Consider the following 56,861-nt stretch of genomic DNA (forward strand, 5'->3'; position numbering starts at 1 on the left):
AGCGGGCTTTGCTCGCGCAAGCGGCCCAGCGGGCTTTGCTCGCGCAAGCGGCCCTGGCGACTGTTCGGGTTCGATGGAACGGCGGATGTACGACCGGGCTCTGCCACGGGCTTGGTGTCCCAAAGGGGCTTAGGTCTCACATCCGCCACCGCAACCGGCATTAAAACGCCAAATGACGGTGAGGGGAAGTTACAAAGGGGGGGGGGGAGCCACGCCCGCTGCCGCTTGATGGCGGAAGAACGCAAGCGGGATGCTATCCGCAAAAATTTCACTTAAATTCAGGAAAATCAAAATCATGGCAGCATTTCATGAGGTGTGCTTTCCATTGCGGTTGGCGTTGGGGACCAGTGGGGGGCCGGTGCGGCGGACGGATATTGTCAATTTGTCCAATGGGCGGGAAAACCGGAACCAGCGGTGGCGCAATTCCCGGCGGGCCTATGATGCCGGGTCGGGGGTGCGTTCTGTGAGCGACCTTTATGCGGTGCTGGAGTTTTTCGAGGCGCGGGGCGGACAGCTCTATGGGTTTCGGTTTCGCGATCCGTTGGATTTCAAGTCCTGCCCGCCGCTGGCGGTGCCGAGCGCGATGGATCAGCGGATCGGGACCGGGGATGGGGTGACGGCGGCGTTTTCGTTGCAAAAGACCTATGCCGATGCCGGTGGCGGGTGGACGCGGGCCATTGCCAAGCCGATGGAGGGATCGGTGGTGATTTCGGTGAATGGCGTCGCGACCACGACTTTCAGCACTGATCATGCGACCGGAATTGTGACGTTTGCGGCGGGGCATGTTCCTGCTGCTGGTGCGGCTATACGGGCGGGTTTCGAGTTCGACGTGCCTGTGCGGTTCGATATTGATCGCATCGATGTCAGCCTGAGCGCTTTTGAGGCCGGGCGTATTCCGTCCATTCCGCTGGTGGAGATTTTGCCATGAAGACCTTGCCCACGGCTCTGGCCGCGCATCTGGATGGTGAGGCGACGACGACGTGTCATTGCTGGAAGGTGAGCCTTCGTGATGGTGCGGTGCTTGGTTTTACTGAGCATGACGAGGCGCTGAGTTTTGGCGGCGTGACCTATCTGGCCGCGAGCGGTTTTCAGGCGGGTGAAAACGACAGCGAGACGGGACTTGCGGCAAGCAGTGGTGAGGTGGCAGGTGGGTTTTCCAGCGAGGCGGTGAGTGAGGCCGATCTGGCGGCGGGGCGTTATGATGGCGCCAAGGTGGAGCTATACCTCGTGAACTGGCAGGCGCCGGAGCAGCATGTGCTGCTGAAGGTGCGCGAGATTGGCGAGGTGACGCGGGCGGGCGGTGCCTTTACGGCGGAGCTGCGCAGCTTTGCCCACAGACTAAGCCAGCCGCAGGGGCGGGTCTATGGCAGGCGGTGCGATGCGGCGCTGGGTGATGCCAGATGCGGGGCTGATATTGCGGCGTTTCGGGCCGATGGCACGGTGGTCTCCGTGGATGGCAGCGGGCGGATGGTGGTGTCCGGGCTCGCGGCGTTTGCCGAAGGGTTTTTCAGGCAGGGTAAACTGATGTTTTCAAGCGGCGCAAATATAGGCCGCAGTTTCGATCTGGATGACCATGCGCTGCGTGACGGGGTGGCGAGTTTGAGTTTCTGGCTGCCGCTGGAGGTGGTGCCGCAAGCGGGTGATGCGTTCACCGTGACGGCGGGGTGTGACAAGAGCTTTGTCACCTGCAAAACGAAATTTGCCAACCATCTGAATTTCAGGGGCTTTCCACATATGCCGGGGGCGGATTTTGCCTATTCTTATGTGACGAGCCGCACGCAACATGATGGCGGAGCGCTGTTTTCATGAGCGGGATTGGCGACAGGGTTTTAGCGGTTGCCGAGGGCTGGATCGGCACGCCTTACCGGCATCAGGCCGGCATGAAGGGCGTGGGCTGCGATTGTCTGGGCCTTGTGCGCGGCATCTGGCGCGAGCTTTACGGGGAGGAGCCCGAACTGCCGCCGCCCTATGCGCGCGACTGGGCCGAACGCGGCGGCGAGGACCGGCTGATGGCGGCAGCGGAGCGGCATTTCACGCCGCTTGCGAGCATGGCGGATGCGCTGCCGGGTGACATGCTGCTGTTTCGCTGGCGTCCGGAATTTGCGGCCAAGCATGTGGGCATTCTGGCAAGACCCGATCACTTCATTCATGCCTATGAGGCCGCGTCCGTGCTGCGCTCGGCGCTGGTGCCGTCGTGGCGCAGGCGGGTTGCTGGCGTTTTTCGATTTCCGGAGAAGTGACTGATGGCAACCCTTGTTCTACAGGCGGCTGGCGCTGCAATCGGCAGCATTTTCGGGCCTGTTGGTGCGATCATCGGCAGGGCGGCGGGGGCGTTGGCGGGGAGTGCGGTCGATAGCGCTCTTTTTTCCTCTTCGAAAACGGTGAGCGGTGCGCGGCTTTCTACGGCGCGCATTCCGGGGGCTGAAGAGGGGGCGGCGATTGCGCGGGCTTATGGCACGGTGCGGATCGGCGGTACGCTGATCTGGGCCACGCGCTTTGAAGAGAGCGTGACGCGGGAGCGGCAGGGCGGCAAGAGTTCCAGTAGCAGCAGCACGACCGTCGACACGTTTCAATATTTCGCCAATCTGGCCGTGGGCCTGTGTGAAGGCGAGGTGGCCATGGTGCGGCGGGTGTGGGCCGATGGGCAGGAATTGGATCTGACCGGCATCGAAATGCGGTTCTACCCCGGTAGCGAAACGCAGCTTCCCGACCCGCTGATCGAGGCGAGGCAAGGGGCGGGCAATGCGCCTGCCTATCGCGGGCTGTCCTATGTCGTGTTCGAGCGCTTGCCGCTGGATGGTTTCGGCAATCGTATCCCACTGCTGCAGTTCGAGGTGGTGAGGCCCATCGGCAAGCTGGAGGGGCAGATCCGGGCGGTGACGGTGATACCGGGGGCGACCGAGCATGGTTATGCGACGGTTGCTGTGTCCGAGCGGGCCGGGGCGGGCGAGAGCCGGGTGATGAACCGGCATACGCTAGCGGCTGCGACCGATTGGCAGGCTTCCATCGATGAATTGCAGGCGCTGTGCCCCAATCTGGAGAGTGTGGCGCTGGTGGTGACGTGGTTCGGCACGGATATGCGCGCGGGGGAATGCCGCATTCTGCCCGGCGTGGAAGTGGCCTATCGCGACCGTGAAAGCGCCTATTGGTCTGTCGCGGGCATGGGGCGCGGGCAGGCGCGGCTGGTGAGTCAGCGCGATGGTGGCCCGGCTTATGGCGGGACGCCCAGTGATGCGAGCGTGCTGCAGGCCATTGCCGATTTGAAGGCGCGGGGCTTGAAGGTGTGCCTTTATCCCTTCGTGATGATGGACATACCGGCGGGCAATGCTCTGCCTGACCCTCATGGCAAAAGCGAACAGGATGCCTATGGCTGGCGTGGCAATATTACCTGCCATCCGGCAGCGGGGCAGGCGGGCAGTGTGGACCGCATGGGCGCGGCGCGGACGCAGGTCGCGAGTTTTTGCAATCGCGCCGATGGGTACCGCCGCATGGTACTGCATTATGCGGCGCTGGCAAAGCAGGCGGGCGGGGTGGACGCGTTTCTGATCGGTTCCGAGTTGCGCGGGCTGACGCGGGTGCGGGGAGAGGGCAACAGCTTTCCCTTCGTGGAAGAGCTGGTGCGGTTGGCGGGAGATGTGCGCGCCGTCGTGGGTGCGTTGACGAAGCTGACTTACGCTGCCGACTGGAGCGAATATTTTGGCTATCATCCGGCGGATGGTTCGGGCGACGTGTTCTTCAATCTCGATGCGCTGTGGGCGAGCCAGCATATCGATGCTGTGGGCATCGACAATTATATGCCGCTATCCGACTGGCGCGATGAGGATGTGCTTGAGGGTAACCCGGATGGTTTCGATGGAGCCGACGATGCGGCGGGGTTTGGCCGCAGCATCGAGGGCGGCGAGGGATTTGATTGGTATTATGCCAGTGAGGCGGACCGGGCGAGCCGCAAGCGCAGCGCCATTTCCGACGGGTTGAAGGGCAAGCACTGGGTCTATCGTAACAAGGATTTGCGCGGTTGGTGGCTGAACCGGCATTATGACCGGGTGGGTGGTGTGGAACGTGTGACGCCGAGCGCCTGGGTGCCGGGCATGAAGCCGATCTGGTTTACTGAACTGGGCTGCCCGGCCATCGACAAGGGCGCAAACCGACCCAACACCTTTATCGACCCGAAATCGTCAGAAAGCGCTTATCCGCATTTTTCCAGCCGCATGCGCTGCGACAGCCAGCAGCGGCGGTTTCTGGAGGCGCATCACGACCACTGGTCAGGTGGTTCTGCGCTGGCTGGCATGGTCGATCCAGCAAGGGTTTTCGTCTGGACGTGGGATGCGCGGCCTTACCCGGCCTTTCCGCAGGATTCGGCGACATGGAGTGACGGGGCCAATTGGCGCACCGGCCATTGGCTGAATGGCAGGCTGGGGGCGGCGACGCTGGCCGATCTGATTGCGGCGGTTCTGACGGAGCATGGTTTTGCGGATTTCGATGTGTCTGCCGTAACAGGCGATGTGGCGGGTTATGCGCAGGGCGATGTGACGGCGGCGCGCAGCCTGCTGGAACCATTGTTGGAAGCGTTTCAGGTGGATGTGATTGAGGACGCGGCAGCGTTGCGCTTCATCTCACGCGGAAAGGCGGCGACGAAGACGAAAGTGGTGTCGGCTTTTGCCGATATCGAGGACTCGGCACTTTGGTCTGAGGCGCGCGGGCATGAGAGCGATTTTGCAGCGGAAGCGGTGCTGACGGCGTATAATCCGGCGCTGGATTATGAGCAGGCCAGCGTGCGCTCACGCCGTATCGATAACGCCGGCAACCGGGTGCTTCGGTATGATCTGGGCGCTGTGCTGGCGCAGGAGACCGCGCAGAATGCGGTGGAGGCGCTGTTGCGCGACAACCGTCTGGCGCGGCGCACTGTGCGCTTTTCGATTGCGCCGAACGAGATCGCGCTCGACCCCGGCGACTGCGTGGAACTGGAAGGTGGGCCGAGCGGGCGGTTTCTGGTGAGCCGGATCGAGGATGGCGATGTCAGGCGCATCGAGGCGCGGGAATTTGCGCCATCGGCCATTGCCCTTTCCGGCGAGGCGGAGACGCCGCGTACGGGCGGTGGCAGTGCTGCCAGCGGGTTCGACCCTGACATCGTGCTGATGGATTTGCCGCGTTATGAGGCGGGCGATGCGCAGGGTTTTGCCCGGATAGCGGCTTTTGCCAAGCCGTGGCGGCGCATGGCGCTATCCGCTTCTGCCGGAACCGAGGGGTACGAGGCGCGGGCCCTGTTGGACCAGCCTGCGAAGATTGGTGCGCTTGCGAGCGCCGTGCCGAGGGGATTTGCCGGAAGGTTCAATGCTGGTGGGGCAATCGAGCTCACGTTGCCTTACGGCGATCTGGCCTCTGCTTCCGACCTTGCGGTGCTGAATGGGGCGAACCGCATCGCTATTCGCGGCGAGGGCGGGGCTTGGGAGGTTGCGGCTTTCGCCAAGGCTGAAGAGGTGGCGGTAAACCGCTGGCGGCTGACACGGCTGCTGCGCGGGCTTGCTGGCACCGAGGATGCGATGGCGGCGGGTTCCATTGCCGGTGCCGAGGTGGTGGTGCTGGATGCGGGCGTGGTGCCGATGGGGCTGCGCGGCGGCGAACGTGGGCTGCAACTGAACTGGATTATCGAGGCGGCCGGCGGGCAGATTTCTAGCGTTGGTCCCTTCGCCTTTGCCGGTGGACTGCGGGCGGAGACGCCGCTGGCACCGGTGCATCTGTGCGGGATGCGAAGCGCGGAAGGCGTGCGCCTGACATGGGTGCGGCGCGGGCGCGTAGAAGCCGATGGCTGGGACGCCGCCGATATTCCGCTGGATGAGGTGGCAGAGCGCTACCGGGTCGAAATCCTATCCGACGATGTGGTGCGGCGAACAATCGAGGTGAGCGAAGCGGCCTGCCTTTATGCCGCGAGCGACGAGCTGGCGGATTTCGGTGCGATGCAGACGACGCTTGCGATTCGGGTGCGCCAGCTTGGCCGGGCGGTGCCGCTGGGCATCGCGGCGAGCGCCGTTTTGCGTGTTTAAACTTCACAATAACGTCAACGAGAAAGGACAAGATATGGACGACATGAAGGCTTGGTATCAATCCAAAACCGTCTGGGGCGCGCTGATTGCAGTGCTGGCGCCGCTGCTGCATGTGGTGGGGCTGAACCTGCCGGCGGGGTTTGAAGGTGAGCTTGCCGAGGGGCTGGTGACAGTGGCCGGTGGTGTGGGCGGGCTGGTTGCGCTGTATGGGCGATTGGCGGCGACGAGTGTTATTCGGTAGGGGGATTTTGGGTTGTGGGCAGTGGGTGTGGCTTACCCCCCTCTGCCTTGCCAGGCATCTCCCCCTCAAGGGGGGAGATCGACTCGCGGGTAGGGGTCGACCATCTCTGATGCTGCGGATTGAGTTGGGAGCGAGCGGCTTTCCGATCTCCCCACGTGAGGGGGAGATGCCCGGCAGGGCAGAGGGGGGTGAGCCACACCCGCTACCCTTCAACTTACCCTCAATTCCACCACACCCCACATTCATTTGCCATTCAGAAGGTTTACGCTACATATTCGGGCAAGAGTTCGTTTCGACGTGCATCCAATTTGTCTGTGGAAGTTTTTGCAATGGCATCACCTCTCATCATCGCGACGCTTGCAGCCGGTCTGGCCGGTTTCCCTGCGCCGCAGGCTGATGGGCAGGTGGGGAATGGTGGCGCGCACGTCATGCAGGTGGCCAGCGATTGCTCATCGGCGGTGTCGCGTGTGGTGCGGGAAACCGGCGGACAGCTCCTGTCGGTCTATCCTTCCAATGACGGCCAGAACTGCGTCGTGACCGTGCTGGTGCAGGGCAATGGCGAGCGTCCGCGCAAGGTGACGATGCGCGTGCCGATGTAGGTAAAGCCCCATCGAAATCTCCTTTAATCTGTTATAGATATGATTTGCATGGCCGTTGCGCTGCAGAAGCGACGGATGGAATGAAAAGGGACTGATGATGCGCATTCTCGTGGTCGAGGACGATACCAACCTCAATCGACAGCTGACCGACGCGCTGAAAGAAGCGGGTTATGTCGTCGATCAGGCCTTTGACGGCGAAGAAGGGCATTATCTGGGCGATACCGAACCCTATGACGCGATCGTGCTCGATATCGGTCTGCCGCAGATGGACGGGATTACCGTTGTCGAGAAATGGCGTGCCAGCGGCAAGTCCATGCCGGTCCTCATTCTGACCGCGCGCGACCGCTGGAGCGACAAGGTGGCGGGTATCGATGCCGGTGCCGACGACTATGTGACCAAGCCATTCCATGTGGAAGAAGTGCTGGCGCGCGTGCGCGCCCTCATTCGCCGCGCGGCAGGCCATGCGTCGTCCGAAATCGTCTGCGGCCCGGTGCGTCTGGATACCAAGTCCTCCAAGGCAACCGTCAATGGTGTGACGCTGAAGCTGACCTCGCATGAGTTTCGCCTGCTGTCCTACCTGATGCATCATATGGGCGAGGTCGTTTCGCGCACCGAACTGGTCGAGCATATGTACGATCAGGATTTTGACCGCGATTCCAATACGATCGAGGTGTTCGTTGGCCGTCTGCGCAAGAAGCTGGGCGTCGATCTGATCGAGACCATCCGTGGCCTCGGCTACCGGATGCAAGCACCCGCAGATGCGAAGTAATTCACTCACCGCCCGCGTTCTGCTGCTGGCATCGGCCTGGTCCGTTCTGGCACTGGTGGTAATCGCGGTGGTGATTTCCACGCTCTACCGACAGGGCGTGGAGCGCAGCTTTACCGATCTGCTGCGCGCACAGCTTTATAACGTCATCAATTCCATTACCGTTTCCAACGAAAACACGCTGGCGGGAAGCCCGCAGCTGGGGGATCTCAGGTTTTCGCAGCCCGATACCGGCTGGTACTGGGTGGTGGAGCCGCTGGGCAATTTCCAGACCGCACCGCTTGTCTCATCGTCTCTGGGCGTTTCGACGCTGCCGGTGCCGGGCATTCTGGATGTGCCTTTCGACAATCGCTACGAGCGTTATTACGTTGTGACGGACGAGGCCGGGAACCGCGTGCAGGTGGCCGAAACCGAAGTTGTGCTGGACGGCGAGGGCCGGGCAGCGCGGTTTCGTGTGACCGGCAATCTCAATGTCGTGGAAGACGATGTGCGCGATTTTTCCAACAGTCTTTATCTGGCGCTGGCCGTGTTCGGCGTCGGCAGTCTTGTCGTGAACGGTCTTGCCATTCTCTACAGTCTGCGACCGCTGGACAAGGCGCGTGTGGCGCTGGGCAAGATACGTGGTGGCGATGCCGAGCGGCTGGAAGGGGAATTCCCAAGAGAAATCCAGCCCTTGGCGACCGAAATCAATGCATTGATCGAGAGCAACCGGCGACTAGTGGAGCGGGCGCGCATGCAGGTTGGCAATCTGGCGCATTCGCTGAAAACCCCGATTGCCGTTCTTCTGAACGAGGCCCGCACGCTGGACAGCCACCACGGCGATCTGGTGCGGGGGCAGGTGGATGCCATGCAGGCGCAGGTGCAATCCTATCTTTCCCGCGCCCGCATTGCCGCCCAGCGCGGCTCCATTCTGGCACGTGCGGAGGCAGAACCGGCGCTGGAACGGCTGGTGCGGGTGATGCGCCGCCTGAACCCGGACAAGACATTCGAGCTGGACATGCAGCAGCCGACTATCGTGCTGGCCATGGAACAGCAGGATCTGGAAGAGGCCGTCGGTAATCTTCTGGAAAATGCTTCGCGTTTTGCCGAAACCAAGGTGGTGATCACGGTGACGTCTGGCACGCATCCGTCTTCCGACCCCGATGTGATGCGCAGGTCCTGGGTGACGCTTCTGGTGGAAGACGACGGGCCGGGGCTGGAGCCGGATCAGATCACCGAAGCGATGAAGCGAGGCAGGCGTCTGGACGAGAGCCGTCCGGGCACCGGGCTTGGTCTTTCCATCGTCAGCGAGGTGGTTTCTGAATACCACGGCACCTTTGCGATGTCGCGCAGCCCGCTGGGCGGTCTGAAAGCGGAATTGCTTCTACCCGGACTTTCGAAAGAGCTTGCATGACGGCCAAAAACTGGCATGACATTCCCTTGAGGAATGACCGCGCCAGGATGGCGCGTTGAGAAGGAGTGTATTCTTGGTTGACGTGATTGGCAAAGCCGGATTTGCCGGACTGAACTCCCATTTTATGCGCCCTGCGGTTTTCTCGCTGATCTGCCTTTCGGTTCTCAGTTCCTGCACGACATCCAACACCCGCAGTGCCGGTGGCGGACTTCTGAGCCGTGGTGGCGCATCTGCCACACCTTATATTTCGGCACTTCAGGGCGGCATTGTGGGCAGAAGTGGCCTGCAGATGGACCGCAGCGACTTCAACAAGGCGCTGGAAGCGGAATATCAGGCGCTGGAAACCGCACCCGGCGGGCAGGCCGTGACCTGGGGCAGCGGCGATACGCGCGGCCAGGTCGTTGCCAATGCGCCCTATCAGGTCGGCAACCAAAATTGCCGCCAATATACCCATGATTTGACGGTTGACGGCAAGCAGGCGAAGGTGCGCGGTGCGGCCTGTCGCAATTCAGACGGCACATGGACGCCGCTGACCTGATCTCGATTTGACGCATGTCAAGGCAAGCGCAAGGCTTGTCGTTCAGAACTGGACCGGGTGGTCATCTACCGCAGGAGCGCATGGGTGCGACGTCTGCGGCATAGGGCCTCAAATTCACGTCATTCCGCAACGGCTTATTCCAAAGCGGTGCGCATTCGAGTAATTGAAACGGCATGTTCTGGATTATCATCGCCCTGTTGACGGCGGCAGTTGCCCTCGTTCTGACCTATCCGCTGATGCGCAGCAAAGGCGTGTCCGACACGCGCCGTGAGGGCGAGGTCGCGGTGTATCGCGACCAGCTGGCGGAATTGCAGCGGGAGCGCCAAAGCGGACTGATCGGCGAGACGGAAGCGGAATATGCGCGCGCCGAAATCGGGCGGCGGCTTCTGGCGGCGGCATCTGGCAAGGCGCAGGAGAGTTTCCAAGCTGCGCCGCGCAGCCACAGTAGGCTGGCCAGCATCGTTACCGTGCTTTTGCCGCTGACGGGGCTCTGTCTTTACTTGTATATGGGCAGTCCCGGCATGCCGGACATGCCGCTGGCGGCGCGGCTGGAAAAGCCCGGCAATGACATGAACCTGCTGATTGCCAAAGCCGAGCGGCATCTGGCGCAGAACCCGGATGACGGTGCCGGATGGGACGTTCTGGCCCCGATCTATTTCAAGACCATGCGTCTGGGCGACGCCGAGATGGCTTATCGCAATGCCATTCGTCTTCAGGGCGAGAACGCGCCGCGCCTGACGGGGCTTGCCGAAACGTTGATTGCGGCCAATGACGGTGTCGTCGTTGACGATGCGCGTTCTGCCCTCGAAGATGCGGAAAAGATGAGCCCCGGCAACCCGCGTGCCCGCTTTTATCTGGCGCTTTCACTGGAGCAGGCGGGCAAGACGGATGAGGCACGCGACGCCTTTGCCGCGCTGCTGAAGGATTCGCCCGAGGGCGCGCCTTGGATACCGCTGGTGCAGGCGCATCTGCAAAACACCGGCGGTGCCGCCGATATTGCTGCTGCCCCGAAGGCGCAGGCGCCGGGTGGACCGAGCGCCGAAGACGTGGCTGCGGCCAGCAACATGTCGAGCGAAGACCGGCAGGCGATGGTGGCAGGCATGGTGGAAAGTCTGGACGCGCGGCTGAAGGAAAACCCTGACAATTTCGAGGGCTGGATGCGGCTGGTGCGATCCTACGCCATGTTGAAGAATGACGAAAAGGCGAGGCAGGCTTTGGCCGATGGGTTGAAAGCCTTTCCGCCAGCCGGTGAGCAGGGCAAGCAGTTGCTGGCGCTGGCGCAGCAGCTGGGTGTGAATGCGAAAGGGATGACACAATGACCCGCAAGCAGAAAAGACTGGCGATTATCGGCGGCGGTGTCAGCTTCATCATGATCGCGGCGTTTCTGGTGATGTTCGCCTTCGGCCAGTCCATTGCCTATTTCTACATGCCCGGTGATCTGGAAAAGACCAGCGTGGCACCCGGAACGCGTATCCGCCTTGGCGGGCTGGTTGCCGAAGGTTCGGTCAAGCGCGGCGAGGGCCGCACGGTGAGCTTTGCGGTGACGGATGGCGGGGCGAGTGTGCCGGTGAGCTATACCGGCATTCTGCCGGACCTGTTTCGCGAGGGGCAGGGAGTGGTGACCGAAGGCACCTTCGATGCCGCAACCCACGCCTTTGTGGCCGACAGCGTTCTGGCCAAGCATGACGAAAATTACATGCCGAAGGAAGTTGCCGACCGCCTGAAAGACAAGGGCCTTTGGCAGCAGGCGCCAGATGGCACGGCCCAAACGGGTGCGGTGAAGACCGGAGCGACGCAATGATTACCGAAATCGGCCATTATGCTCTGGTTCTGGCGCTTGGTGTGGCGCTGGTCGTCTCCGTGCTGCCCGCGTTCGGGGCGCGCCGGAATGACAAGGCACTGATGGACATTGCGCCCATCGGCTCGGTTCTGCTGTTTCTTTTGGTGGGCATTGCCTTTGCATCGCTGACGCATGCCTATGCGGTCTCGGATTTCTCGCTGAAGAATGTCTACGAGAATTCCCATTCTCTGATGCCGATGCTCTACAAGCTGACCGGCGTATGGGGCAACCACGAGGGATCGATGCTGCTGTGGCTGCTGATCCTGGTGCTGTTCAGTGCGATGGTTGCCGTCTATGGACGCAATCTCCCCGATACGCTTCGCGCCAATGTGTTGGCTGTACAGGCCTGGGTGACGACGGCGTTTCTGCTTTTCATTCTACTGACCTCCAATCCCTTTGCGCGGCTTTCGCCGGTGCCAGCGGAAGGGCAGGACTTGAACCCGATCCTTCAGGACTTCGGTCTCGCGATCCACCCGCCGCTGCTCTATCTCGGCTATGTCGGCTTCTCCGTCTGTTTCTCCTTTGCCGTCGCGGCGTTGATGGAAGGGCGCATCGATGCCGCGTGGGCGCGATGGGTAAGGCCCTGGACGCTGGCGGCATGGACCTTTCTGACGGCGGGTATTTCGATGGGCTCTTACTGGGCCTATTACGAACTCGGCTGGGGCGGTTGGTGGTTCTGGGACCCGGTGGAAAATGCCTCGTTCATGCCATGGCTGGCCGGAACCGCGCTTTTGCATTCGGCACTTGTGATGGAAAAGCGCGAGGCGCTGAAAATCTGGACCGTGCTGCTGGCGATCATGACCTTTTCGCTCTCGCTACTCGGCACCTTCCTCGTGCGTTCCGGCGTGTTGACCTCGGTCCACGCCTTTGCGACCGACCCGAGCCGTGGTATCTTCATCCTGTGCATTCTGATGATCTTCATTGGCGGTGCGTTTTCTCTGTTTGCCTGGCGTGCGCCGATGCTGAAGGCCGGGGGGTTGTTTGCGCCGATTTCGCGCGAGGGTGCGCTGGTTCTCAACAACCTCATCCTGACTGTTTCCACAGCGACCGTGCTGATTGGCACGCTCTATCCGCTGGTGCTGGAAACGCTGACCGGCGAGAAGATTTCCGTCGGTGCGCCCTTCTTCAACCTGACCTTCGGGCTGTTGATGATCCCCATTCTGATCGTGACGCCTTTCGGGCCGATGATGGCGTGGAAACGCGGCGATCTGCTGGGTGCGTTCCAGCGGCTGTATGTGGCGGCAGCGCTGGCTGGGTTAGCGGGTCTGGCGCTGTGGTATGTCGAGAATGGCGGGCCGGTGCTTGCTGCGCTGGGCATTGTTGCCGGTTTCTGGCTGATCTTCGGGGCGCTGGCCGATCTGTGGTACCGCGCCAATTTCGGCAAGCTGGCCTTTGGTATTGCCTTGCGGAGACTGAAAGGTCTGCCGCGCTCCACCTTCGGGACGGCGCTGGCGCATATGGGCCTCGGCGTCACCGTGCTGGGCATCGTCATCGTGACGACCTTCGAGACGGAAACCGTGGTCGAAATGAAGCAGGGAATGACCGTGGATGCGGGCGGCTACAGCCTGACCTTCGATGGCATTCGCCACCATGTGGGCCCGAACTATACCGAGGATCGCGGCCATTTTACTGCGCGCAAAGGCGGGGCCGAGGTGGCCGACGTGTGGTCATCGAAGCGGCTCTATACGGCTCGGCGCATGCCGACGACGGAAGCGGGCATCATGACCTTTGGGCTTTCGCAGCTTTACGTGTCGCTGGGTGACCCGATGGACGATGGCGGCATGGTGGTTCGCATCTGGTGGAAGCCGTTCATTCTGTGCATCTGGGGCGGTACGGTATTCATGATGATTGGCGGGCTGGTCTCGCTCTCCGACCGCCGTTTGCGCGTGGGTGCGCCGACGCGAAAGGCGAAGGCGGTGAAGGTTGGACCCGTGCCGGAGCCTGCGGAATGATGAGGCCCGATCTTCCCTCATTCCTGTGCCTGTCACAGGAATCTAGTTCGTCCAAGTCTTTGGGCGAGAAAGAGTCGTTCACTGCGCAGACGCGCCGTGGCTGGATTCCTGTGACTAGCACAGGAATGAGGAAGGTTTTTTATACGTTTGCCGTTCTCTTCACCCTCCTGTTCACATCAATCCCGGCCTTCGCCTTCAACCCCGACGAGGTCCTCTCCGACCCGGCGCTGGAAGCCCGCGCGCGGGCGTTGACCGTGCAGCTGCGGTGCATGGTGTGCCAGAACCAGTCGATCGATGACAGCAATGCGGAGCTGGCGCGGGATTTGCGGGTGCTGGTGCGCGAGCGGTTGACGCAGGGCGATAGCGACGAGGCGGTGATCAATTATGTCGTGTCCCGCTACGGCGAATTCGTGTTGCTGAAGCCGCGCTTTAGTGCGCGGACCATTGCGCTGTGGGGCGCGCCGGTGGTGCTGATTTTGATTGGGGCGACAGCGATTTTTGTATTTGCTCGGCGGCGCGTGGCGGTGTCTGAGGGGCAGAAGCTGACGGTGGATGAAGAGGCGCGGATTCGGGATTTGTTGGGGTAGGGGGAGATGGGGGCTGTGCTGTCGTAGCGCGCAATCGTTACGTCGGCGTCTGTGGCTCACCCCCCTCTGTCCTGCCGGACATCTCCCCCACAAGGAGGGAGATTAGCTAGACGCAGGCTCCTCCTTCCTTCCGCAGCATTCAAGGTGGCCGAAACCTAACCACGAGTCGATCTCCCCACCTGTGGGGGAGATGTCCGGCAGGACAGAGGGGGGTGCGCCACAGGCACTGCCTCCAATTTGTTGGGCTAGGCTAAAATAATGAAACAAAAAATATTTCAGTAACTTAGTTACCTGTCTCAACCCTCTCTCCCGCAATTCCCCCAACATTACGGATTTTTCACGCGCCAGACACTTCGCTGTAAGGTGAAGCCTCCTATATCTTCATCATCCACCGCTTCCCCGGTCACGCCGGGCTCCAGTCTGAATGAAGAAAGAAGGTAAGTTCCATGTCTAATTCGCAAAACGGACGTCCCTCGTTGAAGACCATCCTCAAGTCTTCCGCTGTTGGAGGCCTCGCAGCGCTGATGCTGACGACCGGTGTGGCAGGGCCAATCATGCATTCTTTTGCAGCGCCGGTTGAAGTGACCGCGCCGCAGGTGCCGAGCTTCGCCAATGTGGTCGATGCGGTTTCGCCAGCGGTTGTGTCGGTGCGCGTACAGTCGAATGTGCAGCCTGCTTCCGACGACAACAGCAATTTCTCGTTTAACTTTGGCGGTCGCGGTCTCGACCAACTGCCTGATGACCACCCGCTGAAACGTTTCTTCAAGGAATTCGGCGGCCCGGGTGCCGGTGAAGGCGACAAGCGCGCTGACCGTGGCCCGAAGGCCCATCGTGATGGCAAAGGCCCGCTGCGCCCTGTGGCGCAGGGTTCCGGCTTCTTCATCTCTGAGGACGGATATCTGGTCACCAACAATCACGTCGTCGATGATGGTTCGGCTTACACCGTCGTCATGAATGACGGCACTGAATATGACGCCAAGCTGGTTGGCCGCGATGCGCGGACCGATCTGGCCGTGCTGAAAGTGGATGTGAACCGCAAGTTCACTTACGTCCAGTTTGCCGACGACAGCAAAATTCGCATTGGTGACTGGGTCGTCGCGGTCGGTAACCCATTTGGTCTTGGCGGCACTGTAACGTCTGGTATCATTTCGGCACGCGGTCGTGACATCGGCTCTGGTCCGTATGACGATTACCTCCAGATCGACGCTGCCGTGAACCGTGGTAACTCTGGTGGTCCTGCCTTCAACCTCAATGGTGAAGTGGTTGGCATCAACACCGCCATCTTCTCTCCATCCGGCGGCAGCGTGGGTATTGCCTTCGCCATCCCAGCATCCGTTGCCAAGGACGTGGTTCAGGACCTGATCAAGGACGGTAAGGTCGAGCGTGGCTGGCTGGGCGTGCAAATCCAGCCTGTGAGCAAGGATATTGCCGAGTCGCTCGGTCTTTCCGAAGCTAAGGGTGCGCTTGTGGTTGCGCCGCAGGCCGGTTCGCCCGGTGACAAGGCCGGTATCAAGCAGGGTGACATCATCACTGCGCTGAATGGCGATACGATCAAGGACGCTCGCGATCTTTCGCGCCGTATCGGTGCACTTGCGCCGAACACCAAGGTTGAGCTTTCGCTGTGGCGCGGTGGCAAGTCCCAGCCTGTGACCGTAACTTTGGGCGACCTTGCAAGTGACGACGCATCCAAGGCAACGGCGAGCCAGAACGACAGCAAGAGCGCTCAGCCTTCCAGCGACAAGGTACTGTCGAGCCTCGGCTTGACGGTTGCCCCTTCGGATGACGGTGCAGGCCTTGCGATCACCGATGTCGATCCTGACTCCGATGCCGCAGCCCGCGGCCTGAAGACCGGTGAAAAGATCACCACTGTCAACAACCAGCAGGTTGCTTCTGCCGGTGACGTCGAAAAAATCCTCGAACAGGCCAAGAAGGACGGTCGTTCCAAGGCTCTGTTCCAGATCCAGACGGAAGATGGCAGCCGCTTCATCGCGCTGGATATCGACCAGGGTTGATCATTCAGTGGGGCGGGAGAGGGATTGCCTCTTCCGCCCCGCTTTGCCGCTATCAAACACCGCAACGTGGTCGGAGAAACCCCATGGAAAACAAGGCACAGGAATCGTTTCCCGCATCTGTTTCCGGTTGTGCGGTTGATACAGACAACGCTATTGTCCCGCACATGAAGATTCTTGTTATCGAAGATGATCTGGAAGCTGCGGCCTATATGACCAAGGCGTTCCGGGAAGCGGGCATTGTGGCCGATCACGCCAGCGATGGCGAGAGCGGCTTGTTCATGGGTGTTGAAAATGCCTATGACGTCATGGTCATCGACCGCATGCTGCCACGCCGGGACGGGCTATCCGTCATCAGCGAGCTTCGCCGCCGTGGTATCGAAACGCCGGTGCTGATCCTGTCTGCTCTGGGGCAGGTGGATGATCGCGTGACGGGTCTGCGCGCTGGTGGCGATGATTATCTGCCGAAGCCCTATGCGTTCAGCGAGCTTCTCGCTCGTATAGAGGTGCTTGGCCGCCGCAAGGGCAAGCCTGAGCAGGATATGATCTATCGCGTTGGTGATCTGGAGCTGGACCGGCTGTCCCATGACGTCAAACGTAATGGCAAGGAGATACTCCTTCAGCCGCGCGAGTTTCGTCTGCTGGAATATTTGATGAAGAATGCCGGCCAGGTGGTGACGCGCACCATGCTGCTGGAAAATGTCTGGGACTATCATTTCGATCCGCAGACCAACGTCATCGACGTGCATGTGTCGCGCCTTCGCTCGAAGATCGAGAAGGATTTCGACAAGCCGCTGCTGAAGACCATTCGTGGCGCGGGCTATATGATGAAGGACGAGGGGTAACGCCGCCTCATGATCCGTCTTCGTCTTCTGTTCAGCTCGACGGCGGTGCGCCTTTCGGCGTTGTATATCCTCCTTTTCGCGCTCTGTGCTGCCTTCCTTGTTTTCTACGTGACTGCTCTCTCCGAAGGTCTGCTGAACCAGCAGACGCGCGATGCGGTGCAGCAGGAAGTGAACGACGTTCAGCGCGTCTATAATCGCGGCGGCATCAACCCGCTTTTGCGGATGATGGAGCGCCGTGCCCGCCAGCCGGGTGCGAGCCTTTATGTGATTGCCGGGCCGAATGGGGAAATTCTGGCGGGCAATGTTGCTTCCGTGCAGCCCGGTGTTTTCGACAGTGAAGGCTGGACCGAGTTTCCCTTCGGCTATGAGCGCTATTCCGAAAGCGGCGATAGCGTGAAGCACCTGGCCACAGCCAATATCTTCCGCCTCGACAATGGCTTGCGCATTCTGGTCGGTCGCGATCTGGGCGAGCCGACGAAATTCCGCCTGCTGGTGCGCAATGCGCTGATGGTGGCGCTGGCCATCATGGGCAGCGGCGCGGTTCTCATCTGGTTCGCCATTGGCCGCAATGCCTTGAAACGCATCGACCGCATGTCGGATGCGACCAAGAAGATCATGGCGGGCGATCTTTCTCAGCGTTTGCCGCAGGGCCGCTCCGGTGATGAGTTCGACCGTCTTTCGGGTTCGCTCAACGCCATGCTGGGGCGTATCGAGAAGCTGAACGAGGGGCTGCGGCAGGTTTCCGACAATATCGCCCATGATCTCAAGACGCCGCTGACGCGCCTGCGCAACAAGGCGACCGAGGCGTTGGAAGACCGGGATGATGCCAAGCGCCGTGCGGCACTGGAAGGCATTATTGCTGAATCCGACCAACTGATCCGCACCTTCAACGCGCTGCTGATGATTTCTCGCGTGGAGGCAGGTTCCATCGCAGCCGAGATGAGCGAAGTGGATGTGTCGGCGATTGCCGAGGATAGTGCCGAGCTTTATGAGCCTGTGGCCGACGAGGAAGGCTTGACGCTGACTGCGGATATTGCGCCGGGGCTGATCGTGCAGGGCAACCGCGAACTGATCGGTCAGGCGCTGACGAACCTAATCGACAACGCCATCAAATATGCCGGTGGGCATGGGGGCAAGAAAGCGCTGGCCGTGCGGCTGGCGCGGCAGGACAACACCATCGTTCTGTCCGTTGCCGATAATGGCCCCGGTGTACCAGAAGCCAAACGCGACGAGGTGATCAAGCGTTTCGTGCGGCTGGATGAAAGCCGCTCCAAGCCCGGCACGGGGCTTGGCCTCTCGCTTGTCGAGGCGGTGATGGAGCTGCATGGCGGTTCGCTGCGGCTTTCCGATACCGATCCTGACAATGCCGAGGCACCCGGCCTGACTGTTTCGATGGTTTTTCCTGTTTCCACACCGTAAGCTAAGATGTTAGCCCTCATTCCTGTGACAAGCACAGGAATGAGGGGAGTATGGGTAGGGAGAGAGACAGTGCAAAAAGCCGCAACCGTCGAAAGACGGCTGGACGATGTGCAGCCGGGGGTGATCCGCCCCTATACGCAGACGGAGCTTAAATCCGTTCTTTCCACCCTGAAGGATATCGGCAAAAGCGAGCCGGATGTTGCAGCGCTTCTGGCAAGCGACAGGCCGCTCAAGGATTTTATCGCGCAGGCGCTATCGTTGTCTCCATACTTGCGGGATGCGGCGGTGGCGGATGAGGGGTTGCTGACGCTGGCGATTTCAGGGCCGCTGGATGCGACGCTGGCGCGGCTGGTCGAAGACGCCCGCAATTGCTGGCGGCCGGATGGCGAGGGCGTTGTGCCAAGCGAGGCCGAGGTGATGACGCGGCTGCGTGTTGCCAAAAGAAGGCTCTCCTTCATTTCCGCTTTGGCCGATCTGGCACGGATTTTCGTGGCGCGGGACACCACGCATTGGCTGAGCGATATGGCCGATGCGAGCCTTGCAGCTGCCATCGACCATCTGCTTCTGGCCAACCACCACAGCGGCAAGCTGACGCTGAAGAATGCCGATGCGCCGAGTGAAAGTTCCGGCCTGATCGTGCTCGGCATGGGCAAGCTGGGTGCGCAGGAGCTGAATTATTCCTCCGATATCGATGCCGTCGTCTTCTTCGAACCGTCCTCCGGCATCGTGCCGGACCCGCTGGACACGTTGGAAATCTTCGGGCGCATGATGCGCCGGCTGATCCGTATCATGCAAGAGCGCACAGCCGATGGTTATGTGTTCCGCACCGACCTACGGCTGCGCCCTGACCCCGGCTCGACGCCGCTTGCCATACCCGTCGAGGCGGCGCTGACCTATTACGAGGGCAGGGGCCAAAACTGGGAGCGGGCGGCCTATATCAAGGCAAGACCGGTTGCGGGCGATATCAAAGCGGGCGAAAGCTTCCTGCGCGAACTGACGCCCTTTGTGTTTCGCAAATATCTGGATTATGCGGCGATTGCCGATATCCACTCTATCAAGCGGCAAATCCATGCGCATAAGGGCCATGGCGCGATTGCGGTGAAGGGGCACAACGTCAAACTCGGTCGCGGCGGCATTCGCGAGATCGAATTCTTTGCGCAGACGCAGCAGCTGATTGCCGGTGGGCGGATGGCACCGCTGCGGGTGCGCTCCACGCAGGAGGCGCTGGCGGCGCTGACGGAGGCGAAGTGGATCGATGCCAGCACCCGTGACAAGCTGACCGACGCTTACTGGTTTCTGCGCGAGGTGGAACACCGCATTCAGATGGTGCGCGACGAGCAGACGCATATTCTGCCCGATACAGAAACGGAGCTGAAGCGCATCGCCTTCATGCTGGGCTTTGCCGATACCAAGGCGTTTTCCGAAAAGCTGGAAGAGGTGCTGCGGCTGGTGGAGCGCAAATATTCGGCGCTGTTCGAGCAGGAAACCAAGCTGTCAGGTGAAAGCGGCAATCTGGTCTTTACCGGTCAAAAGGATGACCCTGATACGCTAAAGACGCTGGCACGGCTGGGTTTCGAGCGGCCCGAATCCATGTCCGGCGTTATCCGCACCTGGCACAATGGTCGCTACCGTGCCACGCAATCCGTCGAGGCGCGGGAGAGGCTCACGGAACTGACGCCGGATTTGCTCAAGGCTTTCGGTGAAAGCAAGCGGGCGGATGAGGCGTTGTTGCGCTTCGACAATTTCCTCTCCGGCCTGCCTGCCGGTATTCAGCTGTTTTCGCTGCTGGGCAACAATCCGGCGCTGCTGTCTCTGCTCGTGACGATCATGTCCTCTGCGCCGCGACTAGCGGAAATTATCGCAGCGCGCCCGCATGTGTTTGATGGCATGCTGGACCCGGCGCTGATGACGGAAATTCCGACGCGGGAGTATCTCAGCCAGCGCATGCGGGGTTTTCTGGCACCGGCCCGGCACTATGAAGACATTCTCGACCGCCTGCGTATCTTCGCCGCCGAACAACGGTTTCTGATCGGCGTGCGGCTGCTTACGGGTGCGATCCGGGGCGAGGTCGCGGCGCGTGCCTTTACCTACCTCGCTGATCTGGTGATCGAAGCCGCGGTCAATGCTGTCATGGCTGAGATGGAGACGGCGCATGGCACCTACCCGGGTGGACGTGTTGCCGTGGTCGGCATGGGTAAGCTGGGCTCGTTCGAGCTGACGGCGGGCTCCGATGTCGATCTGATTTTGCTATACGATTACGACGATGCGGCCGCCGAATCCGATGGGGCGAAGCCGCTGGATGCTGTCAGATATTTCACCCGCATCACGCAGAGGCTGATTTCGGCACTGTCAGCGCCGACAGCCGAAGGTGTGCTGTACGAGGTGGACATGCGGCTGCGCCCCTCCGGCAACAAGGGTCCGGTGGCGACGCGTATTTCCACTTTCGAGAAGTACCAGCGCGAAGAGGCATGGACTTGGGAGCATCTGGCGCTTTCGCGCGCGCGGTTGATCTGCGGCGATGCTACGCTGATCAAGGATGCAGAGCGGATCATTGCGTCCGTTCTCGCCCAGAAGCGGGATGTGGCGAATATTGCGGCTGATGTGGCCGAGATGCGCAAGCTGATCGGCGAGGAAAAGCCGCCCGCCAATATCTGGGATTTCAAGCTGATCCCCGGCGGTCTGGTCGATCTGGAATTCATCGCGCAATATCTGACGCTGGTCGCGCCTGCAAAGGGTCTGCCGCCGCATGTGGCAGGGGAAAGCACGGCAGATGTTTGGAAGCGTGTTGCGGCAGGCGCGATGGAGCCGCAGACCTATGACGATTGCATGGCCGCGCTCAATCTCTTCACTGAGCTTTCCCAGATCATCCGCCTGTGCATCGACAACGATTTCGAACCGAAGGAAGCGCCCGCCGGTTTGATCGACCTTGTCTGCCGCGCAGGCGATTGCCCTGACATCGGCACGCTGGAGGGTGAAGTGAAGCGTCTGTCGAAAACTGTGCGCAAGGCTTTTTCTGCGGTTGTGGCGGCGAAGGACTAAATTATAGGATGTACCAAACCGCAAGCTGGAGATAGGCGAATGATCGGATATACCATGGTTGGGACGGCGGATCTGGATCGCGCTGTCAGATTTTACGATCCGGTGTTTGCCGAGATGGGGCTGAAGCAGTGCTATAAGGACGATCAGGTCGCATTCTGGGGTGACAAGACGGATGTGAACGCGCCGCGTTTTGCGACCGGCTATCCCTTCGATGGTGGTAAGGCTAATGTCGGCAACGGCACGATGACGGCGTTTCTCATCGACAACGCTGCCAAGATCGATACGTTGCATGGCCTTGCCATGGAGAATGGCGGATCGGATGAAGGCGCGCCGGGTCTGCGTCCGGATTACGGTGAAGGGTTTTATGCGGCCTATGTTCGCGACCCCGATGGCAACAAGATCGCCTTCGTTTGCTACGACATCAACAAGAAGGCCTGATCAGGCGGCCGTGATATGGTCGCTGACCTCTGGACGCGCGATCTGTGCCGGAACAGACATGCCCGGCACGGCGTTGACTGGCGCATCGGTATGATCCGGCGTGCGGCCATGTCCGTAATAAGGTTTTTCATAAAGGCTCATACATGTTCCATTTGATATTCGGATTGCCGTGGCTGGTGGTCGCCGCACGGTTCATTCAGCCGCTTCCATGGATATGGTCTGTAAAAATCGGTCTGGCTATCCTCCTTCTCATCGCGTCGCAATATCACCTATTCAACCGGCTTTCGTCAGGATCCGTCTTTTCACCGGAGTTCCCCCGGTTTCTGGTCATCGCATTCAATGTGTTGATGGGCACCGTTCTTCTGCTGGCTGTTTTTCAAATCGCGCTTGATGTGGTCTCGTTGCTCATCCTGCCTTTCAAGGGCCACTTCCCGGCTGTTCCGGCAGGGCTTCGCTATGGCATGGGGATTCTGGCACTGGGCATCGCGTCCTATGGTGTCAGTCAAGCCATCCGTGTGCCGCCGCTCAAGGATATCGAGGTCACGGTGAAGGGACTTCCGGCGGCTTTCGACGGTTACCAGATGATCCAGCTGACAGACCTTCACATCAGCCGGTTGTTCGACACGCGGTGGGCCGAGCAGGTGGTGGAGAAAACCAATGCGCTGAACGCCGACCTCATCGTCATCACCGGCGATCTCATCGACGGCAACATTCAAGACCGCCGGGCGGACATCGCGCCGCTGGCGGGACTGAAGGCAAGAGATGGCGTCTACACCATTCCGGGCAATCATGAGTATTTCTTCGGCTACGAGGAGTGGATGAAATACTACGAAGGCCTGAACATGAAGACGCTGGCCAACGCCCATGCAATCATCGACAGGGATGGCGAAAAGATCGTTGTGGCCGGTCTGACCGACCTGTCCTCGTCGAGAGCGGGCTTTCCGGTGCCGGACATAAAGGCGGCGCTCAATGGCGCGCCGGAGATGGCACCCGTCATTCTGCTGGATCATCAGCCGAGCGAAGCGGCGCGCAACGCGCAGGCGGGTGCAGCCGTGCAGCTTTCCGGGCATACGCACGGCGGCATGGTTATTGGATTGGAAAAGCTGGTGGCGCGCGCCAATAAGGGCTTCGTGTCCGGCTTCTATCAGGTGGATGGGATGCAGCTTTATGTGAACAACGGCACTGCCTTGTGGCCGGGCTTTGCGATCCGTCTTGGCGTTCCATCGGAACTGACCCGCATCACCTTGCGCCGAGCGCCGTAACCCTTGCGCTTTGGCATTTGACGGACCCGGCAGTCGCAGGTCCGTCAATCTTTTCCATCAGGCCGTTTCCGTATTCGGAATGAACAGTGTCACGACCGTGCCCTTGCCAACGCAGGAGCGGATTTTCATCGTGCCGCCATGCAGCTTCACCAGCGAGCGGGAGATGGCAAGACCGAGGCCCGAGCCCCCCTGGCTCTTGGCATATTGGCTCTGAACCTGTTCGAAGGGTTGGCCGATCTTGCTGATGTTGGCGGAGGGAATGCCGATGCCGGTATCGGCAATGGTTACCATGAGGCCCTTACAGTGAACATGGGTGCGAAGCTCCACGCGACCGCCATCGCCGGTGAATTTCACTGCATTCGACAAGAGATTGAGCATGATCTGCTTCATCGCCCGGCGATCAACGGCCATATGCATGTCATTGCAAACGCGCTTCTGAATGGAGATGTTCTTCTGTGCGGCCTGAATGGCGGTGAGGCGAAGCGTTTCCTCGACCAGCGGCGCGAGGTCAACCTTTTCGCGGTTGATGCGCATGTGACCGGCTTCGATCTTCGACATATCCAGGATGTCGTTGATGACGTTGAGCAGATGCTTGCCGCTGTCATGAATATCACGGGCATATTCGCTGTATTTCGAAGACCCGACCGGGCCAAACATTTCCGCGATCAGGATTTCCGAGAAGCCGAGAATGGCGTTGAGCGGTGTGCGTAGTTCGTGGCTCATATTGGCCAGGAATTCTGACTTTGCCGTGTTGGCAGCCTCGGCGCGCTCCTTTTCAGCCTGATAATTTGCGTTGGCATCGGAAAGCTCGGTCTTCTGACGCTCCAGCTTGTGGCGGGAAGCGGAGAGGTCGCCAATGGTCGCCATCAGGCGCTTTTCGGAATCGCGCAGACGTTCTTCATGGCGCTTGAGGAGGGTAATGTTCGTGCCGACCGACACCAGACCGCCATCACGGGTACGCCGTTCGTTGATCTGCAGCCAGCGGGCATCGGCAAGCTGGACTTCCGTGGTGCGCGACAGGCCGGACTGATCCGGGTCGGCCACGCGGCGTTCCACGACGGGGCGGCAGGCGGCGGCGTTGACGACGGAGCGTTCCGTACCCGCTACCAGCACGCTGTCCGGCAAACCATAGGCCTGCTGGAAGTGAGCATTGCACATGACCAGACGGTCGTTCTTGTCCCACAGCACGAAGGCCTCGGACGTGCTTTCGATGGCATCCGCAAGGCGCTGGTCGGCTTCAGCATAGCGCTGGGCCAGACGGTGCTGCTCCGTCACATCCATGGCAATGCCGATGACGCGTGGACCGTTGGAGGTGCGGATGACCTGAGCGCGGGCGCGCAGCCAGACATAGTGACCATGAGCATGGCGCATGCGGAAAATCTGGTCGATCTGGCGAAGATCGCCGCAGCCGACGGAGCGCGCGAGTTCGTAGAGATTGCCGTCTTCCGAATGCATCATGCGGGCAGCATCGCTGAAGGACAGCGGTTCTGTCTTGGGCGGGAGACCGAGAATTTCATAAAGAGACGTGGACCAGAACATACGGCGGTTCGAAAGATCGAAATCCCAAAGACCGCAGCGTCCGCGAGACAGAGCCGTTTCCACACGCAGATTGGATTCTACGAAAATCTCATCGGCTGTGCGAGCCCGTTTCACCTGCATGTAATAGGCGTAGAGGATGACGAGCAGAATGGCCGAGATGCCCGTGAACAGCGTGACGTTCATGGCCACTTCGTTGCGCCAGAACGAGCGGATCGGTTGCAGCGAGCGCGCTGCAATGATCATGCCACCATCGACGCCAAGAGGCAGCATCGTCGCGTAATGGGGGGTGCCTTCGATGTTGGTTTCGATCGTACCGGGCGCACCGGGGAAACGACGCACAATGGCGATTTCCGGCAGGAGACTGGTGAGCGAGGTACCGAGGTAGAGCGACGCGTCCTTGCCGATGCCGCTGAAAATCCTGCCGTCGTTTCCAGCCACCAAGAGCAGCGTGTCGTCGTCAAGCGTGCCTGCGGGGAAAGCGGTGCGCAGGCGCGCTTCCGCCTCTGGCCGGTCCTGCGTGGCAAAGAGCACGTCCGCACCGCGCAACGATGCCTTGCCGGCAAGAGCCGACAGAGCTGTCGCCTGCCGCGCCGAAGCTTCCATGCGCCCGGATTCGGCAACAATGCCCAGCATACGCGAGGCTGCAACGACAACCAGAAAAGCCAGAATAAGTACCGGAATAAGCCGCTTTAGCAGCACTTCAAGCTGCGGCAGTTGAAGACTGCTTCGGGGTACTGTGGCAAACGCCGTCAGATAACCGGATAGCCTTTCGCCCCATGCAGCTATATCAGCAAATTTGGCATACGAGCGCTCATCGCCCGCAGTCGCCCGCCGCACGTTCGTCATTGTCCCGCCTTGATGTCCCTCGTGTGATTCGAAGCGCCGCCGCTCGAATCTGACACCAGTGAATCAAAGCTGATTCGGCTTGTCCAGAGCTTAAGGTTAAAAGAATTTTAACCCATTGAACCGACTCCGTATTTTTTTGGGACAGGTGAGGCGGCTTCGCAAAAAGCCGCCAAACTCACGTAACGTCAAGCCTTTAGCACGCGTTCGACGATGTCGCGGACGTCTGTCGAGAGGGCCGGAGCACGCTCGATCGTGGTCAATGCAGCGCGCGCATGATCGGCCCGAACAGGCTCAAGCGACCGCCATGAACGCATGGAGGTGAGAATGCGTGCTGCAAGCTGAGGATTGCGTTTGTCGATGGTCACGATCTGCTCTGCAAGGAAGCGATAAGCTTCGCCATCTGCACGGTTGAAACCGGTGGGATTGCCGAAGGCAAAGGTACCGATTAGGGAGCGAACGCGGTTCGGATTGGTGCCGATGAAGTGCTTGGAACCGATCAGCGCCTTGATGCGCGCCAGTGCATCGCTGCCGGGAATGGCGGCCTGAATGGAGAGCCACTTGTCCAGAACCAGCGCGTTATCCGCAAAGCGGCTTTCGAACGTCGAAAGGGCCTGCGCGGTTTCCGGTGCATTCGGGAAACGCTGGGTCAGCACGCTGAGCGCATGTGCTAGATCGGTCATGTTGCTGGCACTGGAAAATGCCGCATAGGCGCGTTCCGGGGTTGGCTGGGCAAACGACAGATAGCCCATGGCGCTGTTGCGCAGGGAGCGTCGTCCGGCGCTCGTTGCATCCGGCGAATAGGCACCCTTGTCTTCGAAGGTAGCGAAGAGCGTCGTGAATGTGTCGATGCCCGCTTCTGCAATGGCCGTCATGGCGGCGTTGCGCGCCTTGTGAATGGCCTCGGGATCATTGTTGTTGCCGATCTCGCGTGCGACGTCCGCCTCGCTCGGAAGGGCCAGCGCCTGCGCACGGAAGGCCGGTTCCAGCGTCTCGTCACCAGCGATTTCGATCAGCGTGGCGATGAAGGCCGGATCGAACGCGATGGCAGAGCCTTCACGAACGGCGTGGGTCGCCTCGACGAGGTTGGGCATCGCGAGATTCGTCAATGCCTGCCAGCGCGAGAACATATCCGTATCGTGCCGGGCAATCTGCACCATATCTTCGGCAGACTGCTCCAGATGCAGGTTGATCGGTGCCGAAAAGCCGCGGTTGATCGACAGCACGGGACGCGAGGAAATGCCGGAGAAGGTGAAGGTCTGGCTGCGCTCGGTCAGATGCAGCACGCCATCCCTGTACTCGCCGCCTTCGACCTTTAACGGTTCGGCAATCTGGCCGTTGTCGAGAATGAGCGCGGTGGACAGAGGAATGTGCAGGGCTTCCTTCTTGCTCTGGCCAGGTGTGGCCGGAACCGTCTGCTCGAGCGAGAGCGTGAAGGTGGAGGACGCTGCGTCGTAGGCCGCAGACGCGCTGACAAGCGGCGTACCGGCCTGAACGTACCAGCGGAAAAACTGGCTGAGATCGCGACCGCTGGCATCTTCAAAGCACTTGATGAAGTTCTCGACCGTGGAAGCCTCTCCATCATGGCGCTCGAAATAGAGGTCCATGCCCTTGCGGAAGTCTTGCGCACCTAGGATGGTGGCGATCATGCCGGTGATCTCGGCACCCTTCTCATAGACGGTGGTCGTATAGAAGTTATTGATTTCACGGTATTTATCCGGACGTGGCGGATGCGCCAGCGGACCGCCATCCTCCGGGAACTGTTCCGATTTCAGGTGGCGCACATCGGCGATACGCTTGACCGGGCGCGAGCGCATGTCGGAAGAGAATTCCTGATCGCGATAAACGGTCAGGCCTTCCTTCAGGCACAGCTGGAACCAGTCGCGGCAGGTGATGCGGTTGCCGGTCCAGTTGTGGAAATATTCGTGTGCGATGATGCGTTCGATATTGGCATAATCGGCATCGGTCGCAGTCTCGGGATCAGCCAGGACATATTTGTCGTTGAAGACGTTGAGGCCCTTGTTCTCCATCGCGCCCATGTTGAAATCCGAAACGGCGACGATCATGAAGATGTCGAGGTCGTATTCGCGACCGAAGCGCTCTTCGTCCCATTTCATGGAGCGTTTCAAAGCATCCATGGCATAGGCCGCGCGCGGCTCTTTGCCGTGTTCGACGTAGATTTTCAGCGCAACGTCACGACCGGACATGGTGGTGAAGGTGTCTTCCACGAGGCCGAGATCACCCGCCACAAGCGCAAAGAGGTAGCTTGGCTTGGGATGCGGATCGAACCATGCCGCAAAGTGACGGCCCTCGTCATAATTGCCGCCACCGAGGAAATTGCCGTTCGACAGAAGGAAGGTGTTGCCTTCCTTTGCAGCAATGATGGTGATGGTGTAGGGGGCCAGAACGTCGGGACGGTCGGGGAAATAGGTGATGCGGCGGAAGCCTTCGGCCTCGCACTGGGTGCAATAGACGCCGTTGGTGCGGTAAAGGCCCATCAACTGCGTGTTGGTTTCCGGGTTGATGTAGTTGGTCACGCAGATTTCGAAGGGTTCTGCGGCGGGTAGGTCACGGATCGTCAGGCTGTCCGGCGTCGCATCGTAACGCGCCGCAGGAAGCTCGATCTGGTCCAGCAGCAGGCCGGAGAGCGTCAACTCGTCACCGTCAAGAACGAGCGGGGCTGACGTGTCGGCACCTTCGCGCCGATGGAAAATCAGTCGCGCTTCGACCTTGGTGTTCTCCGGGTCGAGTTCGAAGGTGAGGTCAACTCGTTCGAGAACGAAATCGGTTGGGCGATAATCCGCCAGGTGAACGATTTGGCCTGTATCTGTTCGCATGACTATTCCTGAATGAACCTTGCCTGCCACGATTCAGGTTTCATGCCGCATGCCACCTGAAGGTAAAATTGAAAGAGGGTCACATACATGTGAAATTACCAAGACATGATGTCTCGAACTTGCCTCGCCAGACGAACGGTTCAATGAGGATCAATGACTGTGTCTCGCATTGGCACATCATTCCATTAAATGTTGAACGATTACTGAAATTGTCGGCGGTTCCCAATTATATTGTCATAAAATCTTTGCTTGGTTAGCAATTCTATTAGATCAGGATGAGCGGGACCGGATTTACGCTTTCAATGCAAGCGCGGTGACGCTGCCACACCGGCCAGCATCATTTGAATATATTCAGCCTTTGAGGCCAAGACGATCTCTGATCACATCTTCGTTTTCCGTCTGCTGAACGACGACGCCGTACCATCCAAGGCCGCTATAGTCTTCATATCCAAAGGTTTTGGCGAAGGCGACGATGGCACCGTTTGTATCGTAATAACTGCCGCGCATGGCATCGGTGGCATTGACGAGGGGGAACCGGGTAAAGCGCAAGGCGGGTTTGTTGCTGGCGATAACACGCATGTCCTCGTCCAGAAGCATGACGACGGTGCGTTCTGCCACCTGCGGCGGCAGGTTCGCTTCCTTTTCGACGATGGCTTGACCCTGATCCTGCCAGTCGAAATAAACGCCGAGCGTGCCGAGCAGCGCGCCATCATTCTTGCCGCCTTCCCGAATGCCTGTGGCATAAACCAAGACGTCGCGGTCGTCATGATGGGGGCTGCTCTTTACCTGATCGACAATATAATCATCACCACTGCGGCACTGCGAGGCGGCAATGAACCATGGCTCGAGCCTCAGGCTGCGACCGATGAGATTTCGCTGGTGACGCGGGTTGGCCGATGCGATGACCATGCCGCTCACGTCGGTCATGACGAGGTCGATATAGACAGTATAGAAACGGTTGATGACGCCGAGGCGCTCCGAGGCGAATGTGGCATCGGCCTTGTCCCTGGTCTGCAGGGCCTGCCACAGGGCTGTGTCGGTCGCCCACCAACGCACGTCAGCAGTTCGCTCGAACAGATTGCGGACGATCAGCTGCACCAGTGTCTGCGCCATGTCTATCAGCCGGACGCCTTCCATCTCTTCCACCAGCGCTTCGGCCATATCTCGGCTGAGACCGATGCGACCGAGCACATTGTGTTCGAAGGTCGATGAAATATCCGATGCAATCTGCGCGAGGCGCTGGACTTCATTGGCAACGACAGCAAAACCTTTGCCTGCCTCGCCGGCTCGTGCGGCCTCGATGAGGGCGTTGATGGCGAGAAGGCGTATCTGCTTGACGATATGCGTATTGTCGGTGCTGAACCGCCTCAGGTCCGTCGACATCCCATCGGTGACAACACGCATGCTGCGTGGCGTCGCGGGTTGCGATGCGTTTTTGTCGGCTGTCCGTAAAGGGGTGGTCATGGGAACCGTCAATCCATATAGAGATAAAACAAGCTCGGTCTTCCCATTGGCTGAAATGAAAAGCTGAGTTTTGAACTGTAAAAATTAGAATAGATCGTGGTTAATATTTTACTTCTGAAGCGCTACGACAAGTTGTGATGCATGTAATAATACGTGCATACTAAGTGGGCATTTGCATTACTTAGCGGCACATCTTGTAACTTGCGTGCCATTCAGTCCGCGACGTGTCTTTTGCGCACGGTGTCCGGCAAAAAACGCTGGAGACCACGGAGCGCGCAAATTATATCCGACAAGGCCGCCATAATCTGCTAGGCAGGATGCACATGCAGGTCGACATCACGGTCTGTGATATGCAACCGGTTCACACGCCGAACCCACGAATGCCGACCCATGAATGCCGCTGCCCAAAACCCCATCAGGGGGATAAGCCTCAAGCTGATATCCGTTGCGTTTTTTCTGGTGATGCAGACCTGCATCAAGGCGGCTGGTCCCGACGTACCTGCGGGGCAGATCAGCTTCTTTCGCTCCACCTTTGCCATCATCCCGATCGTTATTTATCTGGCATATCTGCGCAGCCTCAGCAGCGCCTTCCATACCGAAAACCTTGCCGGGCATTTCAAACGCGGGCTGCTCGGCATTCTCTCGATGATTTGCGGGTTTTACGGCCTGACGCTTCTGCCGCTGCCGGAATTCATCGCCATCGGTTATGCGTCTCCACTGATGGCGGTGGTGTTTGCCGCATTGCTGCTGGGAGAAACGGTGCGGGTCTATCGCTGGTCTGCGGTGCTGGTGGGAATGACAGGCGTCATCATCATTCTGTGGCCTAAGCTCACGCTTCTGCAGCAGGGCGGTTTTTCGGCGGGTGAGGGCATTGGCGCGCTGGCCGTGCTGTTGGCTGCGGTGCTGGGCGGTCTTGCCATGGTGCAAGTGCGCCAACTCGTGGTTACGGAAAAGACCGCCACCATTGTTCTCTATTTCTCCCTGACCGGCAGCCTTCTGTCAGCACTCAGCCTGCCGTTCGACTGGGAATGGCTGGACATGAAGCAGACCATTCTGTTGATCTCCTGCGGAATAGCCGGCGGGATCGCTCAGATCCTGCTGACCGAGAGCTACCGCCATGCAGAGGTCTCAACGATCGCGCCCTTCGAATATAGCTCTATCCTGCTGGGTATCGCTGTTTCCTATGTGTTGTTTGGAGACATTCCGACCATCACCATGCTCATCGGCACGACGATCGTCATTTCCGCGGGAATCTTCATCATTTTCCGCGAGCATCAACTGGGATTGGCGCGCAAGGCGGCGCGAAAGGCATCCACCCCGCAGGGTTGAGCCCGGCATCACAGCGACTTTTACCGTGCCGCGCGAGAATGTTGAAAAGCTTTATTTTTACTTAAAGTTTTATTCAATTCTGGCAAGAATGTGATATGGAAGACACGGGTGGTAAGGGCGAATTGTTTGGGTGGCATATCGTGTTTGGGGTAAAGCGCGTAATGCCTGCCTTCGCACATCTGTGTTCAAGACACATGATGGGCCTGTGGCAGGTAAAGTGTATTGTGGCAACATCAGCCTATCGGGGTCTTTCGAGATCGTTTGGCGCTGAAGAACATATTAATTTTATCGCGTTGCTTGTCTTTTGTTGTGGCAGGATAGAAAGGCGCTTCACGCTTTGCCCGATGGCGGTGCGATCATGAGATATTCATATGACGAGCTCGTCGCGCATCCCAAATTGCTGGGAGCGATAAGAACACTCGCCCGCAATTTGCGGGGCGCCTATAACAGTAATCCGCGGATAGCGCGATTGCTTTCAGCGCATCAGAAGTGGCTGATGACGCAGGCGGGGATGGCCCTGAACCTGGAAAGCGGCCCCCGTGGCTTCACCGTTGCACAGGCGCGGGAACTCATCACCACCAATCACGTCGCAAGTCGCAACACGGTTCAGAACTATCTCGATCAGCTTGAAATCTATCGCTACGTTGAAAGGGTTAATCCGGCCTCTCAGCGACCCCGTCGATACAAGGCGACACCCGTAAGCGAAGAAGCGATCCTGATGTGGTATATCGCCAATCTGGCCGCTCTCGATTGTCTCGATGGGGGAATACGTGCCGTTGAGATGATGGCACATTCACACTTGCTGGCGGTGGCGCAACCACTGGCCGCTCGGCTCTGCCTGATGGATCCTGCATGGGTGAACCCGCCACCGCGCGTTGGGCTCTTTCTATGGACAGAGGCAGGCGCTCTCGTCATGGATGAATTCATCAGCCGAATTGAAGATGCAGACCGCGCCGTAGAGCGTATCGATATCGGTTTTGTCGATGCGCGCGCGCTGGCAACGGAATTCATGATGTCACGCACGCATTTGCAGCGTCTTCTCAATAAGGCGGCGGAGCAGGGTGCTATGGGCTGGCATGACAACGGCCTTCGCAGTGGCATGTGGTTTGCGCGGGACTTTCTTGAAGAATATTGCCGCTGGCAGGCGATCAAATTCAAGTATGTTCAGGACGCATTTATCGAGGCGAAGACGAAAGCTGCCTGATCTGCTTCCTAAATCATGCCACGTTCCTTTTGCAAGCAGCCCGCTCGACCGCAGAAATACCTATGCCAAGCAAAGCATATGGTGCGCTCTCGTGCAGAGAGCGTTCGGGCGGCAGCTTTCGATACGGAATTGCACAGGGTATATCTCTGCCCCACGACATATCTATAAGTAGGGCGATGCGACGATCACGGCGTGAAACCACGCCATCTCTAAGATATCCACGCGATTAGAACGCAAAAGCGCCTCTCCATGGGAAAGGCGCTGCGAAAGCGTCGGATCTGAATGTCTTGCTGGCTTTGCCTGAAGACGATTTCTATCAGCGCTCGCGGAAATCCGCGAAGACTGCCGAAGGACGTGTCGTGCGAACCTGCTGGGTAGACGCGCGAGCGGTCAGCTGTTCGTTGGTTCCACCGAAGCGGTGGTAGCCATTTGTGGAGCGCGGGCCGAGGCCTGCGAGCCGGAGAGTTTCGAAGCCGGAGTGAACCGGACGGAAGCGAGTGGTCATTGCCTTGGTTCCTTAAACCTTTTCCTCCCAAGACGAGACGACTTATTGCAGTGCAGTATGGATTCGGCAATCAGGGTAAATGCGCCGCTGTTATGCGCCATTTGCATGGCTATTTTCATAAATGATTCACATTGATCAAAAAGGAAGCATTCACATTTGGCCAATGTGAGCTTGAAACGCTAATAAATCCTGCCATGCCAATGGCTTACTGGCTGGAGCGTTCAACAGTTCCTGCGGATGCAGGGTGGCGATTGCAGGCACGATTCCGTGGCCGGATGCGACATCTCGCCACTGTCCGCGTAGCGTATGGATGGTGCCGGTGCCACCAAAGAAAAAACGCGCGGTGAAGTTGCCAAGAAGCAACAGTGCTTTAGGCTCGGCTAAAGCGACCTGCCGCTCGATGAAGGGGCGACATATTTCCATTTCCGGGCCTGATGGCGGGCGGTTGCCCGGCGGACGCCACGGCACGACATTTGTCAGCAGCAGATTGGCGCGGTCCAGGCCGATGGCTGCCAGCATGCGGTCGAGCAGCAGGCCGGTCTTGCCGACGAAAGGCAGACCCTCGCGGTCGTCATCTGCATCGGGCATGGGGCCGATGACCATGATGCCGGAAGAGGGGTCGCCCTCGGCAAAGATAGTGGTGCGGGCGCTGTTTTTCAGATTGCAGCCGTTGAAAGCCTCCAGCGCGGTCTTGAGCTCCGGCAGGGAACGCGCCGTTTCCGCAGCAAAACGAGCGGCGGCAATGGCCTGGTCGTCCGGCATTGCGACATTGGTCTGGATGGCGGGAGCAGCAGGCGCATTTCGGACTGCCGCTGCCGCCTGCGTCGTGCGTGCGGAATTGGTCTGCGTCGCCGAGCCCGGTTGCGTATCCGGTTGTCTCGAGGGCGCCTCTCTTTGTGGCGCGCGGTTCTGACGGGTTGCGGCGAATTCGGCAAAGCGGTCCAGGGGAGCATCTTCCAGCAACCAGTCTACGCCCGCATCCGCATGGAAATGCAAAAGCGCCGCCAGTTCTGCCGGTGAAAGGTCCTGGGCCGAGATCATGGATGAAAACTATCCTATGTCCCCGAAGCGCGAAACCCCGGAATCACGCTGTCCAGCGCTCAATGTCGCCGCTTTCGCCAATCATGGCCAGGCCGTGGGCGATGGAGAGCAATTCACCGCCCGTTTCGATCTTGTCTGCATCGAAGCGACGGGTGAAAAGCTGGCGCACGGCGGGCACGAAAGAGGTTCCGCCGGTGAGAAAGACCTTGTCGATGGCCTCCGGTGCGGTTTTGGTTTTCTCCAGCACCTCATCCAGCGCGCCTTCGATTTTGGCAAGGTCGTCGCTGATCCATTGATCGAAATCCGAGCGCTTGACGGTCTTGCGACCCGCGCTGCCAAGCGGAGAGAAGTTGAATTCGGCTTCCTCGTTCGCCGACAGCGCCATCTTGGTGGCTGAAATGGCCTGGTACAGCGGGTAGCCTTCGTCGTGGTCGACGAGATCGATGAACATTTCCAGCTTTTCCGGCTCCAGCGCGGAGCGGACGAGGGATTTCAGATCGGTGAATTCTTTCGAGGTCTTGAAGATCGAGAGCTGGTTCCAGCGTCCGAAGTTGACGTAATAGCCGGCGGGCACGTCGAGAATCTTGTCGAAGCTCTTGAACTTGCTGCCCTTGCCAATCTCCGGTGAGACCAGATTGTCGATCATGCGGAAGTCGAAATGGTCACCCGCAACGCCTACGCCGGAATGGCCGATCGGTGTGGCCGAAAGTCTGCCGCCATGGGTCTCGAACCGGATGAGCGAGTAGTCGGTGGTGCCGCCGCCGAAATCCGCGACCAGAACATTGGCGTCCTTTTTCAAACTTTGCGCAAAGTAATAGGCTGCCGCGACGGGCTCGTAGACATAGTGGATTTCAGGAAAACCGGCACGGGTCAGGGCATCGTTATAGCGCGCGATGGCAAGCGCCTCATCCGGGTTGCTGCCGGCAAAGCGGACCGGTCGACCAGCGACCACCGTGGAGACGTCGTCGCGCCACTCGTCACCGGCATAGGTCTTCAGCTTGCGCAGAAAAACCTCCATCAGGTCTTCGAAGCTCTGGCGCTTGGCAAATACCAGCGTGCCCTGAAACAGCGACGAGGCGGCGAAGGTCTTGATCGATTGAAGAAAGCGGCAGTCGCCGGGATTGTCGATGAACTGGCGGATGGCGGCGTGGCCAGCCTCTACCTGGAGTGCGGCTGCGCCGAGCGTGCCCGTCTTCATGAAGGAGAGCGCCGTGCGCATGCTGTCTGTGGTGCCTGCACTGCTGGTGAAGCGCATCGAGTGGCTGGTGTTGCCGCTGTCCGACATGGCCATGACCGTGTTGGTCGTGCCGAAATCGAGCCCGAGTGTTCTTGCCATTGCGCGTATTTCCCAAGATCAATGATGGTTTTGCCGGATGCCATGAGCCTCCGGTCGCGAACGGGACGCTTGACGCATCCGCCTGTTTTGAAGAGGGCGCGTGATCGCACAGCGAATTGTGAATGGCAAGCGCGGCCAGCCGATTTTCTATTGCCCTGCCATAATAATGCCCGGTGCCATCGCGCTTATCGGTGGCCGGGGGAATCTCGAACGCGGATCAGTGGAGTGGCCATGGCCTTGGAAAGACCTTTCGCAGCGGCAATGTTTGCTGCTGTTTCAACATGCTGCCTTTACATGACGCCGGCGCTGGCAGCACAGCCTGCACAGTGCACGGTCATCATGGATGTGGCGAGTGGACGGACGTTGCATCGAGACGGTGCGTGCGACAAGGCTTTTGCGCCACAGTCTTCCTTCAAACTTCCGCTTGCCATCATGGGTTATGATGCAGGTATTCTGAAGGACGGGACGACACCGCGCTGGGACTACAAGGCCGAATGGAAGAAGCCGAAGCGCGAGCAAAAATCCGTCGATCCGACCATTTGGGAACGAGATTCCATCGTCTGGTATTCGCAGGAGATAACGCGGCGCCTGGGCGAGCAGAAATTTGCCGATTATGTGCGCCGTTTCGACTATGGCAATGCGGATGTGAAGGGCGTCAAGGGGCGCACCGACGGGCTGACGGAAGCCTGGCTGATGTCGTCGCTGCAAATCTCAGCCGACCAGCAGGTCGATTTCCTGCGTCGTTTCCTGACCGGAAAGCTGCCTGTGTCCAAGGATGCGTCTGACAAGACAAAGGCGATCATTCCCAGCTTTGCCGCAGCGGATGGCTGGCAGATTCAGGGCAAGACGGGCTCTGGCCGCATGCGTACCAAAGCGGGCAAATACGATGGCGACAGCTGGCTCGGCTGGTTCGTCGGCTGGGCGCAGAAAGGCGACAGGCAGGTGGTCTTTGCCACTGTCAACGTCAAGGACTGGAAGAGCGACGAGCCAATCAGCTTTGCCACGCGGGATGCGCTGATTGCCGATCTGCCGAAACTGGTAAAATAAGCCTATCGGATAAAGCGCCTGGATGCCCAGATAACGGCGAGGCCCGCGATGAGAACAAGCGCCCCGCGCAGCATCCACGGGCTCTGGTTGATCATGAAACTGGAGGCGGGGTAGGGGAAGTATCCGCTGCCCTGTCCAATCCAGACCAGACCGATAAGCATGAGAAGAGCGCCGAAAACGGTCAGGGAAATCCGAAGTATCTGCATGATGGGCCTCGACAGGGAAAAACCTCCCCGGAGCTTACTCCGGAGAGGCGGCAATAGCCATCTGTTTGGCTCGTCTGGCGACGCTTTGGTGAAGACCGCCAATTACTCGGCTGGCTGGTGGGCGGCCAGTTTCATTTCTTCCAGTCGTTCGCGCATGACGTTCTGTAAAAGAGCGCCGACGTCGTTCATGGACATGCCCTGATCCGCAAGGCCGAGAACGAGATCGCTGAGGTCCATACGGGTCGTATCCGTCACTCCCGGCAGATTGAGGGCGCTGGCGTGCTGGTCGATAAAGGGAATTCGGCGGTAGAAACTTTCACCGAAGATATGAAGCCACATGCGTTCCAGAATGTAGCCATTGGCTTTGGCCTCGCCAGTTGCGAAGTCATAGATCAATTGCTTCGATTCGGACGACAGGCGAGCGACATGATAGTTGCGAACGGCAAAGATCGCACCGTAGGAGAAAACGCCGACGGTGTGCCGCGCAGCCTCTTCGGCCTGTGCATCCAGCTTCCATTTTTTCAGCACATGGGCGGCGATATTGCTTGTGTTGGTGGAAATGCCTTCCAGAATTTTGTAGACCAAGCCCATGTTCCAGGCGCCTGGATCGTTGAATTCCAAAGCCTTCCAGTCCATGAGCGAGAAGGTTTCGGGGCGCACGCGCAGTTGCAGCGGGAAATACTGCTGATAACGCTCCATGAGGTCTGCCGGTGGAATATTGTTGGCCTCGAGCCACTGCCAGGACAGGGCTTGGACATCGTCCCATTTGCGCCAGTTCTTCAGAAGAGCGATGAAATCGGGACTGTGCGTCAGGGGATCTCCCTGGCTGAAGACGGTAAAGTCGCGATTGTCTGGCGCACGCGTCATCATGTGGTGAATATAGGTCTCGGACTCGCGCCCGATATTGGGCCGTGCGATGATCTCGTCGGCGCGCTCCAGCACCTCCGGTGACGTGATCTCCTCTCCCTTGTTGTAAATGATAACGTTGAAATCGACTGGAATATCAACGATCCACTCAAGAGCTTCGTTGTATCTCGCTAAAACGACAGTATGCATGGAGTCCCTCTGATCAATATGAGAGCGACCGTTGACGAACGGCGATCTATACATGCAGGCTACTCGTCTAAGCTTGTGCGGACGTTGTGCGGCCAAGTTGCGCCAAGCGTTGTTGGTGGCGCAGAAAGTAAAAACCCCCGCGCACAACTGCGGACGAGGGTTCGGCGTCGTGGTGGCGTCAAATGGACTTCGACGCGCCACCATCGACACGCAGCATCGTGCCTGTGATATAGCTGGCGGGCTCGGAGCAGAGGAATGCACCGGCGGCTGCAAATTCATCGACCTTGCCGAGACGGCCTGCGGGGATGGTCTTCAGCGACGCTTCGCGAATCTCTTCGACACTTTTGCCAAGCCGCTTTGCGTTGGCTCCGTCCAGCTCGTCGATGCGGTCGGTGTGGATGCGTCCGGGAAGCAGCAGATTGGCGGTAACGCCGAACCCGGCGATCTCGGTCGCCAGTGTCTTGTTCCAGCCCACCAGTGCGCCGCGCAGGGTATTGGACAGCGCCAGATTGGGGATGGGCTCGAAGACGCCGGACGATGCGACGGTGAGGATACGGCCCCAGCCTTGCTCTTTCATCTGCGGCAGCAGCGCGCCGGTCAGCGTGATCACGCGCAACACCATGGACTGGAAAAAGGTGTCCAGCTTGTCGATGGTGATATCCTGAGCGGTGCCGGGGGTCGGGCCACCGGTGTTGTTGACGAGAATATCGATGCCGCCCAGCTTGTCCTTCACTGCCTGGACCATGGAAGGGACGAAGTTTTCTTCCGCCAGGTCGCCCCAGACCCAGTCCGCCTTGCCCTTGCCGAGAGCGTTGATGGATTTTGCATTCGCATCCAGCCTGTCGCCACTGCGCCCGACCAGCAGGACATGAGCGCCTTCTTTGGCGAGCGCAGACGCTATGCCGAGGCCAAGGCCGCGTGACGAGGCCAGAACGAGGGCGCGTTTACCCGAAATGCCGAAATCCATTGCTCTACTCCTGAATAGTGTGGCCGTTGTTATAGAGCCGGGCCCCGGCATTTTGAAGCGCATATCACCTTTATTTCGATGAGGCCGTCTGCGGAAATGGAGGCGCGGCGAGGGCGGAGGTTCCCGGTCGACTTGACCGAAACGGCCTCCTTGCATTATCTGAATTACGTGAACGTAAAAGTAAGATATCGGGTTGATGTTCGATAATGTCATAACCACACTCGATATTGTCATAGCGAGTGGGAGGCTTTGCCGCAGTTCAACCTCGACAACGGCTTTGCGCTTTGCAAAGAATGGGTTGAAGCGAAAGCGCAAGGAGCGGGCAAACGGGTGGAGTGAACTTCATCGCGCCTGCTGAGTTCAAGAAAGACAATGCCGGGCGGGACCGGCGAGGTGAGAGGATGTCAATGACGGATGCGATGGAACTGCCAGAACGGGAATCGATGGAGTTCGACGTTGTCGTCGTTGGCGCCGGGCCTGCCGGTCTTTCGGCAGCGATACGACTGAAACAGATCAATCCAGACCTGTCCGTCGTCGTGTTGGAAAAGGGCGGCGAGGTCGGTGCGCATATCGTCTCCGGAGCCGTGGTCGATCCCATCGGTATCGATCGGCTTCTACCGGGCTGGCGCGACGAGGAAGGGCATCCTTTCAAGACGGAAGTCAAGGACGACCAGTTCCTGTTGCTGGGCCCTGCGGGCTCCATCCGTCTGCCGAATTTCGCCATGCCGCCCTTGATGAGCAATCACGGCAACTACATCGTTTCGCTGGGTCTCGTCTGTCGCTGGCTGGCGGAGAAGGCGGAAGCGCTCGGCGTCGAGATTTATCCGGGCTTTGCGGCGACCGAGGTGCTGTACAACGACGACGGTGCCGTGATCGGTGTCGCCACCGGTGATATGGGCATCGAAAAGAACGGCGAACCCGGACCGGCCTTCACCCGTGGCATGGCGCTGATGGGCAAATATGTCCTGATCGGGGAAGGTGTGCGGGGCTCTCTGGCCAAGCAGCTGATCCAGAAATTCGATCTGTCGAAAGACAGCGATGTCCAGAAATTCGGCATCGGCATCAAGGAACTGTGGCAGGTTAAGCCGGAGAATCACCGGCCGGGACTGGTGCAACACTCATTCGGCTGGCCGCTGGGCATGAAGACGGGTGGTGGCTCCTTCCTTTATCACCTTGAAGACAATCTCGTTGCCGTGGGCTTAGTGGTTCATCTGAACTACAAGAACCCTTATCTCTATCCCTTCGAGGAATTCCAGCGCTACAAGACGCATCCGGCCATCGCCCCGACATTCGAGGGCGGCAAACGCCTGTCCTATGGTGCGCGCGCGATTACCGAGGGTGGCTATCAATCCGTCCCGAAGCTGACCTTTCCCGGCGGCGCGCTGATCGGCTGTTCCGCCGGTTTCGTCAACGTGCCCCGTATCAAGGGCAGCCACAATGCGGTGCTGTCTGGCATGCTGGCGGCGGAGAAGCTGGCTGATGCGATTGCTGCTGGCCGTGCCAATGACGAAGTCGTCGAGATCGAGAACGAGTGGCGTGACAGCGATATCGGTAAGGACCTCAAACGCGTCAGGAACGTCAAGCCGCTATGGTCGAAATTCGGCACCGCACTCGGCGTCGGTCTGGGCGGTCTCGACATGTGGACCAACCAGCTCTTTGGCTTCTCCCTTTTCGGAACGCTGAAACACGGCAAGACCGATGCGCAGAGCCTGGAGCCCGCGAAGTTCCACAAGCCGATCGCCTATCCGAAGCCGGACGGCGTGCTGACCTTCGACCGCCTGTCCTCGGTCTTCCTTTCTTCCACCAACCATGAGGAAGACCAGCCTGTGCACCTGCAGGTCAAAGACATGGAGCTGCAAAAACGCTCCGAACACGACGTCTATGCCGGACCTTCCACCCGCTACTGTCCTGCCGGGGTTTACGAATGGGTGGAGAAGGATGGTGAAGACGTTTACGTCATCAACGCCCAGAATTGCGTGCACTGCAAGACCTGCGACATCAAGGACCCCAACCAGAACATCAACTGGGTGCCGCCGCAGGGCGGTGAAGGCCCGGTCTATGCAAATATGTGAGCCTTGCCGCAAATGGCGTTGACGCAACAATGGTGACGATCCGTGCCGCAAGGCAGGACGAGTTCGCTCGTCTGGCCGAAATCGAACTCGATGCCTTCGCGGTGTGGGCTCAGGCTTGCGGCACTTCGCTGGAGCCATCCGTAGCGCCCGATCATCTGCTCCAGGAAAGCCTCGATCACGAGCTGCTTCTGGTCGCTGAAGAGGGTGGGCGTCTCCTTGGATTTTCGCTTGGGCTGGTTGTCGATGACGACCTATACCTTGTCGAAATCGATGTGGAGCGCGCCGCACAGGGCAAAGGCGTGGGCCGCAGCCTCATGCTCGCATTGCTTGAGGAGGGCAGGAAACGGGGCTTGACCTCGGCGCTGCTGACCACGGATCGACACGTGCCATTCAACGCGCCGTTTTACACGAAGCTTGGATTTTGCATTCTCGAAGGAGCCGACACGCCGGTTTTCCTGCGTAAAAGGCTCCAAAAGCAGATTGAATCCGGGCTTGATGCAGAACGCCGCGTGGGGATGCGATTGATTTTGTGACGGGGTGAGCCTTCTACCGGATGGCGGCTGAACAAATCGTCCGCTGCCCGGTTAGTGAAATAAATCTCGGTATCCAGGGGATTTGCAGTAACGATGCGGATAAACTAAGTAGTTGAGGGCAACCTGCACGGGGCGCGGATGGGCGTGCCCGCTATTGGGTTTGGGAGTGAATGAATGGCTAGTCTGGCCAATGTGGTTTCGGTTTTGCGACAGAATGTCAAGCTCGCACTCGGTGCATCGGTGGCGTTGATCGCGCTGGTGTCGATGGACGGACGCCCCGCCATGGCGGCCAGCTGCCGGGCGGATGCCGCCGCGCAGATCGACTGGAGCGAATGCAACAAGCGTCTCTTGATGCTGGGCGGCAGCGTTCTTGATGGCGCAGACCTTCACGGCACCGACTTTACCTATACCGACCTGCGCGGTTCGTCCTTGAACAAGGCGAATTTCGAAAAGGCCAAGCTTATTCGCACCTCGCTGGCATCCTCTCAGTTGCAGAATGCCAACCTCGTGAAAATCGAGGCCTACCGAAGCGATTTCAGTGATGTGGATGCGGAAAACGCGAAATTCATCAATGCGGAAATGCAGCGGGCGAATTTTGAAAACGCCAAGCTGGTCAACACCGATTTCACCAAGGCCGAGCTCGGCCGCGCCGATTTCGAAGGTGCGACGCTGACCGGTACGAAGTTCAGCATGGCCAATCTGTCCCGTGCCCGCTTCGAAGGTGCGAAATTCACGGGTCCCATCGACTTCGAAAGCTCCTTCCTGCTGCTGGCGCGCATCGAAGGTCTCGACCTTTCCTCTGCCACCGGTCTCGACCAGAAGCAGATCGATATCGCCTGTGGCGATGCCAAAACAAAGCTGCCACAGGGACTGACGATGCCGACATCCTGGCCTTGCCCCGAGGACCCCGACGAGGATTGAGCGATAGGTTTGCGGGTGGGGCTCACCCCCCTCTGTCCTGCCGGACATCTCCCCCACAGGTGGGGAGATTGGCTGGACGCACGCTCCTTGGTTCTCCGCAGCGTCATCACCGGCCTCAATAGTCAAAGCGTCAAGATGGGCCGTGAGTTTGCCGCGAGCCGTGAGTTTGCCGCGAGTCGATCTCCCCACCTGTGGGGGAGATGCCCGGCAAGGCAGAAGGGGGTGAGCGGCAGTCTCAACCGCTCATGACGTCTCCGCCACTAAACCCTGACAAAACAATCTTCCCCCTCGCAGTCCCACTTTCGATCAAAGCGTGCGCCTTCATAAGATTGGCCGCGTTGATGGTGCCGAAGACGTCCGTCAGCGTCGTCTTGATCTTGCCTGCATCCACCAGTTCCGAAACGTGGTTGAGCAGATTGTGCTGCTCGAGAATATCAGCGGTTTCGAACACCGGGCGGGCGAACATCATTTCCCAGTGGATGGAGATGGCTTTCCGCTTGAAGGGCATGGCGTCAAAACCATTGGCGGGATCGTCGATCAGCGCGAACCGTCCCTGCGGGGCGATGAGGGCGACGCTGTCGGCGGCGTGGAGGTCGCTTTGGGTGGTGGAGAAAACGAAAGCGGGCGCGCCGAGGCCGAGCGCTTCCACCTGTGGGGCGAGCGGCTGGCTGTGGTCGATGACATGATGCGCGCCGAGTGCCTTGACCCAATCCTTCGTTTCCGGGCGGGAGGCCGTGGCGATGACGGTGAGGTCGGTCAATTGCCGGGCAAGCTGGATGGCGATGGAGCCGACGCCGCCTGCGCCGCCGATGATGAGAATGGCCTTTGCCGCACCCGGCACGGCATCCTTCACCTTCAGCCGGTCGAACAAAGCTTCATAAGCGGTAATGGCTGTGAGGGGCAGGGCGGCTGCTTCCTCGAAGCTGAGGCTTTTCGGCTTCTTGCCGACGATGCGCTCATCCACCAGATGGAATTCGCTGTTGGAGCCGGGGCGGTTGATGGCACCGGCGTAAAACACCTCGTCGCCCGGCTTGAACAGGGTGACGCCTTCGCCAACGCACTTGACGATGCCAGCTGCATCGAAGCCCAGAATGCGGGCTTGACCCTGTTCCGGCGGCTGGTTGCGTCGCACCTTGGTATCGACCGGATTGACCGAAACGGCCTTCACCTCGACCAGAAGATCATGCCCCTTGGCTTCCGGCACTGATACATCGAGGTCAACAAGCGCATCTGATTCCGTAATGGCTTTTGCGCTTTTGTAACCGATAGCACGCATGGCGTTTTCTCCTTTGCTTGTTGCGTTGACCTCTATTTGATAGAGATGAGCAAACACCGCAAGAATGCACATATTCTGTATATACGCACAAAAAGGATACTGTGATGTCCCGTCCCCGTGCCAAACTGACCGGCAATTTTCCTGGTTGTCCGGTGGAGTCGACGCTGAGTTTTCTGGATGGAAAATGGAAGGGCGTGATCCTCTATCACCTGATGAATGAGGGGACGCTGCGCTTCAACGCGCTGCGCCGCCACATTCCCAATGTCACCCAACGCATGCTGACCAAGCAACTGCGTGAACTGGAAGAGGCGGGGCTGATTTCCCGCAAGGTCTTTGCCGTGGTGCCGCCGCGCGTGGATTATGATCTGACGCCGCTGGGGATCAGTCTGCAGCCGGTTATCACAGCCCTGAAGGCGTGGGGCGAGACGCATGTTATCTGCAAGGATGGGGAAAAGCGCGTTGTGCCCCCTGTCGATCTCATCAGGCCGCTGGAGGCCGCCGAGTGAGCAATGCCGAGGATATTCTCGCACGTCAGCGCAATGCTTTTTTGCGTGACGGGCCGCCGACGCTCGAGGCGCGAAAGGCTGATCTGAAAGCGTTGCGCAAGGTGGTGACCGCCCGCAGGCGCGATATCGAGCAGGCTGTCGATCTGGATTTTGGCGGGCGTTCGCCACGCGAAACGGCGCTGCTGGATATTCTCGGCGTCGTGCAGGCCATCGATTACCTGACCCGCAATCTGAAGCGCTTCATGAAGCCGGAGCGCCGCCATGTGGCCGCGACATTCCAGGTGGGGCGGGCCTATGTGGAGTATCAGCCGCTGGGCGTGATCGGCATCATGTCGCCGTGGAATTATCCGTTTCTGCTGGCCATGGTGCCGCTGGCAACCGCGCTGGCTTCGGGCAACCGCGCCATGTTGAAACCGTCAGAGCTGACGCCGCGCACCAGCCAGTTGATGAAGGACATGCTGGCCAGCGTTTTCCCGGAGGAAAAAGTAGCGGTTATTCTTGGAGATGCTGACGTGGGAGCGGCCTTCAGCGGGCTTGCCTTCGACCATCTGTTTTTCACCGGCAGCACGCAGGTTGGCCGGGCCGTGATGAAGGCGGCCAGCGAAAACCTTGTGCCGGTAACACTGGAACTGGGCGGCAAGAGCCCGACGATCATCCAGAAAGGCCATGCCAGCGACAGCAATGTCGCCTCCGTGGTGTTCGGCAAGCTGACCAATGGCGGGCAGACCTGCGTGGCGCCGGATTATGTCTTCGTGAATGAGGATGATCTGGCTGCCTTCACCGATACCTTCGGCAAGGCTGTCGCGAAATCCTATCCCAAGGGACCAACGACCATGGATTTCGCTTCCATCGTCAGCGACCGACATTTTGGGCGGCTGAACGGCCTGCTGGATGATGCCCGCCTAAAGGGCGCGCGGGTGGTGGAGGTCGGTAATGCTGCACCTACGGCGGCAAGTCGCATCCGCGTTCTGCCGCCGACGCTCGTCTTTGACGTGACCGACGAGATGGCGGTGATGCGCGAGGAGATTTTCGGGCCGATCCTGCCGGTGCGGACCTATCGCGAGATCGGCGAGGTGATTTCCTACATCAATGCAAGGCCAAGGCCTCTGGCGCTCTATGTGTTCGGCGATGAGAAGAGCGAGGATTGCCGCGCGATATTGGCCCGCACCACCTCGGGCAATGTCGGCATCAACAACGCCATCTTGCATGTGGCGCAGGACGATCTGCCATTTGGCGGAGTGGGGGCGAGCGGCACGGGTGCCTATCACGGCATCGAAGGCTTTCGCCGCATGAGCCACGCAAAGGGCGTGTTCGTGCAGGGACGGTGGAGCTTGCCGACCCTGTTGCGCGCGCCCTTCGGGCGGCTTACAGACTGGACCCTCGCATTTCTGCTTCGATAAAAAATTCCGCATTGCAACATTGATCTGCCCGGATTGCTTCATAGCGTCGCGGCAGTGATTCTCAGTCAGGGACGACAAGCATGGGTATTGGTTGGATCGAGGCCGCGATTCTCGGTTTTATTCAAGGTCTTACGGAATTTTTGCCAATTTCCTCCAGCGCGCATCTGCGCATTGCCGGGGAGTTTCTGGGAACGGGTGAAGACCCCGGCGCCGCCTTCACCGCCATTATTCAGATCGGCACAGAACTGGCGGTTCTCGTCTATTTCTGGTCCGATATCATGCGCATCGCCATGGCGTGGCTTCGCAAAAACCTGCGCCTTGGCGGCACTTACGACCCCGCCGATGTGCGCATGGGCTGGCTCATCATCGTCGGCTCGGTGCCGATCGTGCTGCTTGGCCTGTTGTTCAAGGATGCCATCGAGACCTCGCTGCGCAACCTCTATATCACCGCGATCATGCTGATCGTCTTCGGCATCATCCTCGGTTATGCGGACAAGATCGGCAAAAAGAAGTACCCGCTGAACAAGCTCATCTGGCGCGATGGCATCTTGTTCGGTTTTGCACAGGCCATGGCGCTGATCCCCGGCGTTTCTCGCTCCGGCGGCACGATTACGGCAGGCTTGTTGCTGGGCTACACGCGCGAGGCAGCGGCACGCTATTCCTTCCTCCTCGCCGTTCCCGCCGTCTTTGGCTCCGGCTTTTACCAGCTTTCCAAGAGCATCGGTCAGGTCAACCCGGTCGGCTGGGGCCAGACGGCGCTGGCCACGCTGATATCCTTCATCGTAGGCTACGCCGTTATCGTCGTCTTCCTGAAACTGGTTTCCAGCAAAAGCTACATGCCGTTCGTCTGGTACCGCGTGGTGCTTGGCGTGGTGCTTCTGGTGCTGCTGGGCACGGGCACGATCAGCACAGCGTAATCGCGCATAACACTAGCAGATGCTCCGGCGTTAGAGCCGGGGCATCTCTTCTCGGCAGTGTCCGGCAAATCATGCCGCGTCTAAAACCTGCATTTCAACATGCAGGCCAGCTGCAAATGCCATGTTGACCAGAGTATCCAACCCGAACAGATTGATCTTGCCACGCAAGAGATCCGACACGCGCGGTTGCGTCACGCCAAGCTTCTTTGCTGCTTCGCTCTGCGTCCAGCCCTTGGTGTTTATGTGTCGCTCGAGCGCCATCATCAATGTAGAGCGCAGCTTCATATTTTCCGCTTCGGCGCTCGTGTCTTCGATTGCATCCCAGACGCTTTTAAAGGTCTCAGTGGTCATTGGGATAGCTCCTTCACCAGCTCGTCGTAACGTCTTGTTGCCATGTCGATGTCCATTTTGCCGGTCTTCTGCGTTTTCTTTTGAAAGCAATGCAAAACGTAGATCGCGTCACTGAATTTGGCGACATAGATCACACGAAACGCACCGCTTTCGTCTCTGATTCTGATCTCCTGAACGCCCTTTCCAATGGTCGCCATCGGCTTCCAATCGGTGGGCATCATTTCGTTCTGGACCTTGTCCAATTGATAGCCTGCTTCTCGCCGCGCCGTTTCCGGGAAAGCACGTAAATCACTGAGGGCACTACCGCGAAACCTGATCGTCTTCATATCACGATTATACAAAAATTTATATACTATTTGCAGTTCGGCCAAACAGGATTGTTTGGCCATGTTATTAACCGATCACACCAACCTCATCCGCTCGAAATACTGAACACATCCAAACCCGCCACATCCTCTTCCAGAAGCGTAAAACCCTGTTTTAGGTAATAGGGACGCTTGTCTGCGGTTGCGCAGAGGTAGCAGGTGTCGTGGCCGAGTTGGGCGATGTGTGCGCGGCTGCGGGTGATTAGTTGTGCGGCGATGCCTTGGCGTCGGAAATCCGGGTCCACCCACAGGGCTGCGATCCAAGGGGCGTAATCGGGGCGCTCATCCAGGTCGTTTTCGATGATGAGGACGGAGCCGATGTAGCGGTCGTCGTCATGGGCGACGAGTGCTGCGGGGATGCCGTCTTTTTCAAGCATCAAGTGGACATGGGCGCGGTAATTTTCGATTGGGACGCCGCTTTCCGTCCACCATGCGTGCCAGCCGCGATCGGCAATCGTGTCTGCAAATGTAGGATAGTGTCGAAGATTGGAAATCTGCAAAGGCCCGTCCCTGTTTGAATCATCGTCGCAACGCAAGGTTACAAGCTTTTGAAAAGACAAGGCAAGGGCAGGAGATAACCGGCCGCAAATGCGATGCGACCGGTTTTATCCAGATAATGCTTACAACAGCGTGCCGCTCAAAATCAGCAGCGCTACAGAGAAGTAGATCACCAGACCGGTGACATCGACCAGCGTTGCCACGAAGGGTGCCGATGCGCTGGCGGGGTCTAGACGCAGGCGCTGCAGGATGAAGGGCAGCATGGAGCCGGCCAGCGAGCCGAAGGTAACGATGCCGACGAGGGCTGAGAAGACGGTGAAGCCGACCAGCAGCCAGTGTTCGCCGTAATCATAGAAACCGGCCTGTTGCCAGACGGTGAGCCGCAGGAAGCCGATGGCGCCGAGGATGGCGCCCAGCGTCAGGCCTGTTGGCAGTTCACGCAGCAGCACCCGCCACCAGTCCGACAGCTTCAGCTCGCCCAGCGCCAGTGCCCGGATGATGAGCGATGTGGCCTGCGAACCGGAATTGCCGCCCGAGGACATGATGAGCGGGATGAACAGCGTCAGGACCACGGCTTTTTCCAGCTCTCCTTCAAAATGCTGCATGGCGCTGGCCGTCAGCATTTCCCCGAGGAAAAGGGCGGACAGCCAGCCAGCGCGTTTGCGGATCATGTCCGCAAAGCCCATCGTCATATAGGGCTTGCCGAGCGCCTCCATACCACCAAATTTGTGGGCGTCTTCCGTCGTATCGGCAATCATGGTGTCGATCACATCATCCACCGTGACGATGCCGAGAATGTGGGCGTGCTCATCCACAACAGGAATGGCCAGAAGGTCATGCTTGCGGATGAGGCGGGCGACATCCTCCTGCGACATCAGCGGATCGGCATAGGTGATGCCTTCCTTGGATGCGACGGTGAGGATGGATGCGGAAGGCTCGCCGGTGACGAGGCTGCGCAGGGTGACGACCTTGGTCAGCGTTCCGTCTTCGGCCAGCACATAGATGGCATAGACCGTTTCTCTGGAACGCTCGACGATACGGATATGCGCAAGGGTTTGTTCCACCGTCCAGCGATCCGGCACGCTGACGAACTCCGTGGTCATCATGGAGCCCGCCGTGCGGGGCGGATAGGTCATCAGGTGCTGGATGGCGGTGGCCGTTGCACGGTCCAGCCGCGAAAACAGCTTTGCGCGGGGCTCGTCGTCCATCTCGGCCATGACGTCTGCCACGCGGTCATCCGACATGAGGTTGACGAAACGGGCAGCCTGTTCCAGCGGAATATGGGCGATGATATCGGCAGCGTGGTGCAGTTCCGGACGGTCCAGAACGGCAACGGCCTTTGGCTGGGGCATCTTCAGCAAGGCGTCGACGGCATCAGGCACGTCGAGCGTGTTCAGCTGATCGACGCGTTCTGCAATGGTGGTGGGGCCAATGCTGCTGTTGCGGAGAATGCGTGCAGCTTTGCTGGCTCTCTGGGAGAGGTTGTGAAAGTTCATGATTGCTCACCTTCGAGTCGAACCGCCGATCTCGGCGGAACGTGGTGAGCCGACAGGAGTCAGATCAGGGCACGTCTCGCCGGTCTCGGCAAAGGCAATCGACTACTACTGTCGCTAGACATCAAACGATGCTCCGTGGATATCCGCGCCAACCGGAAAGGTTGCGCGTAACTCATGTGGTGCGCCTGAATCTGCGCTTAGTCAAGCGGGCCAAATATGAAATTTTGGCAATGCTGGTTTGTGGTGAATGGGGCGCTGAATTTGCGCCCTCCTTCATGAGATTAAGCGCAGCAGTTATGCAGCAAATATCTTCCTGCCAAGGGTATGGGCGGTATCGAGATGATGTGTGAAATCATTGGCTTGATCGGGTACCATGAGTTCCGAGGTTATGACTTTGGCGCCGCAGTAATCGAATATGCCGTGGTCGATCTGCGTTCGCATCGCGCCGAAATAACCGTGGCGTGCATAGGTGCGCATATCGGCACCGCCAATGGCGACCAGATGCACCTTCAGCCTATCGAGCTTCTTGATGATCTTGCCGTCGCCATTGTCGGAATAGGCCCAGCCATTTGTGAACACGCGATCAATCCAGCCCTTCAATTGCGCAGGCATCGACCACCAGTAAACGGGATAAACGATGACGAGCGCGTCGGCGCGATCAAGCCGCGCATGTTCGGCAGCTATATCAGGCGTGGGTTTGGCTTTTCCGAGCATCAGCGCGATATCGTCCTGCGTATAGCGAGGGTCGAACGCTTCGGCTGCGAGATCCACAACCTCATGAGAATGCCCGCCTGCCGAACCGGCGATGCCGTCTGCAATGCGCGCTGCGATGGCGTGCGTCAATGAGCCGGGGTTGGGATGCGAGGTGACGATGATGGCATGCATGGGGAGAACCTTCTTTAACGATTGCGAACAGCGCATTCGCGCTATATACTATTAGTAAGTTACCAATGGTATATAGTGGATGTCAAGCAGCAAACAACCAGAAGAGCCCGCACGTCGCATACGGCTGACGCGGGAGCAGCGGCGCCGGCAATTGATGGATGTGGCCTGGAGGCTGATCCATGACGAGGGTGCGGACGCCCTGACGCTGGGGCGTCTCTCGGAAAAAGCGGGTGTTACGAAGCCTGTCGTCTATGACCAGTTCGACAGCCGGGAAGGGCTTCTGGCGCAGCTCTATCAGGAGTTCGACGCCAACCAGACTGCCATCATGGACGATGCATTGCGGGCCTGCGAGGCGCGATTGGCCGACATAGCCACGGTCATCGCCTCGTCCTATGTCAACTGCGTGTCCCGGCAGGGCCGGGAAATACCGGGCATCGTGGCAGCTCTGGCGGGCTCTCCCGAACTCGCGATCATCAAGAAGCAATACGAGCAGGGCTTCCTTGAAAAATGCAGGGCGCTGCTTGCGCCTTTTTCAGGCAAGGGCAGGATTCCTTCCGCCGCTCTGTGGGGTATGCTGGGTGCTGCCGAGGCGCTGTCCAACGCGGCTACCAACGGTGACATCACGCCGGAAGAGGCGACCGAAGAGTTGTTCGCCACGATTGTCGCGATGGTGGAGAGGGCAGCGGGGCAGTCACCAGAAGCCTGAACAGCCCAGGCAATCGGTTTTCTCCCGAAATATGTATTGGAAATATTTCAATATATCCCGTCCTCGCTTGATCCGGGGACAGGACATAGATGCACAGATTTTTATAGCCTACAGGGCAAGCGTCTTCTCGCGCTTTTCCAGAGCAACGGCGACGAGGAAGACGGCAAGGCCACCGAGTGAGAGGACAGCGCCGATATAGCCGGTGGAGGCGTAGCCATAGCCAAGCGCGATCACCACGCCGCCCAGCCATGCGCCAAGCGCGTTGGCGATATTAAAGGCGGAATGATTGGAGGCGGCGGCGAGCGTCTGGGCATCGGCGGCCACATCCATCAAGCGGGTCTGCACGGCTGGGCAGGCGGCAAAGCCGCAGCCGATGAGGAAGACACAGGCGCACAGCATGTAAGGATTGTGTGCCGTGAGGCCGAACAGCGCCATCAGAACCACGTTGAACGCCAGCATACCGCCGATGGTGCCGTTGAGCGACAGGTCCGCAAGACGCGAGCCGACGACGTTGCCCACATTCATGCCGATGCCGAACAGCGCCAGCACCATTGGTACACTGGCAACCGGCATCATGGCGACATCGGTGGTGGTTTTGGCGATGTAGCTGAAGACGGCAAACATGCCGCCGAAACCGACCGACGCCACCGCCAGCGTCAGCCAGACCTGTACGCGCCTGAAGGCACCGAGTTCGCGCCAGATGCTGGCACCTTCCTGTACCTTATCTCGCGGCTGGAAGAACCACAGCAGGGCAACCGTTAAAAGTGCGATGCCGCCGACCATCATGAAGGCTGCGCGCCAGGAGAACATCTGGCCGAAGAAGGTGGCCAGTGGGGTGCCTAGAAGGGTGGCGATTGTCAGGCCCAGCATGACGCGGCCCACGGCGCGGGCGCGCTTGTGGATCGGCGCCATGGAAGCGGCAACCAGCGCGGCGACGCCGAAGTATGCGCCATGCGGCAGGCCGGTGATGAAGCGCAGCACGGTGAAGGTCATGAAATCCGGCGCAAGGGCGCTGAGAATATTGCCCGCAGCGAAAACACTCATCAAAGCCAGAAGCAGCATGCGCCGTGTCATGCGTGCGGCAAGAACGGCGATGATGGGTGCGCCGATGACGACGCCCAGCGCATAGGCCGCAATCACATAGCCCGCCTGCGGAACCGAAACGCCATAGGTCGTTGCGACATCGGGCAGAAGTCCCATGATGGCGAATTCACCCGTGCCGATACCGAAGCCGCCAGCAGCCAGCGCCAGCTCGATCAATGCGATGGAAAGGGGAGTGAGCGCCGCAGGCGAAGTTTGCACAACGGTTTGCGCGGCTGGTCGGGAGCCGTTTTCTGAAAGACGTATCTGGGTCATGATTTCTGCGATGAAACGAAGAAAAAAAAGGGCAAGACCGAGGTCTCGGCCTGCCCTGACTGGAGTTATGCGGTCACCAAAATGACCTTATCTCTACGCATACCATGAACTTGTGCGATGCGGTAGTCTCTGATTCGGTAAAATATCCGGCTCACGCAAAGGTGTTAGGGAACGTAACCCTTGCTATACCATTTAGGTCGCGCGCGTGTGCGTAACGGGGGCTGGACAAGCATATGAAACTGGTTGCGATCTTCAACCGCGATGGCGGCACCTTCAAGACGACGGACATGGATGCTTTTTGTGAACATGCACGGACCGTTTTTCAAAATGCCGGACATGAAATCGAATGCCGCCTCGTCTCAGGCAAGAACATCGTCGAGGAGATGGAGCGTACCGCCGACGACACGGGTCTTGACGGGCTGATTGCGGGCGGCGGAGACGGCACGATTTCAGCCGCAGCCGGTATCGCCTGGAAGCATGGCATCGCGCTGGGCGTCGTACCTGCCGGAACCATGAACCTGTTTGCCCGCTCGCTTCGTCTGCCGCTGGATATCTGGCAGGCGGTCGATACGCTGGCCGAAGGGCATGTCCACGATGTCGATATCGCCAGCGCCAATGGTCGCCCCTTCGTGCACCAGTTCTCCGCAGGCCTGCATGCACGCATGGTACGCTACCGCGACAAGATGGAATATGCATCGCGGTTGGGGAAGATTCGCGCCAACATCCGCGCAGCCATCGGTGTCGTTCTCAAGCCTCCCGTTTTCGAGGTGGAATTCACCGTGGCGGGTGAAACCCAGCATCGGCGCGTCTGTGCGATTTCCGCCTCCAACAATGAATTTGGCCCCAACCCGCTTCTGGTGGCGGACGATATCACGCAGGGGCGTCTCGGTTTTTATCTGGCAGATGCGCTGACACCTTCCGGTGTCGCTGGTCTCGCGATAGACATCGCCCGAGGCAGGCTGAAGGAAAATGCTGCGGTGACGGCCATGGCGGTCACGGAAGCCGAATTGCATTTTCCCAAAGGGCGCCATGACGTGAAATGCGTGATCGACGGCGAATTGCTGCCGATGAAGCGCGACGTGCTGCTCAAGATTCATGCTGGCGAGTTGAAGGTCATCGTCGCGAAGGATTACGCTAACGTCTGATCCTCTCGGCATGGCGCGTCAGTCTCCCATGCCACCTTGCCCGGTCACTCTTGCAATGCCTGTTCTGCGTGTTACTCCTTCCCGTGGGTGACAATGGAGTGATGCGCGATGAACGACAAGACCGGGACAATCTCGAACCTCGCCGCCATCGACGCCGCTCACCACCTCCACCCCTTCTCGGATATGGGCAAGCTCAACGCATCAGGCACGCGCATTATCGAGCGGGCCGAGGGCGTGTTCATCTACGACAGCACCGGCAAGAAATATCTGGATGCTTTTGCGGGTCTCTGGTGCGTCAATATCGGTTATGGCCGTCGCGAAATCACCGACGCCGTGTCCCGGCAGATGAATGAGCTGCCCTATTACAACGCCTTTTTCGGCACCACGACGCCACCTGCGACCCTGCTGGCGCAAAAGATCGCCGCTCATGCCGGGCCGCATATGAACCATGTGTTCTTCACCAATTCCGGTTCCGAAGCCACCGATACCTGGTTTCGCATGGCGCGGGTCTACTGGAAGGCGCTGGGGCACCCGACGAAAACCCAGATAATAGCGCGGCGCAACGGCTATCATGGCTCCACCGTGGCAGGTGCTTCGCTGGGTGGCATGGCGTGGATGCACGAGCAGGGCAATCTGCCGATCGAAGGCGTCTCGCACATCGGCCAGCCCTATTGGTATGTGGAGGGCGGTGACCTGACGCCTGCAGAATTCGGTCTGAAAGTGGCGCGTGAACTCGACGCGAAAATCGATGAATTGGGCGAGGACAATGTCGCAGCCTTCGTGGCGGAACCCATTCAGGGCGCAGGCGGTGTGATCATCCCGCCTCAGACCTACTGGCCGGAGATTGCCCGCATCTGCAAGGCGCGTAATATTCTGCTGGTTTCCGATGAGGTCATCTGCGGCTTCGGGCGATTGGGGTCGTGGTTCGGCTATCAGCATTTCGGCTATGAGCCGGATCTGGCGCCCATCGCCAAGGGTCTGTCTTCGGGTTATCTGCCCATCGGTGGCGTCCTCGTCTCAGATCGCGTGGCGCAGGTGATGCTGAACGACGTCGGCGACTTCAACCACGGTTTCACCTATTCCGGCCACCCGGTCTGCGCGGCAGCAGCGCTGGAAAACCTGCGCATCATAGAGGATGAGCACCTGGTAGAGCGGGTCCGAGACGATATCGGCCCCTATTTCCGGCAAGGCTTCGAAAGCCTGCAGGACCATGATCTGGTGGGTGAGGCGGTCAGCGTGGGGCTCATAGGTGGCGTGCAATTGACGGCAGACAAGGCGACGCGGCGGCGGTTCGAAAAGCCTGATGATGTCGGCGCGATGGTGCGCAATCATTGCCTCGAAAACGGTCTTGTGATGCGGGCCACGGGCGACCGCATGCTGGCATCGCCCGCTTTCACCATCAGCCGTTCGGAAGTGGACGAGATTATCGAGATACTGCGGAACGGGCTGGACCATCTTCGCGACACGATGAGGGCATGAGACGTGGCAAAGCAGGAACATCACTACAAGCTTCACATCGCCTGGACAGGCAATAGCGGCACCGGCACATCTGGTTACCGCGACTATGACCGTTCGCATGTGATTTCAGCCGCGGGAAAGCCCGATATTGCCGGTTCATCCGACCCTGCCTTTCGTGGCGATGCCGGTCGCTGGAACCCGGAGGAGTTGCTGCTGGCGTCCGTCTCGGCCTGCCACAAGCTCTGGTATCTGCATGTCTGCGCCGTCGCCGGCGTGGTGGTGACGGATTATGTGGATGAGCCCGAAGGCACCATGGCGCTAACGGCAGACGGGGCAGGCCAGTTCACGGAGGTGGTGCTGAAACCCGTCGTGACCATTTCGAAAGGCGATGCGCAGACAGCGCAGGAACTGCACGCCGACGCACACGAAAAATGCTTCATCGCCAATTCGGTGAACTTCCCGATCCGTGTGGAAGCACAGATCAGGTCTGCATGAGGTGAAGGCGGGTGCTCTACCGGGCCGGGATGGTTTCCCAGGCGTAGTAGAAGGCGTGGCGTTTGTCGCCCTTGCCGTTATAGGGAACTTCGACGTGGCGGATTTCAGCTGGCGCTGGTAGTGACGAGCGCTCTGCGAGCTTGGCCAGTGCCGCAGCGGAGTCCTGCGGTAACACCCCGTCATCATTCGTACCTGCTAGCAGCACAACGGCACCCACAGGCCATTCTGATGGCAGTTTTTCGATATCCTTGTTACCTGAGAAGACGGTCGCATTGGGAAACTGCATTTTCAGATTGCCGCCCACCAGAACGTCCGATGCGATGACGTAACGCGGCTCCGGTTGGCCATCCTTGCGTACCGCTTCGCCGAATTTACCATAGGGAATGTGCACCAGCGAATAGCGCTCGAAATGGGGGGCGACCAATCCACGCGCCAGGAGAACGACAACGAAGCCGAGAGACAAGACAGCTGTTATCGTCAGCATCGAGGGCAGCTTGCGTTCCGCAAGCACGCCTGCGGCCTGAACCTTGAGAGCAAGATAAAGCGGCCACAGCAACAGATAGACCGCAATCCACTTCTGACGCATCTGTGTAGCGCCCATTCCCCAGATGATCAGAAGAACAAAAATAAATGAAATCAGAACGATACGGCCAACGATTCGCGTCGATTGATCGCTGGCCCGGACGATTGACTTAAGGTCCTTGAAGAACAAAACGGCGTAGATCACGGTGGTCAGTGCCACGCCTTTTACGAAAGCAAGCAGGAGATCGAGAGAGCCTGCAAAAGCGTGAAACCCGACATTTTCGCTGCCCTCGCGCATTTCGCCGGTGGTCTGGCGTGTTGCCAGTTCCATATTGTCCAGCACCCAAAGCAGGTGTGGCGTGACGACAGCCACCGCCACGGCGATGGTGAGCAGCATTCGCCAGTCCAGCAAACGCTGTCGAAAGTCTTTCTCAAGGGCCAGTGCTGCGATCGTCGCAAGCGGAATGACAATAACATTATACTTCGACAGAAAACCGAGGCCGATGGCGAAACCGGTGAGCGCATAGCCCCAGGCCGAGGGTGTCTTCAATGTCTTGAACAGAGCGTAGGTGAAGAGAGAGACTGCGGCGAATGCCAATGCCGTATGCGTCAGGTCGCGTTGCACCATGACAAAGACGGTCGGCAGCGTGATGATACCCAGCGTCGCAATATTGGCCAGCGCCTTCTCACGGAGAAGCAGACGCGCGGCCAACCAGAAATAAAGGCAACAGATAAACATCAGGCCATTTTTAAGCAGGCTGAGCGCTGCAATGGATGGACCAAGAATTCCGTTTAAAGCGTATTGCAGCCAGCTGTAGACCGGTGGCTGGGAACCATACCCCATCAGAAGGAACTGGGAGTAGATGGCCTGCTGTGTCTCGTCCACTTCCAGAGCAGGAGATCGCAAGAGCCGGGCGGCGACCGCAAGCAGGAAATATCCCGCAATCAGCATCAACACCATGTCTGGATTGCGGGAAAGCGTCTTGCGCATGGATTTTCAGGACTCTGTTGCGGTGAAAGTCTTGGCGACGATGTAGTTCGGCGTGCGCTCATCGCGGTAATAAAGCCGTGCGATCATTTCGGCGAGAATGCCTGTCGTGATCATCTGGACGGAAGACAGCAGCAGAACCACGCCGACCATCAGCATCGGACGCGTGCCGATATCGTTGCCGAAGATGAATTTATCGACGCACAGGTAAAACAGAATGACGGTCGCAAGCGCCCCGAGGCCAAGGCCGAGCGAGCCGAAGAAATGGCCGGGACGCGCCTTGTATCGCATGAAGAACATGACCGACAGAAGGTCGAGAATAACCCGGAACGTCCGGGAAATGCCGTATTTAGACGCTCCGAACTGGCGGGCGTGGTGGGTTACCGGCATTTCGCCGATGCGGGTACTGGGCACGACACCCGCCACCCAGGCCGGAATGAAACGGTGCATTTCGCCCATCAGCTTGACCTGCTTGATGACCGAAGAGCGGTAGATCTTCAAGCTGCATCCATAATCGTGAAGGCGAACGCCGGTGATCTTGCCGATCAGCCGGTTGGCGATCCACGAGGGCACCTTGCGCAGGAACAGCCCATCCTGCCGGTTCTTGCGCCAGCCCACGAGAAGATCG

General features: G+C 59.2%; 51 protein-coding genes (1 of these 51 running past the window's edge). 32 read left to right on the top strand and 19 right to left on the bottom strand.

All coding sequences use genetic code 11. The features are described 5' to 3' along the window. Positions 1–295 precede the first annotated feature (295 nt). From ASF29_RS19995 to ASF29_RS20085, 18 genes are all read left to right on the top strand, one after another. A complete protein-coding gene (locus tag ASF29_RS19995) occupies positions 296–928 on the top strand; it encodes a TIGR02217 family protein (protein ID WP_062452436.1) in 633 nt (210 codons plus the stop codon). After that, positions 925–1,809, top strand: a complete 885-nt coding sequence (locus ASF29_RS20000) for a DUF2163 domain-containing protein (protein WP_062452437.1) — start codon at positions 925–927, stop codon at positions 1,807–1,809. The genes ASF29_RS19995 and ASF29_RS20000 overlap by 4 nt, the downstream gene beginning before the upstream one ends. Further along, a complete protein-coding gene (locus ASF29_RS20005; protein WP_062452438.1) occupies positions 1,806–2,240 on the top strand; it encodes an NlpC/P60 family protein in 435 nt (144 codons plus the stop codon). Before ASF29_RS20000 ends, ASF29_RS20005 begins: the two co-directional genes overlap by 4 nt. A 3-nt stretch (positions 2,241–2,243) precedes the next feature. Further along, the gene (locus ASF29_RS20010) at positions 2,244–6,041 is read left to right on the top strand and encodes a glycoside hydrolase/phage tail family protein (protein ID WP_062452439.1); all 3,798 of its coding nucleotides are present in this window, start codon (positions 2,244–2,246) and stop codon (positions 6,039–6,041) included. 34 nt (positions 6,042–6,075) lie between these two features. Then, the gene (locus tag ASF29_RS20015; RefSeq protein WP_062452440.1) at positions 6,076–6,282 is read left to right on the top strand and encodes a hypothetical protein; all 207 of its coding nucleotides are present in this window, start codon (positions 6,076–6,078) and stop codon (positions 6,280–6,282) included. 329 nt (positions 6,283–6,611) lie between these two features. Further along, positions 6,612–6,881, top strand: coding sequence for a hypothetical protein (locus ASF29_RS20020; RefSeq protein WP_062452441.1), 270 nt, complete (start codon positions 6,612–6,614; stop codon positions 6,879–6,881). A 97-nt stretch (positions 6,882–6,978) separates the two neighbouring features. Then, positions 6,979–7,650: a response regulator transcription factor gene (locus tag ASF29_RS20025; protein WP_045231270.1), complete on the top strand. Its 672-nt coding sequence runs from the start codon at positions 6,979–6,981 to the stop codon at positions 7,648–7,650. Further along, the gene (locus ASF29_RS20030) at positions 7,640–9,040 is read left to right on the top strand and encodes a HAMP domain-containing sensor histidine kinase (RefSeq protein WP_062452442.1); all 1,401 of its coding nucleotides are present in this window, start codon (positions 7,640–7,642) and stop codon (positions 9,038–9,040) included. The genes ASF29_RS20025 and ASF29_RS20030 overlap by 11 nt, the downstream gene beginning before the upstream one ends. 124 nt (positions 9,041–9,164) lie before the next feature. Continuing rightward, positions 9,165–9,578 (top strand): hypothetical protein, encoded by a 414-nt coding sequence (locus tag ASF29_RS20035; RefSeq protein ID WP_062452625.1) that lies wholly within the window; start codon positions 9,165–9,167, stop codon positions 9,576–9,578. A 173-nt stretch (positions 9,579–9,751) separates the two neighbouring features. Continuing rightward, positions 9,752–10,897 carry a c-type cytochrome biogenesis protein CcmI gene (gene ccmI / locus ASF29_RS20040; protein WP_062452443.1) on the top strand — a complete coding sequence of 382 codons (1,146 nt, stop codon included), beginning with the start codon at positions 9,752–9,754 and terminating at the stop codon, positions 10,895–10,897. Further along, positions 10,894–11,379: a cytochrome c maturation protein CcmE gene (gene ccmE, locus ASF29_RS20045; RefSeq protein ID WP_062452444.1), complete on the top strand. Its 486-nt coding sequence runs from the start codon at positions 10,894–10,896 to the stop codon at positions 11,377–11,379. Before ccmI ends, ccmE begins: the two co-directional genes overlap by 4 nt. Beyond that, entirely contained in the window at positions 11,376–13,370 is a 1,995-nt protein-coding gene (locus tag ASF29_RS20050) for a heme lyase CcmF/NrfE family subunit (protein ID WP_062452445.1), read from the top strand. The genes ccmE and ASF29_RS20050 overlap by 4 nt, the downstream gene beginning before the upstream one ends. A gap of 125 nt (positions 13,371–13,495) precedes the next feature. Continuing rightward, positions 13,496–13,957, top strand: coding sequence for a cytochrome c-type biogenesis protein (locus ASF29_RS20055; RefSeq protein WP_062452446.1), 462 nt, complete (start codon positions 13,496–13,498; stop codon positions 13,955–13,957). A 446-nt stretch (positions 13,958–14,403) separates the two neighbouring features. Further along, positions 14,404–15,969 carry a Do family serine endopeptidase gene (locus tag ASF29_RS20065; protein WP_062452448.1) on the top strand — a complete coding sequence of 522 codons (1,566 nt, stop codon included), beginning with the start codon at positions 14,404–14,406 and terminating at the stop codon, positions 15,967–15,969. A gap of 83 nt (positions 15,970–16,052) precedes the next feature. After that, positions 16,053–16,811 carry a response regulator transcription factor gene (locus ASF29_RS20070; protein ID WP_082453638.1) on the top strand — a complete coding sequence of 253 codons (759 nt, stop codon included), beginning with the start codon at positions 16,053–16,055 and terminating at the stop codon, positions 16,809–16,811. A gap of 9 nt (positions 16,812–16,820) precedes the next feature. Next, a complete protein-coding gene (locus ASF29_RS20075; RefSeq protein ID WP_062452449.1) occupies positions 16,821–18,230 on the top strand; it encodes a HAMP domain-containing sensor histidine kinase in 1,410 nt (469 codons plus the stop codon). 69 nt (positions 18,231–18,299) lie between these two features. Continuing rightward, positions 18,300–21,269 (top strand): bifunctional [glutamine synthetase] adenylyltransferase/[glutamine synthetase]-adenylyl-L-tyrosine phosphorylase, encoded by a 2,970-nt coding sequence (locus ASF29_RS20080; protein ID WP_156462760.1) that lies wholly within the window; start codon positions 18,300–18,302, stop codon positions 21,267–21,269. Positions 21,270–21,308: 39 nt separating this feature from the next. Beyond that, complete coding sequence (locus tag ASF29_RS20085; protein WP_062452451.1) at positions 21,309–21,707, top strand: VOC family protein; 399 nt, start codon at positions 21,309–21,311, stop codon at positions 21,705–21,707. Here the strand turns inward: ASF29_RS20085 and ASF29_RS24530 are convergent, their stop codons facing one another. Continuing rightward, positions 21,708–21,848 carry a hypothetical protein gene (locus ASF29_RS24530; RefSeq protein WP_156462761.1) on the bottom strand — a complete coding sequence of 47 codons (141 nt, stop codon included), beginning with the start codon at positions 21,846–21,848 and terminating at the stop codon, positions 21,708–21,710. It lies immediately after the preceding gene. A 2-nt stretch (positions 21,849–21,850) separates the two neighbouring features. Here ASF29_RS24530 and ASF29_RS20090 point away from each other — a divergent pair, with 2 nt between their 5' ends. Then, positions 21,851–22,969: a metallophosphoesterase gene (locus ASF29_RS20090; RefSeq protein ID WP_062452452.1), complete on the top strand. Its 1,119-nt coding sequence runs from the start codon at positions 21,851–21,853 to the stop codon at positions 22,967–22,969. 57 nt (positions 22,970–23,026) lie between these two features. Here ASF29_RS20090 and ASF29_RS20095 read toward each other — a convergent pair whose 3' ends face one another. From ASF29_RS20095 to ASF29_RS20105, 3 genes are all read right to left on the bottom strand, one after another. Beyond that, a complete protein-coding gene (locus ASF29_RS20095; protein ID WP_062452453.1) occupies positions 23,027–25,354 on the bottom strand; it encodes a PAS domain-containing sensor histidine kinase in 2,328 nt (775 codons plus the stop codon). Between the two features lie 185 nt (positions 25,355–25,539). Further along, positions 25,540–28,188, bottom strand: a complete 2,649-nt coding sequence (gene pepN / locus ASF29_RS20100) for an aminopeptidase N (protein ID WP_062452454.1) — start codon at positions 28,186–28,188, stop codon at positions 25,540–25,542. 351 nt (positions 28,189–28,539) lie between these two features. Next, on the bottom strand, positions 28,540–29,652 hold the full coding sequence (locus ASF29_RS20105; RefSeq protein ID WP_062452627.1) for a methyl-accepting chemotaxis protein: 1,113 nt from the start codon (positions 29,650–29,652) through the stop codon (positions 28,540–28,542). 390 nt (positions 29,653–30,042) lie between these two features. Between ASF29_RS20105 and ASF29_RS20110 the strand changes: the two genes are divergently transcribed. Further along, entirely contained in the window at positions 30,043–30,981 is a 939-nt protein-coding gene (locus ASF29_RS20110; protein ID WP_062452455.1) for a DMT family transporter, read from the top strand. A gap of 358 nt (positions 30,982–31,339) precedes the next feature. Next, positions 31,340–32,185, top strand: a complete 846-nt coding sequence (locus ASF29_RS20115; RefSeq protein ID WP_062452628.1) for a hypothetical protein — start codon at positions 31,340–31,342, stop codon at positions 32,183–32,185. 316 nt (positions 32,186–32,501) lie between these two features. Here the strand turns inward: ASF29_RS20115 and ASF29_RS20120 are convergent, their stop codons facing one another. The 3 genes from ASF29_RS20120 to ASF29_RS20130 form a co-directional block, all read right to left on the bottom strand. Next, positions 32,502–32,690, bottom strand: coding sequence for a hypothetical protein (locus ASF29_RS20120; RefSeq protein ID WP_062452456.1), 189 nt, complete (start codon positions 32,688–32,690; stop codon positions 32,502–32,504). Positions 32,691–32,840: 150 nt separating this feature from the next. Next, on the bottom strand, positions 32,841–33,731 hold the full coding sequence (locus ASF29_RS20125; RefSeq protein ID WP_062452457.1) for a uracil-DNA glycosylase: 891 nt from the start codon (positions 33,729–33,731) through the stop codon (positions 32,841–32,843). A gap of 43 nt (positions 33,732–33,774) precedes the next feature. Continuing rightward, complete coding sequence (locus ASF29_RS20130; protein ID WP_062452458.1) at positions 33,775–35,067, bottom strand: Hsp70 family protein; 1,293 nt, start codon at positions 35,065–35,067, stop codon at positions 33,775–33,777. Between the two features lie 231 nt (positions 35,068–35,298). Here ASF29_RS20130 and blaOXA point away from each other — a divergent pair, with 231 nt between their 5' ends. Further along, positions 35,299–36,114 carry a class D beta-lactamase gene (gene blaOXA / locus ASF29_RS20135; protein ID WP_062452459.1) on the top strand — a complete coding sequence of 272 codons (816 nt, stop codon included), beginning with the start codon at positions 35,299–35,301 and terminating at the stop codon, positions 36,112–36,114. A 2-nt stretch (positions 36,115–36,116) separates the two neighbouring features. Here blaOXA and ASF29_RS20140 read toward each other — a convergent pair whose 3' ends face one another. The 3 genes from ASF29_RS20140 to ASF29_RS20150 form a co-directional block, all read right to left on the bottom strand. After that, positions 36,117–36,320, bottom strand: coding sequence for a hypothetical protein (locus ASF29_RS20140; RefSeq protein ID WP_062452629.1), 204 nt, complete (start codon positions 36,318–36,320; stop codon positions 36,117–36,119). A gap of 102 nt (positions 36,321–36,422) precedes the next feature. Further along, positions 36,423–37,376: a hypothetical protein gene (locus ASF29_RS20145; RefSeq protein WP_062452460.1), complete on the bottom strand. Its 954-nt coding sequence runs from the start codon at positions 37,374–37,376 to the stop codon at positions 36,423–36,425. A gap of 178 nt (positions 37,377–37,554) precedes the next feature. Then, positions 37,555–38,343 carry an SDR family oxidoreductase gene (locus ASF29_RS20150; protein WP_062452461.1) on the bottom strand — a complete coding sequence of 263 codons (789 nt, stop codon included), beginning with the start codon at positions 38,341–38,343 and terminating at the stop codon, positions 37,555–37,557. Positions 38,344–38,750: 407 nt separating this feature from the next. On the opposite strand from ASF29_RS20150, the gene ASF29_RS20155 reads away from it, so the two are divergent. The 3 genes from ASF29_RS20155 to ASF29_RS20165 all read left to right on the top strand — a co-directional run bounded on the left by ASF29_RS20155 (position 38,751) and on the right by ASF29_RS20165 (position 41,869). Next, positions 38,751–40,415 (top strand): electron transfer flavoprotein-ubiquinone oxidoreductase, encoded by a 1,665-nt coding sequence (locus tag ASF29_RS20155; RefSeq protein ID WP_062452462.1) that lies wholly within the window; start codon positions 38,751–38,753, stop codon positions 40,413–40,415. Then, positions 40,412–40,948 carry a GNAT family N-acetyltransferase gene (locus ASF29_RS20160; RefSeq protein ID WP_062452463.1) on the top strand — a complete coding sequence of 179 codons (537 nt, stop codon included), beginning with the start codon at positions 40,412–40,414 and terminating at the stop codon, positions 40,946–40,948. The genes ASF29_RS20155 and ASF29_RS20160 overlap by 4 nt, the downstream gene beginning before the upstream one ends. Positions 40,949–41,122: 174 nt before the next feature. Next, a complete protein-coding gene (locus ASF29_RS20165) occupies positions 41,123–41,869 on the top strand; it encodes a pentapeptide repeat-containing protein (protein WP_062452464.1) in 747 nt (248 codons plus the stop codon). 235 nt (positions 41,870–42,104) lie between these two features. Here the strand turns inward: ASF29_RS20165 and ASF29_RS20170 are convergent, their stop codons facing one another. Beyond that, entirely contained in the window at positions 42,105–43,145 is a 1,041-nt protein-coding gene (locus ASF29_RS20170; protein WP_062452465.1) for a zinc-binding alcohol dehydrogenase family protein, read from the bottom strand. Positions 43,146–43,249: 104 nt separating this feature from the next. Here ASF29_RS20170 and ASF29_RS20175 point away from each other — a divergent pair, with 104 nt between their 5' ends. The 3 genes from ASF29_RS20175 (at position 43,250) to ASF29_RS20185 (ending at position 45,968) form a co-directional block, all read left to right on the top strand. Then, positions 43,250–43,651, top strand: a complete 402-nt coding sequence (locus ASF29_RS20175) for a helix-turn-helix domain-containing protein (RefSeq protein ID WP_062452466.1) — start codon at positions 43,250–43,252, stop codon at positions 43,649–43,651. Continuing rightward, positions 43,648–45,051, top strand: a complete 1,404-nt coding sequence (locus ASF29_RS20180; RefSeq protein ID WP_062452467.1) for a coniferyl aldehyde dehydrogenase — start codon at positions 43,648–43,650, stop codon at positions 45,049–45,051. The genes ASF29_RS20175 and ASF29_RS20180 overlap by 4 nt, the downstream gene beginning before the upstream one ends. Before the next feature lie 80 nt (positions 45,052–45,131). After that, complete coding sequence (locus tag ASF29_RS20185; RefSeq protein ID WP_062452468.1) at positions 45,132–45,968, top strand: undecaprenyl-diphosphate phosphatase; 837 nt, start codon at positions 45,132–45,134, stop codon at positions 45,966–45,968. Positions 45,969–46,037: 69 nt separating this feature from the next. Here ASF29_RS20185 and ASF29_RS20190 read toward each other — a convergent pair whose 3' ends face one another. The 5 genes from ASF29_RS20190 to ASF29_RS20210 all read right to left on the bottom strand — a co-directional run bounded on the left by ASF29_RS20190 (position 46,038) and on the right by ASF29_RS20210 (position 49,563). Further along, on the bottom strand, positions 46,038–46,319 hold the full coding sequence (locus ASF29_RS20190) for an XRE family transcriptional regulator (RefSeq protein WP_062452469.1): 282 nt from the start codon (positions 46,317–46,319) through the stop codon (positions 46,038–46,040). Beyond that, on the bottom strand, positions 46,316–46,645 hold the full coding sequence (locus tag ASF29_RS20195; protein ID WP_062452630.1) for a type II toxin-antitoxin system RelE/ParE family toxin: 330 nt from the start codon (positions 46,643–46,645) through the stop codon (positions 46,316–46,318). Before ASF29_RS20195 ends, ASF29_RS20190 begins: the two co-directional genes overlap by 4 nt. 86 nt (positions 46,646–46,731) lie before the next feature. Continuing rightward, the gene (locus ASF29_RS20200) at positions 46,732–47,184 is read right to left on the bottom strand and encodes a GNAT family N-acetyltransferase (RefSeq protein ID WP_062452470.1); all 453 of its coding nucleotides are present in this window, start codon (positions 47,182–47,184) and stop codon (positions 46,732–46,734) included. Between the two features lie 120 nt (positions 47,185–47,304). Then, entirely contained in the window at positions 47,305–48,678 is a 1,374-nt protein-coding gene (gene mgtE / locus ASF29_RS20205) for a magnesium transporter (protein ID WP_062452471.1), read from the bottom strand. Positions 48,679–48,972: 294 nt separating this feature from the next. Beyond that, positions 48,973–49,563 carry an NAD(P)H-dependent oxidoreductase gene (locus ASF29_RS20210; protein ID WP_062452472.1) on the bottom strand — a complete coding sequence of 197 codons (591 nt, stop codon included), beginning with the start codon at positions 49,561–49,563 and terminating at the stop codon, positions 48,973–48,975. Positions 49,564–49,642: 79 nt separating this feature from the next. On the opposite strand from ASF29_RS20210, the gene ASF29_RS20215 reads away from it, so the two are divergent. Next, positions 49,643–50,269, top strand: coding sequence for a TetR/AcrR family transcriptional regulator (locus tag ASF29_RS20215; RefSeq protein WP_062452473.1), 627 nt, complete (start codon positions 49,643–49,645; stop codon positions 50,267–50,269). Positions 50,270–50,377: 108 nt separating this feature from the next. On the opposite strand, the gene ASF29_RS20220 is transcribed toward ASF29_RS20215, so the two are convergent. After that, positions 50,378–51,625, bottom strand: coding sequence for an MFS transporter (locus ASF29_RS20220; RefSeq protein WP_062452474.1), 1,248 nt, complete (start codon positions 51,623–51,625; stop codon positions 50,378–50,380). A 233-nt stretch (positions 51,626–51,858) separates the two neighbouring features. Here ASF29_RS20220 and ASF29_RS20225 point away from each other — a divergent pair, with 233 nt between their 5' ends. The 3 genes from ASF29_RS20225 to ASF29_RS20235 all read left to right on the top strand — a co-directional run bounded on the left by ASF29_RS20225 (position 51,859) and on the right by ASF29_RS20235 (position 54,723). Next, complete coding sequence (locus tag ASF29_RS20225) at positions 51,859–52,770, top strand: diacylglycerol kinase family protein (RefSeq protein ID WP_062452475.1); 912 nt, start codon at positions 51,859–51,861, stop codon at positions 52,768–52,770. A gap of 108 nt (positions 52,771–52,878) precedes the next feature. After that, positions 52,879–54,249, top strand: a complete 1,371-nt coding sequence (locus ASF29_RS20230; RefSeq protein WP_062452476.1) for an aspartate aminotransferase family protein — start codon at positions 52,879–52,881, stop codon at positions 54,247–54,249. Positions 54,250–54,252: 3 nt separating this feature from the next. Further along, a complete protein-coding gene (locus tag ASF29_RS20235; RefSeq protein WP_062452477.1) occupies positions 54,253–54,723 on the top strand; it encodes an OsmC family protein in 471 nt (156 codons plus the stop codon). Positions 54,724–54,739: 16 nt separating this feature from the next. On the opposite strand, the gene ASF29_RS20240 is transcribed toward ASF29_RS20235, so the two are convergent. Both ASF29_RS20240 and ASF29_RS20245 read right to left on the bottom strand, forming a co-directional pair. Beyond that, positions 54,740–56,236, bottom strand: a complete 1,497-nt coding sequence (locus tag ASF29_RS20240) for a glycosyltransferase family 39 protein (RefSeq protein WP_062452478.1) — start codon at positions 56,234–56,236, stop codon at positions 54,740–54,742. A 6-nt stretch (positions 56,237–56,242) separates the two neighbouring features. Beyond that, positions 56,243–56,861 carry the 3' portion of a glycosyltransferase family 2 protein gene (locus tag ASF29_RS20245; RefSeq protein WP_062452479.1) on the bottom strand. Its footprint extends 356 nt past the window's final position, so only the last 619 of its 975 coding nucleotides appear in the window; the start codon falls outside the window, past its right edge; its stop codon occupies positions 56,243–56,245.

It is taken from the genome of Rhizobium sp. Leaf262 (assembly GCF_001422245.1).
Classification (GTDB): Bacteria; Pseudomonadota; Alphaproteobacteria; order Rhizobiales; family Rhizobiaceae; genus Agrobacterium.

Excerpts from the sequence above, each read along its gene's own strand:
- mgtE (WP_062452471.1), bottom strand. The coding sequence starts at position 48,678 with ATGAACTTTCACAACCTCTCCCAGAGAGCCAGCAAAGCTGCACGCATT.
- ASF29_RS20120 (WP_062452456.1), bottom strand. The coding sequence starts at position 32,690 with ATGACCACTCGCTTCCGTCCGGTTCACTCCGGCTTCGAAACTCTCCGG.
- ASF29_RS20170 (WP_062452465.1), bottom strand. The coding sequence starts at position 43,145 with ATGCGTGCTATCGGTTACAAAAGCGCAAAAGCCATTACGGAATCAGAT.
- ccmE (WP_062452444.1), top strand. The coding sequence starts at position 10,894 with ATGACCCGCAAGCAGAAAAGACTGGCGATTATCGGCGGCGGTGTCAGC.
- ASF29_RS20195 (WP_062452630.1), bottom strand. The coding sequence starts at position 46,645 with ATGAAGACGATCAGGTTTCGCGGTAGTGCCCTCAGTGATTTACGTGCT.
- ASF29_RS20210 (WP_062452472.1), bottom strand. The coding sequence starts at position 49,563 with ATGCATGCCATCATCGTCACCTCGCATCCCAACCCCGGCTCATTGACG.
- ASF29_RS20085 (WP_062452451.1), top strand. The coding sequence starts at position 21,309 with ATGATCGGATATACCATGGTTGGGACGGCGGATCTGGATCGCGCTGTC.
- ASF29_RS20065 (WP_062452448.1), top strand. The coding sequence starts at position 14,404 with ATGTCTAATTCGCAAAACGGACGTCCCTCGTTGAAGACCATCCTCAAG.
- ASF29_RS20115 (WP_062452628.1), top strand. The coding sequence starts at position 31,340 with ATGAGATATTCATATGACGAGCTCGTCGCGCATCCCAAATTGCTGGGA.
- ASF29_RS24530 (WP_156462761.1), bottom strand. The coding sequence starts at position 21,848 with ATGAGCCTTTATGAAAAACCTTATTACGGACATGGCCGCACGCCGGAT.
- ASF29_RS20225 (WP_062452475.1), top strand. The coding sequence starts at position 51,859 with ATGAAACTGGTTGCGATCTTCAACCGCGATGGCGGCACCTTCAAGACG.
- ASF29_RS20015 (WP_062452440.1), top strand. The coding sequence starts at position 6,076 with ATGGACGACATGAAGGCTTGGTATCAATCCAAAACCGTCTGGGGCGCG.
- ccmI (WP_062452443.1), top strand. The coding sequence starts at position 9,752 with ATGTTCTGGATTATCATCGCCCTGTTGACGGCGGCAGTTGCCCTCGTT.
- ASF29_RS20150 (WP_062452461.1), bottom strand. The coding sequence starts at position 38,343 with ATGGATTTCGGCATTTCGGGTAAACGCGCCCTCGTTCTGGCCTCGTCA.
- ASF29_RS20240 (WP_062452478.1), bottom strand. The coding sequence starts at position 56,236 with ATGCGCAAGACGCTTTCCCGCAATCCAGACATGGTGTTGATGCTGATT.
- ASF29_RS20165 (WP_062452464.1), top strand. The coding sequence starts at position 41,123 with ATGGCTAGTCTGGCCAATGTGGTTTCGGTTTTGCGACAGAATGTCAAG.
- ASF29_RS20220 (WP_062452474.1), bottom strand. The coding sequence starts at position 51,625 with ATGACCCAGATACGTCTTTCAGAAAACGGCTCCCGACCAGCCGCGCAA.
- ASF29_RS20010 (WP_062452439.1), top strand. The coding sequence starts at position 2,244 with ATGGCAACCCTTGTTCTACAGGCGGCTGGCGCTGCAATCGGCAGCATT.
- ASF29_RS20110 (WP_062452455.1), top strand. The coding sequence starts at position 30,043 with ATGAATGCCGCTGCCCAAAACCCCATCAGGGGGATAAGCCTCAAGCTG.
- ASF29_RS20035 (WP_062452625.1), top strand. The coding sequence starts at position 9,165 with ATGCGCCCTGCGGTTTTCTCGCTGATCTGCCTTTCGGTTCTCAGTTCC.
- ASF29_RS20105 (WP_062452627.1), bottom strand. The coding sequence starts at position 29,652 with ATGACCACCCCTTTACGGACAGCCGACAAAAACGCATCGCAACCCGCG.
- ASF29_RS20175 (WP_062452466.1), top strand. The coding sequence starts at position 43,250 with ATGTCCCGTCCCCGTGCCAAACTGACCGGCAATTTTCCTGGTTGTCCG.
- ASF29_RS20070 (WP_082453638.1), top strand. The coding sequence starts at position 16,053 with ATGGAAAACAAGGCACAGGAATCGTTTCCCGCATCTGTTTCCGGTTGT.
- ASF29_RS20230 (WP_062452476.1), top strand. The coding sequence starts at position 52,879 with ATGAACGACAAGACCGGGACAATCTCGAACCTCGCCGCCATCGACGCC.
- blaOXA (WP_062452459.1), top strand. The coding sequence starts at position 35,299 with ATGGCCTTGGAAAGACCTTTCGCAGCGGCAATGTTTGCTGCTGTTTCA.
- ASF29_RS20190 (WP_062452469.1), bottom strand. The coding sequence starts at position 46,319 with ATGACCACTGAGACCTTTAAAAGCGTCTGGGATGCAATCGAAGACACG.
- ASF29_RS20050 (WP_062452445.1), top strand. The coding sequence starts at position 11,376 with ATGATTACCGAAATCGGCCATTATGCTCTGGTTCTGGCGCTTGGTGTG.
- ASF29_RS20095 (WP_062452453.1), bottom strand. The coding sequence starts at position 25,354 with ATGACGAACGTGCGGCGGGCGACTGCGGGCGATGAGCGCTCGTATGCC.
- ASF29_RS20140 (WP_062452629.1), bottom strand. The coding sequence starts at position 36,320 with ATGCAGATACTTCGGATTTCCCTGACCGTTTTCGGCGCTCTTCTCATG.
- ASF29_RS20000 (WP_062452437.1), top strand. The coding sequence starts at position 925 with ATGAAGACCTTGCCCACGGCTCTGGCCGCGCATCTGGATGGTGAGGCG.
- ASF29_RS20020 (WP_062452441.1), top strand. The coding sequence starts at position 6,612 with ATGGCATCACCTCTCATCATCGCGACGCTTGCAGCCGGTCTGGCCGGT.
- ASF29_RS20125 (WP_062452457.1), bottom strand. The coding sequence starts at position 33,731 with ATGATCTCGGCCCAGGACCTTTCACCGGCAGAACTGGCGGCGCTTTTG.
- ASF29_RS20075 (WP_062452449.1), top strand. The coding sequence starts at position 16,821 with ATGATCCGTCTTCGTCTTCTGTTCAGCTCGACGGCGGTGCGCCTTTCG.
- ASF29_RS20025 (WP_045231270.1), top strand. The coding sequence starts at position 6,979 with ATGCGCATTCTCGTGGTCGAGGACGATACCAACCTCAATCGACAGCTG.
- ASF29_RS20130 (WP_062452458.1), bottom strand. The coding sequence starts at position 35,067 with ATGGCAAGAACACTCGGGCTCGATTTCGGCACGACCAACACGGTCATG.
- ASF29_RS20005 (WP_062452438.1), top strand. The coding sequence starts at position 1,806 with ATGAGCGGGATTGGCGACAGGGTTTTAGCGGTTGCCGAGGGCTGGATC.
- ASF29_RS20090 (WP_062452452.1), top strand. The coding sequence starts at position 21,851 with ATGTTCCATTTGATATTCGGATTGCCGTGGCTGGTGGTCGCCGCACGG.
- pepN (WP_062452454.1), bottom strand. The coding sequence starts at position 28,188 with ATGCGAACAGATACAGGCCAAATCGTTCACCTGGCGGATTATCGCCCA.
- ASF29_RS20155 (WP_062452462.1), top strand. The coding sequence starts at position 38,751 with ATGACGGATGCGATGGAACTGCCAGAACGGGAATCGATGGAGTTCGAC.
- ASF29_RS20215 (WP_062452473.1), top strand. The coding sequence starts at position 49,643 with ATGTCAAGCAGCAAACAACCAGAAGAGCCCGCACGTCGCATACGGCTG.
- ASF29_RS20055 (WP_062452446.1), top strand. The coding sequence starts at position 13,496 with ATGAGGAAGGTTTTTTATACGTTTGCCGTTCTCTTCACCCTCCTGTTC.
- ASF29_RS20145 (WP_062452460.1), bottom strand. The coding sequence starts at position 37,376 with ATGCATACTGTCGTTTTAGCGAGATACAACGAAGCTCTTGAGTGGATC.
- ASF29_RS20185 (WP_062452468.1), top strand. The coding sequence starts at position 45,132 with ATGGGTATTGGTTGGATCGAGGCCGCGATTCTCGGTTTTATTCAAGGT.
- ASF29_RS20030 (WP_062452442.1), top strand. The coding sequence starts at position 7,640 with ATGCGAAGTAATTCACTCACCGCCCGCGTTCTGCTGCTGGCATCGGCC.
- ASF29_RS19995 (WP_062452436.1), top strand. The coding sequence starts at position 296 with ATGGCAGCATTTCATGAGGTGTGCTTTCCATTGCGGTTGGCGTTGGGG.